Annotated in this window: 48 protein-coding genes and 9 pseudogenes (1 of these 57 running past the window's edge); 23 read left to right on the forward strand and 34 right to left on the reverse strand. The window is 36.4% G+C overall.

The genetic code is table 11. The annotated features are described in order from the left end of the window. From MKX45_RS11465 to MKX45_RS11480, 4 genes are all read left to right on the forward strand, one after another. Positions 1–1,353, forward strand: a 1,353-nt coding sequence (locus MKX45_RS11465) for a replication initiation protein (protein WP_259771319.1), incomplete at its 5' end; no start/stop codon positions are given. Positions 1,354–1,864: 511 nt separating this feature from the next. Beyond that, positions 1,865–2,098: a hypothetical protein gene (locus MKX45_RS11470; RefSeq protein WP_014573541.1), complete on the forward strand. Its 234-nt coding sequence runs from the start codon at positions 1,865–1,867 to the stop codon at positions 2,096–2,098. A gap of 9 nt (positions 2,099–2,107) precedes the next feature. Next, positions 2,108–2,866: a ParA family protein gene (locus tag MKX45_RS11475; RefSeq protein WP_163647292.1), complete on the forward strand. Its 759-nt coding sequence runs from the start codon at positions 2,108–2,110 to the stop codon at positions 2,864–2,866. Positions 2,867–2,899: 33 nt separating this feature from the next. Further along, positions 2,900–3,598 (forward strand): ParB/RepB/Spo0J family partition protein, encoded by a 699-nt coding sequence (locus MKX45_RS11480; protein ID WP_340817288.1) that lies wholly within the window; start codon positions 2,900–2,902, stop codon positions 3,596–3,598. Between the two features lie 30 nt (positions 3,599–3,628). Here the strand turns inward: MKX45_RS11480 and MKX45_RS11485 are convergent, their stop codons facing one another. From MKX45_RS11485 to MKX45_RS11505, 5 genes and pseudogenes are all read right to left on the reverse strand, one after another. Continuing rightward, positions 3,629–3,979, reverse strand: a complete 351-nt coding sequence (locus tag MKX45_RS11485; RefSeq protein ID WP_340817289.1) for a hypothetical protein — start codon at positions 3,977–3,979, stop codon at positions 3,629–3,631. Further along, a pseudogene (locus tag MKX45_RS11490) lies at positions 3,969–4,175 on the reverse strand (hypothetical protein); the annotation flags it as partial. The pseudogene MKX45_RS11490 and the gene MKX45_RS11485, both read right to left, overlap by 11 nt. After that, a pseudogene (locus tag MKX45_RS11495) lies at positions 4,166–4,404 on the reverse strand (integrase core domain-containing protein); the annotation flags it as partial. The pseudogenes MKX45_RS11490 and MKX45_RS11495, both read right to left, overlap by 10 nt. Positions 4,405–4,413: 9 nt before the next feature. After that, a complete protein-coding gene (locus tag MKX45_RS11500) occupies positions 4,414–5,295 on the reverse strand; it encodes an IS982 family transposase (protein ID WP_340817290.1) in 882 nt (293 codons plus the stop codon). Positions 5,296–5,430: 135 nt separating this feature from the next. Beyond that, complete coding sequence (locus MKX45_RS11505) at positions 5,431–5,973, reverse strand: hypothetical protein (protein WP_052133406.1); 543 nt, start codon at positions 5,971–5,973, stop codon at positions 5,431–5,433. A gap of 182 nt (positions 5,974–6,155) precedes the next feature. On the opposite strand from MKX45_RS11505, the gene MKX45_RS11510 reads away from it, so the two are divergent. Continuing rightward, positions 6,156–7,046 carry an IS982 family transposase gene (locus MKX45_RS11510; RefSeq protein ID WP_340817291.1) on the forward strand — a complete coding sequence of 297 codons (891 nt, stop codon included), beginning with the start codon at positions 6,156–6,158 and terminating at the stop codon, positions 7,044–7,046. 161 nt (positions 7,047–7,207) lie between these two features. On the opposite strand, the gene MKX45_RS11515 is transcribed toward MKX45_RS11510, so the two are convergent. Continuing rightward, entirely contained in the window at positions 7,208–7,888 is a 681-nt protein-coding gene (locus tag MKX45_RS11515) for an IS6 family transposase (RefSeq protein ID WP_340817292.1), read from the reverse strand. A gap of 64 nt (positions 7,889–7,952) precedes the next feature. On the opposite strand from MKX45_RS11515, the pseudogene MKX45_RS11520 reads away from it, so the two are divergent. Beyond that, a pseudogene (locus MKX45_RS11520) lies at positions 7,953–8,096 on the forward strand (transposase); the annotation flags it as partial. 117 nt (positions 8,097–8,213) lie between these two features. Here MKX45_RS11520 and MKX45_RS11525 read toward each other — a convergent pair. Next, positions 8,214–9,113 carry a peptidylprolyl isomerase PrsA gene (locus MKX45_RS11525; protein ID WP_340817293.1) on the reverse strand — a complete coding sequence of 300 codons (900 nt, stop codon included), beginning with the start codon at positions 9,111–9,113 and terminating at the stop codon, positions 8,214–8,216. A gap of 329 nt (positions 9,114–9,442) precedes the next feature. Here MKX45_RS11525 and prtP point away from each other — a divergent pair, with 329 nt between their 5' ends. Continuing rightward, on the forward strand, positions 9,443–15,325 hold the full coding sequence (gene prtP / locus MKX45_RS11530) for a PII-type proteinase (protein ID WP_340817294.1): 5,883 nt from the start codon (positions 9,443–9,445) through the stop codon (positions 15,323–15,325). Positions 15,326–15,572: 247 nt separating this feature from the next. Here prtP and MKX45_RS11535 read toward each other — a convergent pair whose 3' ends face one another. Continuing rightward, complete coding sequence (locus tag MKX45_RS11535; protein ID WP_340817295.1) at positions 15,573–16,253, reverse strand: IS6 family transposase; 681 nt, start codon at positions 16,251–16,253, stop codon at positions 15,573–15,575. A gap of 364 nt (positions 16,254–16,617) precedes the next feature. Between MKX45_RS11535 and MKX45_RS11540 the strand changes: the two genes are divergently transcribed. Beyond that, positions 16,618–17,172 (forward strand): recombinase family protein, encoded by a 555-nt coding sequence (locus MKX45_RS11540; RefSeq protein WP_282667459.1) that lies wholly within the window; start codon positions 16,618–16,620, stop codon positions 17,170–17,172. Positions 17,173–17,521: 349 nt separating this feature from the next. On the opposite strand, the gene MKX45_RS11545 is transcribed toward MKX45_RS11540, so the two are convergent. From MKX45_RS11545 to oppD, 8 genes are all read right to left on the reverse strand, one after another. After that, entirely contained in the window at positions 17,522–17,743 is a 222-nt protein-coding gene (locus tag MKX45_RS11545) for a hypothetical protein (protein WP_163646747.1), read from the reverse strand. Positions 17,744–17,777: 34 nt separating this feature from the next. After that, entirely contained in the window at positions 17,778–18,074 is a 297-nt protein-coding gene (locus tag MKX45_RS11550) for a BRCT domain-containing protein (RefSeq protein WP_340817296.1), read from the reverse strand. Between the two features lie 246 nt (positions 18,075–18,320). Then, the gene (pepO, locus tag MKX45_RS11555; RefSeq protein ID WP_340817297.1) at positions 18,321–20,204 is read right to left on the reverse strand and encodes an endopeptidase PepO; all 1,884 of its coding nucleotides are present in this window, start codon (positions 20,202–20,204) and stop codon (positions 18,321–18,323) included. Positions 20,205–20,328: 124 nt separating this feature from the next. After that, entirely contained in the window at positions 20,329–22,131 is a 1,803-nt protein-coding gene (locus tag MKX45_RS11560) for an oligopeptide ABC transporter substrate-binding protein (protein ID WP_340817298.1), read from the reverse strand. 109 nt (positions 22,132–22,240) lie between these two features. Then, a complete protein-coding gene (oppC, locus tag MKX45_RS11565; protein ID WP_163657068.1) occupies positions 22,241–23,125 on the reverse strand; it encodes a murein tripeptide/oligopeptide ABC transporter permease OppC in 885 nt (294 codons plus the stop codon). Positions 23,126–23,134: 9 nt separating this feature from the next. Further along, positions 23,135–24,094 (reverse strand): murein tripeptide/oligopeptide ABC transporter permease OppB, encoded by a 960-nt coding sequence (oppB, locus tag MKX45_RS11570; protein ID WP_259771312.1) that lies wholly within the window; start codon positions 24,092–24,094, stop codon positions 23,135–23,137. Then, a complete protein-coding gene (oppF, locus tag MKX45_RS11575; protein ID WP_163646937.1) occupies positions 24,075–25,034 on the reverse strand; it encodes a murein tripeptide/oligopeptide ABC transporter ATP-binding protein OppF in 960 nt (319 codons plus the stop codon). The genes oppB and oppF overlap by 20 nt, the downstream gene beginning before the upstream one ends. After that, positions 25,031–26,047 carry a murein tripeptide/oligopeptide ABC transporter ATP-binding protein OppD gene (gene oppD, locus MKX45_RS11580; protein WP_340817299.1) on the reverse strand — a complete coding sequence of 339 codons (1,017 nt, stop codon included), beginning with the start codon at positions 26,045–26,047 and terminating at the stop codon, positions 25,031–25,033. The genes oppF and oppD overlap by 4 nt, the downstream gene beginning before the upstream one ends. 277 nt (positions 26,048–26,324) lie before the next feature. Here oppD and MKX45_RS11585 point away from each other — a divergent pair. The 4 genes and pseudogenes from MKX45_RS11585 to MKX45_RS11600 form a co-directional block, all read left to right on the forward strand. Further along, positions 26,325–26,855, forward strand: a pseudogene (locus MKX45_RS11585) (IS982 family transposase); the annotation flags it as partial. 304 nt (positions 26,856–27,159) lie between these two features. Next, on the forward strand, positions 27,160–28,314 hold the full coding sequence (locus MKX45_RS11590; protein ID WP_340817300.1) for a RepB family plasmid replication initiator protein: 1,155 nt from the start codon (positions 27,160–27,162) through the stop codon (positions 28,312–28,314). A 145-nt stretch (positions 28,315–28,459) separates the two neighbouring features. After that, positions 28,460–29,269: a ParA family protein gene (locus tag MKX45_RS11595; RefSeq protein WP_340817301.1), complete on the forward strand. Its 810-nt coding sequence runs from the start codon at positions 28,460–28,462 to the stop codon at positions 29,267–29,269. A gap of 1 nt (position 29,270) precedes the next feature. Further along, a complete protein-coding gene (locus MKX45_RS11600) occupies positions 29,271–29,495 on the forward strand; it encodes a hypothetical protein (protein ID WP_014567964.1) in 225 nt (74 codons plus the stop codon). A gap of 352 nt (positions 29,496–29,847) precedes the next feature. On the opposite strand, the gene MKX45_RS11605 is transcribed toward MKX45_RS11600, so the two are convergent. Further along, positions 29,848–30,738, reverse strand: coding sequence for an IS982 family transposase (locus tag MKX45_RS11605; protein ID WP_340817302.1), 891 nt, complete (start codon positions 30,736–30,738; stop codon positions 29,848–29,850). A gap of 731 nt (positions 30,739–31,469) precedes the next feature. Here MKX45_RS11605 and MKX45_RS11610 point away from each other — a divergent pair. Beyond that, positions 31,470–31,634 carry a putative holin-like toxin gene (locus tag MKX45_RS11610; RefSeq protein ID WP_340817303.1) on the forward strand — a complete coding sequence of 55 codons (165 nt, stop codon included), beginning with the start codon at positions 31,470–31,472 and terminating at the stop codon, positions 31,632–31,634. Positions 31,635–32,450: 816 nt separating this feature from the next. On the opposite strand, the gene mscL is transcribed toward MKX45_RS11610, so the two are convergent. The 10 genes and pseudogenes from mscL to lacA form a co-directional block, all read right to left on the reverse strand. Continuing rightward, entirely contained in the window at positions 32,451–32,825 is a 375-nt protein-coding gene (gene mscL, locus MKX45_RS11615) for a large-conductance mechanosensitive channel protein MscL (RefSeq protein WP_340817304.1), read from the reverse strand. Between the two features lie 250 nt (positions 32,826–33,075). Then, a complete protein-coding gene (locus MKX45_RS11620; RefSeq protein WP_021214647.1) occupies positions 33,076–33,975 on the reverse strand; it encodes an aldose 1-epimerase family protein in 900 nt (299 codons plus the stop codon). 20 nt (positions 33,976–33,995) lie between these two features. Then, positions 33,996–34,267, reverse strand: a pseudogene (locus MKX45_RS11625) (DUF3884 family protein). After that, positions 34,267–35,673, reverse strand: coding sequence for a 6-phospho-beta-galactosidase (gene lacG / locus MKX45_RS11630; RefSeq protein WP_003131735.1), 1,407 nt, complete (start codon positions 35,671–35,673; stop codon positions 34,267–34,269). The pseudogene MKX45_RS11625 and the gene lacG overlap by 1 nt, the downstream one beginning before the upstream one ends. 104 nt (positions 35,674–35,777) lie before the next feature. Then, the gene (locus MKX45_RS11635; protein WP_021214650.1) at positions 35,778–37,484 is read right to left on the reverse strand and encodes a lactose-specific PTS transporter subunit EIIC; all 1,707 of its coding nucleotides are present in this window, start codon (positions 37,482–37,484) and stop codon (positions 35,778–35,780) included. Between the two features lie 3 nt (positions 37,485–37,487). Further along, complete coding sequence (locus MKX45_RS11640; protein WP_014011534.1) at positions 37,488–37,805, reverse strand: PTS lactose/cellobiose transporter subunit IIA; 318 nt, start codon at positions 37,803–37,805, stop codon at positions 37,488–37,490. A gap of 27 nt (positions 37,806–37,832) precedes the next feature. Next, positions 37,833–38,813 (reverse strand): tagatose-bisphosphate aldolase, encoded by a 981-nt coding sequence (gene lacD, locus MKX45_RS11645; RefSeq protein ID WP_003131732.1) that lies wholly within the window; start codon positions 38,811–38,813, stop codon positions 37,833–37,835. A gap of 2 nt (positions 38,814–38,815) precedes the next feature. Then, complete coding sequence (lacC, locus tag MKX45_RS11650) at positions 38,816–39,748, reverse strand: tagatose-6-phosphate kinase (RefSeq protein ID WP_259744672.1); 933 nt, start codon at positions 39,746–39,748, stop codon at positions 38,816–38,818. Positions 39,749–39,758: 10 nt separating this feature from the next. After that, positions 39,759–40,274, reverse strand: coding sequence for a galactose-6-phosphate isomerase subunit LacB (lacB, locus tag MKX45_RS11655; RefSeq protein ID WP_021214651.1), 516 nt, complete (start codon positions 40,272–40,274; stop codon positions 39,759–39,761). A 16-nt stretch (positions 40,275–40,290) separates the two neighbouring features. Beyond that, complete coding sequence (gene lacA / locus MKX45_RS11660; protein ID WP_004256011.1) at positions 40,291–40,716, reverse strand: galactose-6-phosphate isomerase subunit LacA; 426 nt, start codon at positions 40,714–40,716, stop codon at positions 40,291–40,293. Positions 40,717–41,204: 488 nt separating this feature from the next. Here lacA and MKX45_RS11665 point away from each other — a divergent pair, with 488 nt between their 5' ends. Together MKX45_RS11665 and MKX45_RS11670 are read left to right on the forward strand one after the other, a co-directional pair. Beyond that, positions 41,205–41,972 carry a DeoR/GlpR family DNA-binding transcription regulator gene (locus MKX45_RS11665; RefSeq protein ID WP_259771291.1) on the forward strand — a complete coding sequence of 256 codons (768 nt, stop codon included), beginning with the start codon at positions 41,205–41,207 and terminating at the stop codon, positions 41,970–41,972. A gap of 335 nt (positions 41,973–42,307) precedes the next feature. Beyond that, positions 42,308–43,419 (forward strand): IS3-like element IS981 family transposase gene (locus MKX45_RS11670; RefSeq protein ID WP_340817305.1). Its coding sequence is split into 2 segments (ribosomal slippage): positions 42,308–42,524 and positions 42,524–43,419, totalling 1,113 coding nucleotides; the frame shifts between segments, so codons are not numbered across the junction. A 307-nt stretch (positions 43,420–43,726) separates the two neighbouring features. On the opposite strand, the gene MKX45_RS11675 is transcribed toward MKX45_RS11670, so the two are convergent. Continuing rightward, positions 43,727–44,314, reverse strand: coding sequence for a pentapeptide repeat-containing protein (locus MKX45_RS11675; protein WP_340817306.1), 588 nt, complete (start codon positions 44,312–44,314; stop codon positions 43,727–43,729). A gap of 138 nt (positions 44,315–44,452) precedes the next feature. Here MKX45_RS11675 and MKX45_RS11680 point away from each other — a divergent pair, with 138 nt between their 5' ends. Together MKX45_RS11680 and MKX45_RS11685 are read left to right on the forward strand one after the other, a co-directional pair. Next, positions 44,453–45,133, forward strand: a complete 681-nt coding sequence (locus MKX45_RS11680; RefSeq protein ID WP_340817307.1) for an IS6 family transposase — start codon at positions 44,453–44,455, stop codon at positions 45,131–45,133. 94 nt (positions 45,134–45,227) lie between these two features. After that, positions 45,228–45,803, forward strand: coding sequence for a VanZ family protein (locus MKX45_RS11685; RefSeq protein WP_014017398.1), 576 nt, complete (start codon positions 45,228–45,230; stop codon positions 45,801–45,803). Positions 45,804–45,928: 125 nt separating this feature from the next. On the opposite strand, the gene MKX45_RS11690 is transcribed toward MKX45_RS11685, so the two are convergent. From MKX45_RS11690 to MKX45_RS11700, 3 genes are all read right to left on the reverse strand, one after another. Then, positions 45,929–46,366 (reverse strand): universal stress protein, encoded by a 438-nt coding sequence (locus MKX45_RS11690; RefSeq protein ID WP_003139952.1) that lies wholly within the window; start codon positions 46,364–46,366, stop codon positions 45,929–45,931. 8 nt (positions 46,367–46,374) lie between these two features. Continuing rightward, entirely contained in the window at positions 46,375–47,982 is a 1,608-nt protein-coding gene (locus MKX45_RS11695) for an Nramp family divalent metal transporter (RefSeq protein WP_340817309.1), read from the reverse strand. A 397-nt stretch (positions 47,983–48,379) separates the two neighbouring features. Continuing rightward, positions 48,380–48,757 carry a plasmid mobilization protein gene (locus tag MKX45_RS11700; RefSeq protein ID WP_075070756.1) on the reverse strand — a complete coding sequence of 126 codons (378 nt, stop codon included), beginning with the start codon at positions 48,755–48,757 and terminating at the stop codon, positions 48,380–48,382. A 495-nt stretch (positions 48,758–49,252) separates the two neighbouring features. Between MKX45_RS11700 and MKX45_RS11705 the strand changes: the two genes are divergently transcribed. From MKX45_RS11705 to MKX45_RS11720, 4 genes and pseudogenes are all read left to right on the forward strand, one after another. Further along, entirely contained in the window at positions 49,253–49,900 is a 648-nt protein-coding gene (locus tag MKX45_RS11705) for a competence protein CoiA family protein (protein ID WP_340817310.1), read from the forward strand. Positions 49,901–49,962: 62 nt separating this feature from the next. Continuing rightward, a complete protein-coding gene (gene pepF / locus MKX45_RS11710; RefSeq protein ID WP_340817312.1) occupies positions 49,963–51,768 on the forward strand; it encodes an oligoendopeptidase F in 1,806 nt (601 codons plus the stop codon). A 2-nt stretch (positions 51,769–51,770) separates the two neighbouring features. Then, positions 51,771–51,893 (forward strand): annotated as a pseudogene (locus MKX45_RS11715) (O-methyltransferase); the annotation flags it as partial. Then, positions 51,888–52,163: pseudogene (locus tag MKX45_RS11720) on the forward strand (DDE-type integrase/transposase/recombinase); the annotation flags it as partial. The pseudogenes MKX45_RS11715 and MKX45_RS11720, both read left to right, overlap by 6 nt. Before the next feature lie 32 nt (positions 52,164–52,195). Here the strand turns inward: MKX45_RS11720 and MKX45_RS11725 are convergent. Continuing rightward, positions 52,196–52,696 (reverse strand): annotated as a pseudogene (locus MKX45_RS11725) (IS6 family transposase); the annotation flags it as partial. A gap of 141 nt (positions 52,697–52,837) precedes the next feature. Between MKX45_RS11725 and dld the strand changes: the two are divergent. Then, on the forward strand, positions 52,838–54,517 hold the full coding sequence (gene dld, locus MKX45_RS11730) for a D-lactate dehydrogenase (RefSeq protein WP_340817313.1): 1,680 nt from the start codon (positions 52,838–52,840) through the stop codon (positions 54,515–54,517). A gap of 149 nt (positions 54,518–54,666) precedes the next feature. Here dld and MKX45_RS11735 read toward each other — a convergent pair. Beyond that, positions 54,667–55,070: pseudogene (locus MKX45_RS11735) on the reverse strand (transposase); the annotation flags it as partial. A gap of 313 nt (positions 55,071–55,383) precedes the next feature. Between MKX45_RS11735 and clpL the strand changes: the two are divergent. Then, positions 55,384–57,498 (forward strand): ATP-dependent protease ClpL, encoded by a 2,115-nt coding sequence (gene clpL / locus MKX45_RS11740; RefSeq protein ID WP_340817314.1) that lies wholly within the window; start codon positions 55,384–55,386, stop codon positions 57,496–57,498. An 82-nt stretch (positions 57,499–57,580) separates the two neighbouring features. Here the strand turns inward: clpL and MKX45_RS11745 are convergent, their stop codons facing one another. Continuing rightward, positions 57,581–57,671, reverse strand: partial view of an IS6 family transposase gene (locus MKX45_RS11745; protein WP_340817316.1) — the final stretch only. 590 nt of this gene lie beyond the right edge of the window; only the last 91 of its 681 coding nucleotides appear in the window; the start codon falls outside the window, past its right edge; it ends in the stop codon at positions 57,581–57,583.

Genomic DNA, 57,671 nt, shown 5'->3' on the forward strand with positions numbered 1-57,671 from the left:
ATGCAAAGTTACGATTTACTTGATGAACTTGATAGTGAGGATAAATTTAGAAAAGATATTAAATACAGCCGTCAATTGCCTGAGATGTTCTCTACTGAAGACATAAATGCTGCAAGTGAAAATATTACTTATGCTATACTTGGAGAGCTGAGAGACCGTTATAACGGGAGTGAACCAGTAACATTTTCTTATCAGGAATTAGCGGAATTAGGTGGATTGTGGGTAACACGTAAAAATGGTGTGAAATCGCTCTACAATGGTAAACGGCTACAAAAAATAATGTATGATTTAAACGAGGCATTGAAAAATTTCTCATACTATCAAGTAAGAGAAACAAATGATGATGGCACTCCCAAATCATGGAAAACAATAAATATTTTCAGTGTAATTGATTTTGATGGTACTAAAAAAGAAGTAAAACTCACAATTTCTAATGCTCAAATTAGTTCAGAACAAGTTGATGCAAAAGGGCATGTGATTGATAAACCGCTATATGTTTATGACTTAATCAATTCCAAAGACTGGAGAACGGTTAAACATTTACAATATAATAGAGGAATCAACAATAGTCTGCCATCTAAGTACTCCAAACGTGTTTACCGCTTTATAAGCGAGTTTAGGAGTTTTCCAAAAGGTACAAAAATGAGAATTGATGATTTTGATAAAAAAATACTTAAAATATTGAAGACTCAAGAAGACTCCTTTAACACCAAAGAGGTATTTGACCTCAGAAAAAATCGTAAAAAATATTTAGAAACTGCGGTTAAAGAAATATCAGAATTAACTACTCCTGAAGGAACTCAAATTGTTAAAAATTTAGATTATATTTATCACACTTCTGGACGAAGAATACAGTCTATTGAATTTACATATACGCCATTTAATGCTGATTTATCAGGCAGCAATCATATATCTATGAATTCTCGTACTTCTTCTCCTGGTACAGATAGTCCATTTATAAACGAAGCAAGAATGGTATTAGAATACTTTAATTACTTATCAAAAGTAAATTTTAATTTTGATGAAAACGGAATAATTAAACATTTACCAAATTATTATGATATTCAATTTGAACTAGATGATATACAACTTCTTCAACCGATTCATAAATTACTTGAAAGTGGTGTAGCGATAGATGAATTGTTACAAGTGGCTGAGATGAAAGCAATCGATTGGAAGCTAGACAGCAATCAAATGATTAATAATTTTAGACCGAGTGTTGTTTTTGGAAATAAATTTTCAGAATACAGAGCATTTCTAACAACGTATAAGGCTCAAAATATACATAAATTAGTTTTTGATAGTTCGTCTGATTTCTATGTACCAATGAATGGTCCTTGGGATAGTAAATAAACTAAATATTTACCTTCAATATTAAGTATAAAAAAAAGGGGCTAAATTTAGCTCCTTTTTTTGGAACGAATATATGAATGAACTTTTCCTCTAAAAAAACTTTTTACTCTCAACCTTTTGGACAGAGAAAGAGCAAAAAGCTACCACAAACCAGAGAGGTTTGATATAAGTAAGTATATCAAAATTAATTGTTCTTATCAATATTCGACAAAATTTCCCTCCAGAAAAATAAAGGAATTAAACTTGATTCTTAATTGATAAAGGGGGCTAAAATTAGCCCCCTTTATTTTTATATAAAAAATTTAAGAAAAACCGTAAAAACCTTTGACGTAAACATAAATTTACGATATAATAGATGTATAGTAAAAATAAAACAACTTCTTGCTTCAAACCTTTGGACAGAGAAAAAGTAAGAATGTTTACCACAAAATGTGAGAGGGCTGAGAATGAAATAATGAATTATAAAAATATAGTTTTCGCAAGTATCGTATATTTGTGAAGAAAGGTTGATATGGAAAAAGTAACAGATGAAATTAAAAACGTGGTACAGAGATTACTCGATGATGACGAAAATTTTTCTGGTTGGTATATTGAGAAAGAACTCGAAAAAATTGGAATAAAAGTTTCTAGGATGACGATTTCAAACCTAAGAAATAAAAAAACGACATTGGGTAACACTAAATTTGAAACGTTAGAGGGACTTTATCATTTCGCAAAGACTCATGAGAATATAAATAAAGAATAGAGAGAAAATATGAAAACAATAAGTCTATTAAACTTAAAAGGCGGAGTTGCTAAAACAACAACAGGTGGAAATATAGCAAAAGGTTTAGCAAATAGAGGGTTCAAAACTCTGTTGATTGATACAGATATGCAAGCTAATGCAACAAGTATTTTTCTTGAAGATGAACGCTCGAAAGAGGATTATAAAGGTTTTGCAGAACTGATAGTTGATGAAAAACTAGATGATGTTGACCAGTATGTTTATAACGTAAGTGATAATTTGGACATGATTGGTTCAAGTTTAGCAGTTGCTGAAAGTGAATTGAAAGTAAGAAATTCATTCAATCGTAATTCATCAAACATTGTAAAAAAAGTTTTAAAGAAACTAGATTCTAAATATGATTATTGTATTATTGATTGTGCTCCAACAATTAATCTAATTACTCTCAATATTATTATTGCGAGTGATGAAATTATCATCCCAATAAAAATTGATAAATTTGCACTTGAAGGTTATAGAACGACTTTGAAGAACATCAATCAAATTATTGATGATTATGAGTTAGATACAGAGGTGACCGTACTTTACACAATGGTCAACAGAAATAATATTGATAAACAATTTATTCAAGAAATATCTGGGAATAGATTTGAAACAACAATACGACATCAAGCTAAGCCAGTTACAGAAAGTGCTTTAAAGAATGAGGTGTTAATTGATAGTTCTAAAAGTTCTAAAGTAAAAGATGATTATTTAAATCTTATTGATGAAATAGTAAAAAGGGGTTAAAAAATGAGTAATAGTTTCGGATTTACAGACCTTATGAACAAGGATGAACACAAGCGAAAAAAAACAAATACAAAAAATATTCCTATTGAGGAGATAAAGGAAAATGAGAATAACAACTATGATTTAGTTGACATTGATAAGTTAGCTGATAGCATAGACGAGTTAGGCTTATTACAACCCGTTCTTGTTAAACAACGTGATAAATATAGCTATGAATTGATTGCAGGGCATAGACGATTTAATGCTATTAAAAAACTAATTAGTGAAAATAGACTCCCTGAAGATTACGAAGTTCTCGCTAAGAAAGTTGATGAAGACGAGGATGAGCTTGTAACAAGACTAAAGTTGCATGAAACTAACCTACAAACTCGCTCGCTCTTAAAAATGCCAGAAGAAGAAAAAATAGCCATCATTGATGACTATATGGATATTTTAGATAAAGCCAAAAAACAAGGGTTACAAATCAACGGAAAACCTGTTAAAGGAAAGACTAGGGACTTAATTGCCGAAAGATTTGGTATCAGTCATTATACCGCTCAAAAACTGATTAGAAAAGCTAAAGAACAAGGTGGAGAAGAAGAGGGGGCAAAAATTAGCCCCCAAAAGAAATCCGCTAAAAAGCCAATCACGCAGTTAAAGAAAATTGAAACTCAATTAGAAAAATTAGAGTTTGAGGGAACGGAAGAAGAACAAGAAATCAAGAAAAAATTGATTGAGTTGTTGATGAAATAAAAAGGGGGCTAAATTTAGCCCCCTTTTTATTTAGGAAATATTTATAATTTGTTCAATGGATATGAGATAGATTTTATCCGTTGATTTAACTCTTACTTGATTATTGATAAATTCTGATACAAAACCATAGACTTCATTTAATTTATCTTTTGATTGATATTTAACTTTGATTTGTAGCTGATTTGAAAAAGACTGATTGAGAAGATAAAGGACTACATGATGTGGTAAAGCTTGAATTTTCTTATCATCTTTTTTTTCTTTTTCAAAAGTACTTTGAGCCTTCGTGAGTTCTCCAGTCGCAAATGCGCCCCATTTCATCATCCCTCTATCGTGATAAGCACGGATGACTTCATAGGGGCTGTATAAACGGTCAACTGACATCTTTTTCCTCCTTGTCTTGACTTGCTGCATGACCTCCAATGAGTTTGTTCCGATAAATGACAAGTGAACCCTCGGATAAACTACTTGCCTTTTGTATTGAAAGAAAATCGAATGTTCCCCTAATCTCATCAATAGCTTTTTGGAGTGATTCTTGCTTTTTATTAGTTTGATTTTCTTGAACACTTTCTAATTTGGAGTTAAACCATTGTTGGCGGGATGAGGATTATAATTGTTATAAAATTGTTCGATGTATTCAAAGCAAGAGAGTTGAACTTCTTGAATGGAGTGATAAGTCTGCGATTAATTTCTCGATGTTTAAGATACTTGAAAAAGACCTCAGTGACGGCATTATCATAAGGATATACAGGCTTGGAGTAAGAAGCAAGCAATTGATGCTCATCTAATAACTTTCTAAAACCCGAATTGCTAGTTGATTATTTAGCCATGACTTGATACCCGATAGAATATCTTAAAGTCTCTGGTTCCAGTGATTTATCTGATTTTAACAGTAAAGAATACGCTAAAAGTATCATCTCTAATTTCAATTGAAAACCTTGAGGCGAACGACTTTTACAACGCTCAGCTCCTAGATTTGTCAAAAAAGAAAAAACTCGCTCAATCACTTTTCTACGTTTTGAAAAATTAGGGAAAAGGATTTTCTTTTGCTTCATGTCAGGTGTAATAAGTTCAATTTCCTTGAGTTCCAGCCTATCATGCAGTGACTGACCTAAATATCCCATATCTCCAAGGACTGTTGGTGTCCCAAATTGACTCAACACTTCCTCGGTCATTGAACTATCAGCCATTGAAGCAGGAGTAATTGTGTAGTCTATGACATAGCCTGATTCACTGACTAAAGCATGACATTTACATCCATAGAAGTACTGTCCCTTTGTAGCATTGTAGCCAACATTTGCATAATCTCCAAGAACTTTGCTTCTGAAATTACGAATCGACTGACACAAAGGAATGGGGAAGCTGTCAATAATGGATACACTCATTCCTTCAACCTCTTTAAAGACGAGTGCTTGGCGAATGACTTGGATACTCGGTAAGAGGGCATTACAACGGCGGACAAAGCGAGAATATTCTAGGAAATTAGGAAATAAACTTTGAGCCAATTGGTGCTTAGCTTTAAGCGTTTCACTAAAATGCAGTACGCCCCATAGGTAACAAGCGATAACTAAGCAACCTGATGTTGCGAGATGGACGTTCTTTCGGTTTTGAACCTCAAGGGGAACACTCGTTTGATAAAGCGTCTCAATGGTTGTCAGTAAATAAACAAAAACTTTTGGAAGTGTGCTATTATAAGTCATATAAGTCGTGCGCTTTCTAATGCTTAGTGGTTTAAGATTAGGATAGCACGACTTATTTATTTTCCAATGAAATTAACTAGCAATTCGGGTTTATATTGCAAAGTGACATAGTATTTAGACAACACAATTTCGTAATTATTGTTTTACGCGTTCCGTGATGTCATCGACAAACTTTAATTTGCCATAGTAGATATTATCAAGTTCATCGATTGCATATACTTTCAGTTTTCGAGCGCTTTTTTTTGAAATTGTCTGACCAAGATCCTTTTCAACCCATGGCATATTTAAAGGTAGTGCAGTTTTACCGACAATCTCTTTATTTGTCTTAAAAGTATACAAAGCATATTTTTTCTCTTTCACATCCTGCCAGATGTCCTCGTATGTGAAGTATTTATTGGTTATTCCGGCCTCCAAAATTTTGGTGTCCATCTCACCTATGTTCCTGACATTAATTTTAAAATAGGATGACTCTTTATCAACTGATACGTTATCCTGAGAAGTGCTATTTTGATTCTCCGAAAATTCAACTTGTTTCCTAAAATGATACAAATATCCTTTAATCCTTATTTGTAGTTTTTTGTCATGCTTCCTGTAAAAGAAACCTGCTGAAATAGCCAGAATGGAGCCAATTCCAGTAACCCATTCAGCCCAACTCCCTAATTCTAATCCTAAAAACATAATTTTCCTCCTACTTGTCTTTTAAAAAATGATTTGCCTATAATTTTGCCTGCCAATCATTAAAATTGCTAAATATAAAATAGTCTCTTACGACCCGAATTGCTAGTTGATTTCATTGAAAAATATATAAGTCGTGCTATCCTAATCTTAAACCACTAAACATTAGAAAGCGCACGACCTATATGACTTATAATAGCACACTTACAAAAGTTTTTGTTTATTTACTGACAAGCATTGAAGCGATTTATCAAACGAGTGTTCCCCTTGAGGTTCAAAACCGAAAGAACGTCCATCTTGCAACATCTGACTGTTTAGTGATTACTTGTTACCTATGGGGCGTACTGCATTTTAGTCAAACACTTAAAGCTAAGCACCAATTGGCTCAAAGTTTATTTCCTAATTTCCTAGAATATTCTCGCTTTGTCCGCCGTTGTAATGCCCTCTTACTGAGTATCCAAGTCATTCGCCAAGCTCTCGTCTTTAAAGAAGTTGAAGGGATTGATGTGTCTATTATTGACAGCTTTCCCATTCCTTTGTGTCAGCCGATTCGTAATTTTAGAAGCAAAGTTTTGGGCGACTATGCAAATATTGGCTACAATGCTACCAAAGGTCAGTACTTTTATGGCTGTAAATGTCATGCTTTAGTCAGTGAATCAGGCTATGTCATCGACTACGTGATTAGTCCTGCTTCAATAGCTGACAGTACAATGGCCGAGGAAGTATCGTCTCAATTTGGCACACCCATAGTCCTTGGAGATATGGGCTATTTAGGTCAAGTGCTTCATGATAGGCTTGAACTCAAGGAAATTGAACTTATTACACCCGTCAGAATGAACATGAAGAAAAAGTACATTACTTTTCCTAATTTTTCAAAACGTCGAAAAGTCATTGAACGCGTATTCTCTTTTCTGACAAACCTCGGAGCTGAACGCTGTAAAAGTCGTTCTTCTGATGGTTTTCAAGTCAAATTAGAGATGACGCTTTTAAGTTATTCTCTAATATTGAAATCAGCTAAATCACTGGAACCAGAGACTTTAAGATATTCTATCGGGTATCAAGTCATGGCTAAATAATCAACTAGCAATTCGGGTTTTCTAAAGGAAGCTGATTTAAAGGGGCTTCCATGATCCGAATGAAAAATAATTGGTTCCTTAGGTTTCCTCTTATTTATAGCTATTTCGGTTCTGTTGCGAAGTTTGAAAATCAAACGCGTTCTCTCTGAACTCCAAATATCTTAGGCTGGTATTCCCATTAATACCTTGATTTCAGTAGACACCGAAAAGCCGAAGAGCGTTCCATTTCTTCGGTTCTTTTTATATATTCCTCGAAGGGTCTCCATGCCCTTAATCGTGGAAGAGGCTGTACGGAGACTTTGATAAAATTTATTCCGTCGTTTAATAGGTCGATGGTCTTGTTCTATTAAATTGTTAAGATACTTCACAGTTCGGTGCTCTGTCTTAGTATATAAACCCACACTCTGTAACTTTCTAAAGGCGGAGCCAAGAGAAGGTGCTTTATCGGTCACAATTGCTTTCGGCTCACCAAACTGTTTATGGAGTCGTTTTAAGAAAGCATAGGCTGCTTGCGTATCCCGTTTCTTTCGTAACCAGATATCTAAGGTTAAGCCGTCCGCATCAATTGCACGATAAAGATCATGCCAACGTCCCTTAATTTTGATATAGGTTTCGTCCATTTTCCATGAATAGAAGGATTGTCTATTTTTCTTCTTCCAAAGATCATAGAGGACTTTGCTGTACTCTTGCACCCAACGATAAATCGTAGTATGACAAACATTTATTCCACGATCATATAACAATTCCTGAACTTCACGATAGCTTAGATTGTAACGCAGGTAGTAACCAACAGCGACAATATTGAAGTCTTTTTTGAATTGTTTGCCTTTAAAATGATTCATTACTCTGTCCTCTCTGTCTTTTTTCTCAATTTTACACTAAAATAGATTTTTTGAAAAACTTTGCAACAGAACCCTTGAGGGTATTAACGGCATCATCAAGAAGATTAAGAACACTGCGTACGGCTATACGAATTGGAACAATTTCATCAATCGTATATTCCTGGAACGGGTTTGGTTCAGAGCTAAGAGCAGCAAGGCAGCAGCATAATAAAAGCACCTAGACCAATTAAGGCCTAGATGCTTCACAAAAGATCTATCAACTCTACTTGACGAAGAGACAATTTCTAAAAGAACTGGCTGTTATTTCATCTTACTCGGTTAAGCCTTAATTCGTTGTCGCAAGCTTCTTATAACTATCTAGCGCATCCGCAAGATCCTTGTCTTTAATCGTCACATGCTGGTTCTTCAATACCTGACTGATAACGCGTTGCATGATGCTTGAATCGCGAGACCAATTAGCGTAAACGCTGGCAGTTAGCGCTTTTTTACTGCAAGTAAAGGTGCCTTTGGCGGGATGGTTAATCATTTTAATAACTTCATACCCGTCTGTCACTTTGACTGGGGTCTGCGTGTAGTCACCATTCTTTAATTTGTAGGCAGCATCCTTAAATGTGGCATCGAGCGTTTTATTGTTTAATTCAAAACTAATCTTCCCGCCGTTATCTTTAGTCGCAGTATCAATGGAATCAGTTTTCGCAAGCGTGGCAAAATTCTTGCCAGCTGCTAAATCACTGATAACTTGCTTAGCAGTGTCCTCGTCGCTAGTGAGAATATGTTGGACAGTCACTTTGGGCTGATAGGTCTTCCAAGCGGCCTTGAGCTGGCTTTCAGAAACCTTTTTTAACTTTTTCAGTGCAACTTCACTTAAAAAGTTGGTTCGTAGGCTTTCCTTGAAGCTACTGCGACTGAAACCGTTTTGACTTAAGAAAGCATCGAAATTTTCGCCGTATTGTTGTTTGTAGCTATCATAGGCGTCATTAACTGTTTTAGTGCTAACCGATTTTCCATAGGCATGATTCAATGCACGGTAAATAAGCATGTTAGCAAGCATGGTCTTTGTCGTTGGTGACTGTTTGAGTTCCTTGTAGAAGCTACTTTCAGTCACCTTGCCACCTGAATAGGTCGCAACTGTTTGGTCGGTCTGATTTGACTGACAACCGCTTAGCAGCAGTAAAGCAGTTGCGGTACCTGCCAATAATACTTTAAGGCGCGTTTTTTTCTTCATCGATTCGGTCTCCTCTGAAATGCTTACAGTAAACGTTGTGTATTTATTCTAGCTTTGGCAATTGAGAATTTCAACTCAAATACTCATTTTCTAATAATGCTAAAAATTTCAAAACATCTATAGTCTGTAAACGGCTAAATAATAACGCTAAAAGTTAATTTACAGATAAAAAAATTAATAGAAGATTAAAATTTTAGTTGAATTTGTTCTTTAATAGTATATAATATAATATAATTGTATATGCTATTATATTATATACTATAATCTTAACTACATCAAGCGTAGGTTTTGATTTGGTTATGAAACTTTTGGAAAGTGGAGGGTATTGGATGCAAAGGAAAAAGAAAGGGCTATCGATCTTGTTAGCCGGTACAGTCGCTTTAGGGGCGCTGGCTGTCTTGCCAGTCGGCGAAATCCAAGCAAAGGCGGCTATCTCGCAGCAAACTAAGGGATCATCACTTGCAAATACGGTGACGGCTGCTAAGCAAGCGGCCACTGACACAACTGCAGCGACAACGAATCAAGCGATTGCTACACAGTTGGCGGCTAAAGGTATTGATTACAATAAGCTGAATAAAGTTCAGCAGCAAGATATTTATGTTGACGTCATTGTTCAAATGAGCGCAGCGCCTGCCTCTGAAAACGGCACTTTAAGAACTGATTACTCCAGCACGGCGGAGATTCAGCAGGAGACCAATAAAGTGATCGCGGCTCAGGCAAGCGTTAAGGCAGCTGTTGAACAAGTCACCCAACAAACTGCCAGTGAAAGTTATGGCTATGTCGTTAACGGCTTTTCAACTAAAGTTAGGGTTGTTGATATCCCTAAACTGAAACAAATTGCCGGAGTTAAAACAGTCACATTGGCGAAAGTTTATTATCCGACTGATGCTAAGGCAAACTCGATGGCGAATGTGCAAGCCGTATGGTCCAATTACAAATATAAAGGTGAAGGCACAGTTGTCTCGGTTATTGACACTGGCATTGATCCAACACACAAAGACATGCGGCTAAGCAATGATAAAGACGTTAAACTAACCAAATCTGATGTTGAAAAATTCACTGATACCGCCAAGCATGGCCGCTATTTTAATTCAAAAGTGCCATATGGGTTTAATTATGCTGATAATAACGACACCATTACAGATGATGCGGTTGACGAACAACACGGCATGCATGTTGCTGGGATCATCGGTGCTAACGGGACAGGTGACGATCCAGCCAAGTCTGTTGTCGGAGTTGCGCCAGAAGCACAGCTACTGGCAATGAAAGTTTTCACCAACTCTAACACTTCTGCAACAACCGGTTCAGCTACCTTGGTTTCTGCCATTGAAGACTCGGCAAAAATCGGTGCCGATGTCCTCAACATGTCCTTAGGATCTGGTTCAGGCAACCAAACCTTGGAGGATCCAGAAATTGCTGCGGTGCAAAATGCTAACGAATCAGGAACAGCCGCCGTCATTTCTGCTGGGAACTCAGGAACATCCAGTTCAGCAACTGAAGGCGTCAACAAAGATTATTACGGTTTGCAAGACAATGAAATGGTGGGATCGCCAGGGACATCACGAGGAGCAACCACAGTTGCTTCCGCTGAAAACACGGATGTCATCACTCAGGCAGTGACCATTACAGATGGTACAGGTTTACAGCTTGGACCGGAAACCATTCAGCTTTCAAGCAACGATTTCACTGGTAGCTTTGACCAAAAGAAGTTTTATGTTGTTAAAGATGCTAGTGGCAACCTCAGCAAAGGGACAGTAGCCGACTATACTGCTGACGCTAAAGGCAAAATTGCCATCGTTAAACGTGGCGAACTTACCTTTGCTGACAAACAAAAATACGCCCAAGCCGCTGGTGCTGCTGGCTTGATCATTGTCAACAACGATGGCACAGCAACACCGGTGACTTCTATCGCGTTAACCACCACCTTCCCAACATTTGGGCTCTCCAGTGTAACCGGTCAAAAGCTGGTTGACTGGGTCACAGCACACCCAGATGATAGTCTCGGTGTCAAGATTGCCCCGACGCTGGTACCAAATCAGAAATATACTGAAGACAAGATGTCTGACTTCACATCCTATGGGCCAGTTTCCAATCTTTCCTTCAAACCAGATATTACCGCACCAGGCGGCAACATCTGGTCAACGCAAAACAACAATGGCTACACAAATATGTCTGGTACGTCAATGGCCTCGCCATTTATTGCCGGTTCACAAGCATTGTTGAAACAAGCATTGAATAACAAAAACAACCCGTTTTATGCTTACTACAAACAACTTAAAGGGACAGCGCTCACCGATTTTCTTAAGACAGTTGAGATGAATACTGCCCAGCCAATCAACGATATTAACTACAATAATGTTATCGTATCGCCGCGGCGGCAAGGGGCCGGTCTTGTTGATGTGAAGGCAGCCATTGATGCATTAGAAAAGAATCCGTCAACGGTTGTCGCCGAAAACGGCTACCCGGCAGTTGAATTGAAAGACTTCACGAGTACGGACAAGACCTTTAAACTGACCTTCACGAATCGCACGACTCATGAACTAACCTATCAAATGGACAGTAATACGGATACTAATGCCGTTTATACATCAGCGACTGACCCTAATTCTGGGGTTTTGTATGACAAGAAGATTGATGGAGCAGTCATTAAAGCTGGCAGTAACATAACTGTGCCTGCTGGGAAAACGGCGCAGATTGAATTCACACTATCTTTGCCGAAGTCTTTTGACCAACAGCAATTTGTTGAAGGTTTTCTGAACTTTAAGGGTAGTGATGGATCGCGCTTAAACTTGCCATACATGGGCTTTTTTGGTGACTGGAATGACGGTAAGATTGTCGATAGTCTCAATGGGATCACTTATAGTCCTGCTGGTGGTAATTATGGCACGGTGCCACTATTGACGAACAAAAATACAGGCAATAAATATCATGGCGGTATGGTCACAGACGCTGATGGCAACCAGACAGTTGACGATCAGGCGATTGCTTTTTCGAGTGACAAGAATGCCTTATATAATGAAATCAGCATGAAGTATTATCTATTGCGCAATATCAGCAACGTCCAAGTTGATATTCTTGATGGTCAGGGCAATAAAGTTACGACTCTCAGCAGTTCCAACAATCTGACGAAGACCTATTATAATGCTAATTCGCAGCAGTACATCTACTACAATGCTCCAGCGTGGGATGGCACCTATTATGATCAACGTGATGGCAACATCAAGACGGCTGATGATGGCAGTTATACTTATCGTATTTCCGGTGTACCGGAAGGCGGCGACAAACGTCAAGTGTTTGATGTGCCTTTCAAGCTCGACTCTAAGGCGCCGACAGTTCGTCATGTCGCTTTGTCAGCCAAAACGGAAAATGGGAAAACCCAGTATTATTTGACAGCTGAAGCCAAGGATGATTTGAGTGGTCTTGATGCCACCAAGAGCGTTAAAACTGCAATTAATGAAGTGACGAATCTTGATGCTACCTTTACCGATGCTGGGACAACGGCTGATGGATACACCAAAATTGAAACGCCATTATCTGATGAACAGGCCCAAGCACTTGGCAATGGCGACAATTCGGCTGAGCTGTACTTGACTGATAATGCATCCAATGCCACTGATCAAGCTGCCAGCGTTCAGAAGCCGGGGTCTACATCGTTTGATTTAATTGTGAACGGTGGCGGTATCGCAGACAAGATCTCAAGTACCACAACTGGCTACGAAGCCAATACTCAAGGTAGCGGTACGTATACGTTTAGTGGAACGTATCCAGCAGCGGTTGACGGTACTTACACTGATGCACAAGGAAAGAAACATGATTTGAACACAGCCTACGATGCTGCGACTAACAGTTTCACTGCCTCAATGGCGGTCACAAATGCTGATTACGCCGCGCAAGTGGATCTATATGCCGATAAGGCGCATACCCAGTTGCTTAAACATTTTGACACCAAAGTTCGGCTGACGGCGCCAACCTTTACTGATTTGAAATTCAACAATGGCTCGGATCAGACCTCTGAAGCGACCATCAAGGTTACAGGGACGATTAGTGCTGACACTAAGACAGTTAATGTTGGCGACACCGTAGCAGCACTTGATGCACAACATCACTTTAGTGTTGATGTACCGATTAATTATGGTGACAATACCATCCAGGTGACCGCCACCGACGAAGACGGCAACACCACGACGGAGCAAAAGACGATTACCTCGTCTTATGATCCTGATATGTTGAAGAATTCTGTGACGTTTGATCAAGGTGTGACATTTGGTGCCAATGAATTCAATGCCACCTCGGCTAAGTTCTATGACCCTAAGACCGGGATTGCGACGATTACCGGTAAGGTCAAGCACCCAACGACAACGTTGCAGGTTGATGGTAAGCAAATTCCAATCAAGGATGATCTGACTTTCAGTTTCACTTTAGATTTAGGTACTCTTGGACAAAAACCGTTTGGGGTTGTTGTGGGTGACACCACTCAAAACAAGACCTTCCAAGAAGCGTTGACCTTCATTTTGGATGCAGTGGCTCCAACATTGTCATTGGACAGCTCGACAGATGCACCGGTTTATACCAACGATCCAAACTTCCAGATTACCGGAACGGCCACTGACAATGCGCAATATCTGAGTCTGTCAATTAACGGCAGTTCTGTCGCCAGCCAATACGCAGACATCAACATCAATAGCGGCAAACCAGGTCATATGGCTATTGATCAGCCCGTTAAATTGCTCGAAGGCAAAAACGTGCTGACTGTTGCTGTTACAGATAGCGAAGACAACACCACGACCAAGAACATCACAGTTTACTACGAACCAAAGAAAACACTGGCAGCACCAACTGTGACGCCAAGTACCACTGAACCAGCCAAAACGGTGACTCTGACGGCAAACGCTGCCGCAACGGGTGAAACGGTTCAGTATAGTACTGATGGTGGCAAGACATATCAGGATGTTCCGGCAGCCGGTGTAACGGTCACGGCAAATGGCACCTTCAAGTTTAAGTCGACTGATTTATACGGTAATGAATCACCAGCCGTAGACTATGTTGTCACCAATATCAAGGCCGATGATCCTGCACAATTGCAGGCAGCTAAGCAGGCACTGACTAATCTGATTGCTTCCGCCAAAACGCTAAGTGCCAGCGGTAAGTATGATGATGCTACAACGACTGCTTTAGCAGCGGCAACGCAGAAGGCACAAACGGCGCTTGATCAGACGAACGCCTCAGTTGATTCACTTACTGGTGCCAATCGAGACCTGCAAACTGCGATCAATCAATTAGCTGCCAAGTTACCTGCAGATAAGAAGACTTCGCTGCTTAACCAGTTGCAATCTGTGAACGATGCGCTGGGAACGGACTTGGGCAATCAAACTGATCCAAGCACTGGCAAAACATTTACGGCAGCGTTAGACGACCTAGTGGCACAAGCTCAAGCAGGGACGCAAACGGACGACCAGCTTCAAGCGACTCTTGCCAAGGTACTTGATGCAGTATTAGCAAAACTTGCGGAGGGTATTAAAGCGGCAACACCGGCTGAGGTTGGCAATGCTAAAGATGCTGCAACTGGCAAAACTTGGTATGCCGACATTGCTGACACTTTGACGTCTGGTCAAGCCAGTGCTGATGCATCTGACAAGCTTGCACATTTACAAGCTTTGCAAAGTCTGAAAACGAAGGTGGCAGCTGCCGTTGAAGCGGCCAAGACAGTTGGTAAAGGCGACGATACAACCGGTACTAGCGACAAAGGCGGCGGTCAAGGTACCCCGGCGCCCGCTCCAGGCGACACAGGTAAGGACAAAGGCGATGAGAGCAGCCAGCCTAGTTCTGGTGGTAATATCCCAACAAATCCAGCCACACCGACGTCAACGACCACGGATGATACGACTGTTCGTAATAGTCAACATACAACCGGTACTAGCGACAAAGGCGGCGGTCAAGGTACCCCGGCGCCCGCTCCAGGCGACACAGGTAAGGACAAAGGCGATGAGGGCAGCCAGCCTAGTTCTGGCGGTAATATCCCAACAAATCCAGCCACTCCGACGTCAACGAGCACGGATGATACGACTGATCGTAATGGTCAACATACATCCGGTAAGGGAGCATTACCCAAGACAGGAGAGACAACTGAGCGGCCAGCGTTTGGCTTCTTGGGTGTCATTGTGGTCATTCTGATGGGGGTATTAGGATTGAAACGGAAACAACGTGAAGAATAGCCTGTCCATGCGTTGCGTTTAGGGCAGCAGCGTATCGACAAAAAGAAAAGGGCGCTACGATCTTTGGAGTTGAGGTTCAAAGTCAAATGGTACTGATGACCGGTAAAATTTAATATTTTGAACCTTGCTTAGGCAGCTGACTTCACATTGTTGAGATCAGCTGCCTTTTGCTTATATTTCATTGAGTAGAAACGGTTCTGTTGCGAAGTTTGAAAATCAAACGCGCCCTCTCTGAACTCCAAATATCTTAGGCTGGTATTCCCATTAATACCTTGATTTCAGTAGACACCGAAAAGCCGAAGAGCGTTCCATTTCTTCGGTTCTTTTTATATATTCCTCGAAGGGTCTCCATGCCCTTAATCGTGGAAGAGGCTGTACGGAGACTTTGATAAAATTTATTCCGTCGTTTAATAGGTCGATGGTCTTGTTCTATTAAATTGTTAAGATACTTCACAGTTCGGTGCTCTGTCTTAGTATATAAACCCACACTCTGTAACTTTCTAAAGGCGGAGCCAAGAGAAGGTGCTTTATCGGTCACAATTGCTTTCGGCTCACCAAACTGTTTATGGAGTCGTTTTAAGAAAGCATAGGCTGCTTGCGTATCCCGTTTCTTTCGTAACCAGATATCTAAGGTTAAGCCGTCCGCATCAATTGCACGATAAAGATCATGCCAACGTCCCTTAATTTTGATATAGGTTTCGTCCATTTTCCATGAATAGAAGGATTGTCTATTTTTCTTCTTCAAAAAATCATAGAGGACTTTGCTGTACTCTTGCACCCAACGATAAATCGTCGTATGACAAACATTTATTCCACGATCATATAACAATTTCTGAACTTCACGATAGCTTAGATTGTAACGCAGGTAGTAACCAACAGCGACAATAATGACGTCTTTTTTGAATTGTTTGCCTCTAAAATGATTCATTACTCTGTCCTCTCTGTCTTTTTTCTCAATTTTACACTAAAATAGATTTTTTGGAAAACTTTGCAACAGAACCATATTTTTGCCATTTTTTATAAATTCATTTTAGCTTAAATTTGAAAAAAAGATAGTTAGAACTGGACTAAATTCAAATAAATGGATACAAAATGGAATACATCTTCTTAGGTCAATGTTCTTTTATATTTGAGTGTCCATAAAATGGTCATTTTCTGGACACTCTTTTTTTGTTATAAAAACTCTCAAAATCATTTACATTTCTTGTTCATTAACCCGTAATTTATTCTATGTTCATTTATACATATATTTTTAAGTTATGATACAATAAATTAGAACAAAGGAGAATAAAATGAATATCGGATATGCACGAGTTTCAACTGGACTTCAAAATTTGGATTTACAAAAAGATAGTCTTAAAAAATATGATTGTGAGAAAATATTCACTGATCATATGTCAGGAAGTAAAAAAGATAGACCTGGATTAAAATCCGCCATCGAATTTTCTCGTTCTGGAGATACAATTGTTGTTTGGCGGTTAGATCGATTAGGAAGAAATATGGAGGACTTAATTAGCATAGTTAATTCACTTAATGATAAAGGAGTAAGCTTCCATAGCTTGCAAGAAAATATCACAATGGATAAATCAAGTTCGACTGGACAATTGATGTTTCATTTGTTTGCGGCTTTTGCGGAATTTGAGCGAAATCTTATTTTGGAGCGTTCTGCCGCTGGTAGAGAAGCTGCACGTGCAAGAGGACGACTTGGAGGAAGACCTGAGAAATTTTCGGAGCAAGACGTAAAGCTTCTTAAAACCTTGGTAGAAAGTGGCACGCCGATTAAGTCGATTGCGGATTCTTGGGGAGTGTCAAGAACAACGATTTATAGATATATTAATAAGTTTTAGAATAAACTAAAAAACCAGCTCACAACTATTAAGGTGCAAGCTGGTTTAATTTTTTTACTTTGGTATAATTAGTAACTCATACTAATTTTACAATCTTCGATAAGATATTGACTGATATTTCTAACAAAAGATTTCAAGCGTTCCTTTTTGTTATGTAAATCTAACGCTGTTTGATTTTCCCAATTTTCTGCAATTACATATTGAGTACTGTCTTGGACAACGAACTGAACCAACTTTGCAATAGGTTGCTTTCAGTGAATCTTGGGCGAAACGAATATGAATTCTCTCCAAGGTCAATAAGTTAAGCAAGATACAAAAAGCTTATCATTATGATAAACTTTTTATGTTTTCAGTTTAAGTATTGCATATTTTCAACTCGTTTTTCCGACCATTTGTGGCATACTTTTAACAATTCTACTTTTTGTTCTTCATTCAATTGCTCGAAGTAAGCTCGTGGGTCATTGGGGACATGATTGGGGGTAACTCCCATCAGATATCCTGGTGGAAGTTGGAAGTATTGGGACAAAACTAAAGAAATTTTATTAGCAATAGCTTTTCCTAAAGTTTTCATAATTCCTCCTCTATCAATAATATAACAAGCATAATTATAACCCTTTTGAGAGAAGTTGAAAAGTTTGAGCTAAAAATTCGATAAATTCTTTTTCAGTCATTATCATTATTCGTTGTCCTTTTCGTTTAGATTGCTTAGCCTCTGATATTTTATGCGAATGATGATAGCCTTTTATTAAATCAATCGGAAAATTGCCTGTGACTAGTCTAGTCGTTTTTTTAGTCACATCGTTCTGATTATGCCCTTTTAAACCTATAATGATTGATTGTGCTTGTTTTCTTGTCATCGTTGTAAGGGTGCCAGTAAATACAAAATATTCATTCTCTAGCATTAAACCACCTCTGCTGTTTTTCTGAATGGACTCGATGCTCAACTTATTTGACCTTCTAGGAATCCAATTATATCAGAAAATAAATATAAACCTTTGAAGTATACTCTGGTATCCTAACCGTGCTAGCAATAACTCTTTTTATAATATATCAAAAAGTGGAAAAATCACTCATAACTATGTGATTATAGGTGCTTTTTCTAAATTATTTGACTCAATTTCAATATATCATTAATATAAATTCAATGATTACCAAATTTTAACACGATTTTCTGGTGCACGATACATCTTATCTGTTTCTTTAACATCAAAAGTATCGTAAAATTCTTCGAGATTTGTTGGAGGAATATTTGCACGAAGTTTAGCGGGTGCATGAAAATCCATTGACAAAAGCATTTGTTGGAATTCTTTACTTGCTTTCATGCGCCAAATCTTAGCCCACTGACTAAAGAAAGCTTTCAAATCAACGTCTTTCTCATCTTTAGCTGCTGTCAGTGCCGCTGTAATTCCTCCTTGGTCAGCAATATTTTCTGACACAATGAGTTTTCCGTTTGCTGGACCAGCTTCGGTTTCTACGCCGTCAAAGAGTGCAATCATTTCTTTTTGCTTTTCTTCAAAAGCTTCATAATCTTTATCTAACCACCACTTGTTCAAATTTCCTTCTTTATCGAATTGGGCACCGTTGTTATCAAAAGCGTGAGAAATTTCATGAGCAATGACAGCGCCAATTCCACCGTAATTTTGTGATGAAGATTGTTCAAGAGAGTAAAAAGGAGCTTGCAAAATTGCTGCTGGAAAAACAATTGTATTACTATCAGGACTATAATAAGCATTGACCATATGAGCAGGCATATGCCAGCTTGTTTTATCAACATCTTCTGAGAATTTTTCAAAAGTTCGAGCAGTCAAAATTTCATCGAATTTAAGGGCATCTTCATAGAGAGAGCCAGAAGTTGTTTTTAAACGACTATAAATTTCAGGCAATTTATCTGGGAAACCAATGAAAGGAGTAATAGCATCCAATTTTTCAATGGCTTTTTCAGCTGTTTCTTGACTGAGCCACTCATTTTTAGACAAACGCGCTTGGTAAACTTTAATCATCGCAGTGACCATCCGTTTGACATCGGCCTTAGCAGCTTCACCAAAATATTTTTTACCATAGAATAAACCAATCACTTGGCTAAAATAAGACTCAGTCAAATCAAGTTGATGTTTTTCTTGACTTCTTGCTTCTTGAACATTTGAAAGGAAACGTCCATAAGCTCCACCAAGAATTCTAAGGTCTTCATTGAAGAAAGAAGTAGCGCCACGTGCAATTTTAGTCAGCATCCAAGCTTTAATGAGTGACCAATTTTCTTCATTGATAAGTGAATCAAATGATTCATAAAAACGATCTTCGTAAACAATGACTTTATCAGGTTCAGTTTTTACTAAATCTTTAATTAAAGATTTTAAATCCAGGTTTTTAACTTTACTGACAAAGCTGTCAGTAGAAATTGGATGATAAAGTTCAGCATATTTTGCCCACTCTTCAGAAGTATTTGCTGATGGAACTAAAAGAGCATCGAATTTAAGGGCAGACTTTGCAATCTCTTCTGCATTTTCAACATCAAATGTCTTTAAAATTTCGCTTGTATTTTTAGCCCAAAAATCAAGTAATTCTTTTTTTCTAGGGTGTTCATCATTATAATAAGTGGTATCAGGTAAAATCAAACCCGGGCCAGAAAATCCAAGAGAATAGTGAATAGCATCTTTCATATCAGGTTCAACACTAAAAGAAAACGGAAGAGGTGCCTGAGAATGGAAAACGAGTTGAGTCAAATTATTTTTAAAATCTTCAAAAGTATTTAAAGTTTCAACTTTAGCAAGTTCATTTTTTACGGCAGAAAAGTCCGCTTTTTCTCTGGTTTGCCAATCTCCTGCTTTATTATAAAATTTGATTGCTTCAAGCAACTCTGGATTATCAGTAGGTAGGTTTTGTGATAAATCAGCTAAATCTTTAGCCAAATTTTTCTCATTTTTTAGTACTAATTCATCAAAAGCTGAAATTCTTGGTTTGTCAGCAGGAATTTCTGCATTTTCTAACCATTCAGCATTAACAGTAGCGAATAAATCATCTTGAATCCTTGTCATATCAAACTCCTTTTTTAATAAAAGAAGCTCAAATCATAAATTTGAACTTCTGTGACTTTAGAATTGCGAAAACTAAAGTGAGGGTATTTTTACAAAAAAACTTGTAAACAAAAGTTAAGTAAAACTATTTGGTGGCCAACTTAGCAGAAGAAACACCAATTTCTGACCAAGTATTCATTGCACCATAATCAAGCGTCATTCCAACTACACGTTTGTTAACCGGCGTATAACTTAACGAGAAGTTTGTTGGAACAACATAAGCTTTTTTATTCATATCTTCTTGATATTTAATAAAAGCAGCTTTACGGTAAGTTGGATTTTCAGACTTGGCAGAATCAATATCATTTAAATCCTTAGTAATTTCTGAATCATTAAAGTGACCAAAGTTATAAGGTGCTGCTGCTGAGAACAAATCTTGTTGAGAAGGTTCAGATGACAATGACCAAGCACCGTCAGTGATATCCCAGTCATTTGCTCCTGGAGGAGTCGTCATATGGTCGGCCCAAGAATTAAATTCCATCAATTTACCGTTATAAAGACTCACTTTTACCCCAATTTTCTTCCATTGTTGGATATAGTTTTGGGCAATGGTTTCAGCGTTTGCATCACCTACACGAGCCGCATAAACAAGCGATAATTCTTTTCCATCTTTTTCACGGTAGCCTGTAGATTTATTCAATTTCCATCCGTCCTCATCCAAAAGTTTATTCGCTTTATCAAGATCTTGTTTTTCATATCCTTTAACTGATGGACTCGTAAATTGTTTAAAGATAGGTGGAATCAAACTATTTGCAGGAGTTGAAAGTCCGTTTGAGAACTTATTAGCCACTTCTGCGACATTTCGAGCATAACCAATGGCTTGACGAACATTTTGGTCTTGCAATGGCGTTTTACGATCTTGGACATTAATTGAATTTTTAGTATCATAGTGCCCTAAGTTATAGTACATTAAGGAAATATAAAGCGCTTGTTGTCCTAAAACCTTGTATCCCTTTAAGTTTTTCACTTGCTTATACTGGCTACTAACCATGCCGTTAATAATATCATATTTACTTGATGAAAGTGCTGCGACTGATTTTGCTGTTGATACAACTTCATAAGTAATTGAATTTAGTTTTGGTTTTTTACCCCAATAGTAAGGATTTGGGACATATTTAATAGATTCACCCGAAACAACATTTTCCGGTTTAAAAGGCCCTGTAACTAATGGTTTCGTTGTCGTTTTTGGACTAGAAGCCAAATCTTTAGGAGCGACATCTTTCAAATATTGGTAAGGAGCTACCGTTTCAAGGAAGTAACCATTTCCTGTTTGAGTCATCCCCGGTTTCATTTCTTTAAATTGAACCTTGATGACTTTTCCGTTTTCACCGTCTGGGAAAGTAATCCCTGAGATTGTTTTAGCTTTACCCGCATGATAATCACTCAAGCCAACAATATTTGCCAGAGAATCAGTCCAACGGTCGGAACCATAAGCAGGATTAGCAATCGTTTCATAGGTAAATTCATAATCTTTAGCCGTTACTTCTGAACCATCAGACCATTTCAAATCTTTACGAAGGGTAATCGTTGCCGTTTTAGACTCTTTATCTAGAGCAACATCGGCAGCTCCTCCCTTAATAAATTTGAATCCACTGTCTGTGAAGAACAAACCATCTTGACCTCCACCAGGACCAGACATTGTAGCAAAAGTTGCATCATTAGAAAGTCCCGATAACCATTGTGCTTTCATTGGAGAATCACTTTGATATGCGACTTTTAAATTTCCACCTTTGATTGCCTTGTCTGGATTTTGATAAGCAACGTCAAAGTTCCCCGCTTTTAATTTTTTTGTACTTGTACTTGAGCTTTGGTTAGAGCCACAAGCACTTAGGAGTGTAGCTGCTAAAACTACACTACTTGCCAATAAAGTTACTTTTAATTTGTTCATCTTAGTTTCTCCAATAATTTCTTTTTATTTCTTGCTTGCTTCAATATAATATTTAATTTATCATATCCATTTTTAATAGATAAACATTTTTATCACTCTTGAATGTTGTTTATCTTGTAGCTTGTCTTTGGTCAGCTACTCGTCTTAGCGCATTTCCGATAAAGATAATGGCAAGCACCACAATTAGGATGACCACTGTTGCTGGAACCCAAGTCCAAGGTTTATCAGTCATTGTCTCTGGATTAGTCGCTTCATTTATCATTGTTCCCAAAGATGGTGTCCCCGCTGGAAGTCCAAAACCTAAGAAAGAAAGTCCTGTTTCTAAACCAATATTTCCAGCAAAAACAAGCGTTGCTTCAGCAATGACTAAGGTGGACAAGTTGGGCCATATTTCCCGAAACATAATTTTAAAATCAGAGGTTCCCGAAGTTTTTGATGCTCGAACATAATCTCGATTGACTTCCGTCATTGTTCTTGCTCGAATCAGACGCGTTGTCCCTATCCAACTAAAGATACTGATAATCCCAATCAAAGACCAAGAATTAAACCGTGGGATGATAGTTACAAAAACAATAATGATCATCATTGAGGGTAAAATCATGACAAAATCAGTGAAACGCATGAAGATTAAATCAAACCTTCCGCCAAAGTAGCCCGTAATTACCCCTAAGATATTTCCTACAACTAAAGTAATGAGTGTAACTGCAAAAGCGATATTGAAAGAGTTTCGTGCAGAAATCATTAACATCATGATAATATCTCGTCCACCATTATCAGTTCCCAGTAAATGTCCATTTGTCAGTGGTGCAAGATACTGATCCATAATATTAACATCAACATAAGTTGCTTTTTTTAAAAACATCGAGTAAATATAAACGATTAGAAAGACAGCAACTAGAAAAATTGTTGAAATCATCGCTAATTTATCTTTTTTTAGTTCTTCTTTAATTGAGTGAACTAATGATAAAGAATTTTTGTGTTTTTTTTCTGTCATTTTCACTCCTTATTGAATCCGAATTCGTGGGTCAACCATTGCCATGATAATATCCGACAGGAGGGCTCCAAGAAGTCCCAAAAAACCATTTAATAAAATCAAAGCCGTAATCATTGAATAATCTCGCCCAGTGATTGAAGTAATAAAAAGTTGTCCTAAGCCAGGATAGCCGAAAATTGTTTCAGCAAAGATTGCTCCTCCCAAGAGTCCAGTAATTACAAATCCAAAATTTGAAGCGATTGGTAATGAGGCATTTCTCAAAATATGACGTCTAAAAATCACTCTTTCCTTGACCCCTTTGGCTCGAGCCGTACGTACATAATCTTGCGTTTGTTCATCTAAAATCCCTGAACGGAAGTAAGTAAAGATTCCTACCGTTCCAAAGACCGCCAAACTAAAAGCTGGAAGAATCATGTGATAAATCTTACTAAAGAAAATAGGAACTGCTCCCATCGCATTTGGACTTACCGTCCCACCTGTTGGAAACCAATTAAGACTATAACCAAAGATAAAGATAATCAAGAGATAGAATACGTAAGGTGGAATACCAAAAGTAATTGAATTATAGGTCAACCACAATTGGTCTTGCCATTTTCCTTCATTTCGAGCTGCAACTATCGACATCGGAATAGCAAATAAGTAAGTTAAAATAACTGACAAAAGTGACATCCAAAAAGTATTAATCGCTCTATGTCCAATGACAGTCATCACAGGCTCTTTGAGATTATAGGACATTCCTAAATTCCCATGTATGGCATTCCCTAACCACCTGAGATACTGCTCCCACCAAGGGTCATATAAACCTGCTGCCCGTCTTAATGCTTCAACTTCATGTGGGTCGGTATGAGGACCAATCAACCCTGAAAAAGGATCACCAGGCATCAATTTAGCAAAGAAGAAAACAAGAATACTCAAGATAAATAATTGAGGGATCATCAATAAAATACGTCTAATAATTACTTTCCACATTTTCCCCTCCTTTTGGCAAAGCAGCCCAATGACTTTCACTTAATTTTTTTAAGGGCAAAGCGTGTCCATCTTTGTCATAAAAGTTTGCTTTTTTATCCTCAAAGTCTTGTTCAACTTTTAGACGGTTTTTCCGATTTTCCGCTCTTCTTGTAACATCAATCGAAGGGATAGCAGATAGGAGTCGTTTAGTATAAATGTGCTGTGGCTCCTCAAAAATATCTCTTCGTGTTCCTTTTTCGACAATTCGACCGTTGTGCATGACTGCAATATTATCAGTCATATGGCGGACAACCCCTAAATCATGAGAAATAAAAAGAAATGCAATTCCCAAGTCCTTTTGAATGAGCTTCATGAAATTCAAAACCTGAGCTTGAACAGATAAGTCTAATGCTGAAACTGGTTCATCTGCCACAATTAACTTAGGATTAGTAGCAACTGCCCGTGCGATTCCAATTCTTTGTTGTTGACCTCCAGAAAATTGGAAAGGATACTGTTCTAAAGCTTGTTTAGGTAGTCCAACAATATCCAATAATTCATGAATCCTTTTATTTTCTGTATTAGGATCTAATTTTTCAAAATTTCGAATAGGCTCCGCAATGATATCGTAAATTGTTTTTCTTGGATTCAAACTCGAAAATGCATCTTGAAAAATCATTTGAACATCTTTATTGTATTTGAGCTGGTTTCTTATCTTTTTTTTGCTGACATCTTGTCCTTTGTAAATCAATTGTCCTGATGTCATTTGTTCTAAACCAACAATTGTTTTGCCAATCGTTGATTTTCCAGAGCCAGATTCACCAACTAAACCGACAGTTTCTCCTTCATGAATCGTTAAATCTACTCCATCAACAGCTAAAACATTATCTGTCACTCGATTAAAGAAACCAGATCGAATAGGATAATAAACTTTTAAGTCCTTTAAATTAAGAATTTCGCTCACTTTTTACCCCCTTTCAATTTTTGATCTGGAAATTCAAATTTTTTCCAAGCCTGACCTCGAACAAAATGATTTGGAGAAATTTCAGTCATTTTTTCCGAAATTACTTTTTGAGCTTCTTCTTTCATCCAAGGCACTCGAGCGAGAAATAAATCTTTGTCATACTCAATTTCTGACAGAGAAGGCACAGACCCTGGAATCACATATAAATCATCTGAAACTGTTTCGGCAGATGGATTTGAACGCAAAAGTGACCGGGTGTATGGATGTTTGGGATTTTGAAAAAGCTCTTCAACAGAAGCTTTTTCGACGAGTTGTCCTGCATACATCACAGCCACTGTATCAGCAATTTCAGCAACAACTCCTAAATCATGAGTAATTAGAATAACCCCAGCATTCTTCTTCTTTTGTATTTCTAAAATCAAGTCTAAAATCTGAGCTTGAATGGTAACGTCTAAAGCAGTCGTTGGCTCATCAGCAATAATCAAATCTGGGTCATTGGCAATGGCTATTGCAATCATTACTCTTTGTCTCATCCCGCCTGAAAGTTGGTGGGGAAATTGATTAACGACTCTTTTAGGATTTGGAATTCCTACTTGTTCTAAAAGTTGAAAGCTTCTACTTTCATACTGATTTTCTGGATAAACATCATGCACGGCCAACATTTCCTTGATTTGCTGCCCAATTTTCATCAATGGATTAAGCGCAGTGAGTGGATTTTGAAAAATCATTCCAACTTTACTTCCTCGAATACTTGCCATGGAGTCACCCGTTTTACCAATCACTTCTTCCTCATCCAATAAAATGGAGCCTGTAATTTGAGTTTGATTTAGGTTGTGTAATCCCATAACAGCAGTTGCGAAAGTTGACTTCCCAGAACCTGATTCCCCAACAATGGCTAAAACTTCACCACGTCTAAGACTTAAATCAATATCATAAATTGCTTTTTGAAATTTACCAGCAATCCGAAAGGCAACACTCACTTGTTTTGCTTCCAAAATATTTTCACTTTCCATATTTACCTCAATGAAATCTTTCTAAATAGACTTAATAAAAGTATACTGCTTTTTCTGTATATTTGCAAAAAATTATCATTTTGGATATCTTCATGAATTTTCTGAACATTACGGGAAATGAAGGTAAAACAACAGTTTTGGAGGAAATAATAAAAGCAGTAATCATATTAAAAAATGTTTTTATTATACCCGAATTGCTAGTTAATTTCATTGGAAAATAAATAAGTCGTGCTATCCTAATCTTAAACCACTAAGCATTAGAAAGCGCACGACTTATATGACTTATAATAGCACACTTCCAAAAGTTTTTGTTTATTTACTGACAACCATTGAGACGCTCTATCAAACGAGTGTTCCCCTTGAGGTTCAAAACCGAAAGAACGTCCATCTCGCAACATCAGATTGCTTAGTTATCGCTTGTTACCTATGGGGCGTACTGCATTTTAGTGAAACACTTAAAGCTAAGCACCAATTGGCTCAAAGTTTATTTCCTAATTTCCTAGAATATTCTCGCTTTGTCCGCCGTTGTAATGCCCTCTTACCGAGTATCCAAGTCATTCGCCAAGCACTCGTCTTTAAAGAGGTTGAAGGAATGAGTGTATCCATTATTGACAGCTTCCCCATTCCTTTGTGTCAGTCGATTCGTAATTTCAGAAGCAAAGTTCTTGGAGATTATGCAAATGTTGGCTACAATGCTACAAAGGGACAGTACTTCTATGGATGTCAATGTCATGCTTTAGTCAGTGAATCAGACTATGTCATAGACTACACAATTACTCCTGCTTCAATGGCTGACAGTACAATGGCCATCGGGTATCAAGTCATGGCTAAATAATCAACTAGCAATTCGGGTATTTTAAAAAAAGAAAATTGGGACTCCTTAGAGTCCCTTTTAATTATTTTATATTATATATTTTGTCTTTTGTTCTTTTGCGAAAAAAAAAATCTAGTGTTTGTAAGGGGTAACAGGATTATAGTCCTACAAAAAACTGTGCATAGTCCTACAAAAAACTGTGCATAGTCCTACAAAAAACTGTGCATAGTCCTACAAATTATTTGTATTTGTAGGTGTTTTGTGTTATTATTTATTTAAATCATAAAAGGAGTGGATTATGCAAGAGATAGACACAGGAGAAAGAAATAAACAAATACAGGAAATATGTTCAAGGAAGGTGGCAGAGCATAACGATTTAATTAGCTCAGTTGCAAAAATGGATAAGACACCATTAAAAATGTTTGAGCTAGCTGTTTCATGTATAGATACTGATGCTCCTCCTAAAGATAATATAGTATTCTTGTCAAAAAAGGAATTATTTACTTTTTTTGATGTTTCTGATAATGATAAACATCGTCGTTTTAAGGAAGCTGTTGAAAAAATGCAAGAACAAGCTTTTTTCAGAATAAAGGAGAAAAAGAATAGAGGGTTCAAGTTTAAACGGATAGTACCTATACCTTATGTTGAGTGGAATGATTATAATGATAAAGTTTTGATACGTTTTGATCAAGCTATTATGCCTTATCTCATAGATTTAAAAAATAATTTTACGCAATATGCCATATCAGATATTATGGAACTGAATAGCAAGTACAGTATTATTTTATATAAATGGTTCTCTATGTCTTATAATCAATTTGAGCATTACCAATATAAACCTAATAGAACGAAGAAACAATTGGAAGATTACAAGAGTCCTAGGATAATAATTAGTGACTTAAGAGAATTAACAGATACTGTTGATGACTATAGTAGATTTGATAATTTTGAAAAAAGAGTCATAAAAGATGCAATTAAAGAAATAAATTCTTTTACTCATTTTAATGTTGAGTATAAAAAAATAAAAAAAGGACGTTCAATCGATTCAATACAGTTTCATATAGTTAAGAAAGCAAATTGGAAAGATGAGAACTATAAACGTAATGATGTACAAGCACAATTAACTGAAGAACAAAATCAAGCTCAAAATCAGGTTAATTATGCAGTAGCAGTTGCAAATCCTTTTACCATGAAACTTATAAATTCCTCTTTGTTGTATGCAACTGATATAGCAAACCAGGACACGATTTTAGAGCTTGCTGAGAGTGTTTATCCTGTGTATGATAAACTTGTAAAAGAACTCGGAGAAGATGCCTTAGAAACGCATATGGACTATGTACGAAGAAAGATGGTAGATTATTCAAATGATAAAAAGAATATCGTAAAGTATTTAAGTATATCAGCAAAACAATATCTTATTTCAAGGTTGAGTAAACAGCAAATGAAAGAGTAAGGAAGAAGTTAACACAAAAGAAAGAAAAAGGTCGTGCAAAGGTATGACCTTTTTCTTGACTTTATCTTACGAAAGTGTTAAGATAAAGGTATGACTTAAGTAATACCTATGGGATACTAAAGTAGTTGAAAGAGGAGAATAAGGTATGCAAGTAATTAGTTTTATGGCAATTAAAGGTGGTGTAGGAAAGACTACAATGGCTTTCCAATTTGCAAAATATTTGCAAGAAAATAATAAAAGTACATTATTAATTGATTTGGATTCACAAAAAAGTTTAACTGGTACATTTGAGACAAAAGATTTTAATTTTAAATATAAACACAATATTTCAGAAATTCTCAGCAATCCCCAAATTGGAATCATTGCTACTACGGTTGAAAAAAATATTGATGTAATTCCTTCAACTAGTAATTTAGAAGAAATCGCAGATAACTTGGCAACTAAACTTAATAAAGAATTATTGTTATTTATGTGGTTTGTAAAAAATTCAAAAGAACTAAATCAAAAATATGATTATATTATTTTAGACTTACCGCCTGCATGGAATTTATTAACCAAAAATGGTGTGGCAGTTGCGGATAAGGTAATATCACCAATGGAACCAAGTCGTTTTGGATACGAAAGTCATACCAAGGTATTACAAAGCGTTTCAACTTTAAAAAATGAAGTTGTTGATCCTGTCAGTGGTAAATCATATGTTAGCGCAAAAATCTATTTTTTAGGAAATAGAGTTAAACACAATACTAATTCATCTAAAGAATTTTTAGAAGCGTTAAAAAATATAAATGATGTAATTGGAATTGTACCTGAAAAAGAAGCTATTAATACAAGTATGCTTCTTAAAAAGGGAATATTTGATTATTTAGAAGAGACAGGGCAAACTCATACACAAAATAAATTCATTGCATCATTAAAAAAAGTATTCAACCAAATAGAAACAAAGGGGATAGAGTAAAATGGCAAACAAGTTTGAAGATATGACCTTTGATAATAATGATTATCAAGTAGTAAAAAATATTTCGGAAGATAATAACACAAATTTGGGTTGGGAGAAAAAAATCAAAACTAGTTTTTCAATAAAAAAAAGTAATTCAGAAAAACTAGATGAATTAGTAAAAAAATTTAATGCTAAATCAAGGTCAGTAATTATTGATATGCTAATTGAAAAAAGTGAACTATAAAAGTATTACTAAAGCAATACTTTTATCTTGCTAAGGTGCTCCTTTGGTATTTAATTGGTAAGAACATGATAGTACCTCATAGGTTATCCTTTGAATTATGAAAGAGGTTTAAATAGATGATAGTTTAAAAGAGTTAGAAGAATAGTTTATTAATTTAAGTAGGTAGTAAACGAAGAGTAATAGCATTTATAATCAAGGATGATGTTAAGAAAAAGGTATTACTTTACGAATACTTTTCTCTTGATAAAGTAATACTGCTTTAGGGAACACAGGCAAAAAAGACTAGCAATTTTGCAACTAGTCTTGTCATAGATCAGATTTTACTTTTTATTTTACCCGAATTGCTAGTTGATTATTTAGCCATGACTTGATACCCGATAGAATATCTTAAAGTCTCTGGTTCCAGTGATTTATCTGATTTTAACAGTAAAGAATACGCTAAAAGTATCATCTCTAATTTCAATTGAAAACCTTGAGGCGAACGACTTTTACAACGCTCAGCTCCTAGATTTGTCAAAAAAGAGAAAACTCGCTCAATCACTTTTCTACGTTTTGAAAAATTAGGGAAAAGGATTTTCTTTTGCTTCATGTTCTTCCTGACAGATGTAATTAGATCAATTCCTTTTAATTCCAGCCTATTATGCAGTGACTGACCTAAATATCCCATATCTCCAAGGACTGTTGGTGTCCCAAATTGACTCAACACTTCCTCGGTCATTGAACTATCAGCCATTGAAGCAGGAGTAATTGTGTAGTCTATGACATAGCCTGATTCACTGACTAAAGCATGACATTTACATCCATAGAAGTACTGTCCCTTTGTAGCATTGTAGCCAACATTTGCATAATCTCCAAGAACTTTGCTTCTGAAATTACGAATCGACTGACACAAAGGAATGGGGAAGCTGTCAATAATGGATACACTCATTCCTTCAACCTCTTTAAAGACGAGTGCTTGGCGAATGACTTGGATACTCGGTAAGAGGGCATTACAACGGCGGACAAAGCGAGAATATTCTAGGAAATTAGGAAATAAACTTTGAGCCAATTGGTGCTTAGCTTTAAGCGTTTCACTAAAATGCAGTACGCCCCATAGGTAACAAGCGATAACTAAGCAACCTGATGTTGCGAGATGGACGTTCTTTCGGTTTTGAACCTCAAGGGGAACACTCGTTTGATAAAGCGTCTCAATGGTTGTCAGTAAATAAACAAAAACTTTTGGAAGTGTGCTATTATAAGTCATATAAGTCGTGCGCTTTCTAATGCTTAGTGGTTTAAGATTAGGATAGCACGACTTATTTATTTTCCAATGAAATTAACTAGCAATTCGGGTATGAATATATAATAAAGTATTTTTTTAAACATGTACAGGACAGATAGACGACAAAAGAACGACAATCTACCGACACAAAGGTAAAACAACAGTTTTGGAGTAAATAATAAAAGCAGTAATCATACTAAAAACTGCTGACGTTAAGTCAATTTTCAGACGGAAAAACATATACCGACCCTGATGGCTTTGAATTTGAACTTCCCCTGTGGGCAACAAATAAAAGTGCCGCTAAAAAATATTTCAAACAAGAAGGCTGGCACTATTATAAAAAGTCAGCCTTTTGTAAGGACTCCTTTGAAAAAATAAATAGTGGATACTTCGTCATTGACCGCTTCAATCAGTTTTATTGTCATGACCTGATTTGCGATACTCCAGACCCTCGTTTCTTGATGACCTTAGACCAGGCACGACCATTTACTTCAGCAACTTATAATGATGAACTCGTTCGCTTTAAAAAGGCCTTCCCTATTATGTGTCAAATCCTGAGAGGAGAATGGAGATTTGATGTTGTGGGACATTATAAATCCCACCCTGAAATGACTATAACCTTTGCCGGCCCAAGGTTTTAATGACTAATTCAAAAGCCCTGTAAGTCTATGACTTACGGGGCTTTTTTTGTTATAATAATGTTTGTAGAGTTTATGAACGGTAGCCTGATTGCAGGTGGTGTTTATGATTATTTCGTGGGCAAACCCTCACAAAACATGAAAGGCGAAAATTTTTTGACTGTATTTCAGGCATTGAGTCTCATGATTGCTTTTGCGACCTTGATGATTCTTGTGATAAATACAAGTAATAAAAAATGACCGTTCAGCTTAGCACGCAGTAGGCCATTTTGTTGTATGTAGTGCTACCGTTCTTAAAACGGCTACATTAGAGCTTGTTAGTGCAATCTCTTTTTTCTTTACCTTTATTTTATCACAACTTCTTTTTTTTGTCACTTCCTCTATTTTAAAAAACTGCCTTCGGAGTTCCAAAAGGAAGGCAGCTCGATAGAAAGGAATATATTTTAGGGATATCTAAAATATAAAACGATTATAACACATTACTTGAAATGGACGCACAAAAATAATCAATAAAAAAAGGATACTCTGACGAATCGTGTTAAAAATCAGAATATCCTTTTTGCACTATGTTAAGGCTAATTAAAAACACTCTCATACTCTCATAAAGTTGCCATAATAGGTGCTTTTTTTGTTTTTGTAAACCTTTGAAAAACTAAAACCGCTTAACCATGCGTTTTATATTGATTATAAGTTTCGAAAAAACAACAATTTTTCCGAAACTTATTATTTCTAGAGTGAAAATCATTAAATTCCCTTTTAAAAATTTTTTCTTTTTTATAATGAGAAATCTCTTTCAGTCAGAAGTAAATTTTACTATGGAGATTTTAAAATTAATGACTGAGATTTTTGATGGAAATATTTATTTAAAACTGAACTCAAAAATTATTTTCGAAAGATATTGTTCATTTTGTGTTTAAATATTTGATTGTAGTCCAATAAAATATAAATGAATCTTTATCAATATTTATAAAACGGAGAAAATTAAAACAAAAAAACTGATCACAGCACATAATGATCAGTTTTTAGCGCCTGCGCTTAGATTAAGAAGAGCAGTTTTTACTTAGATTTTATTTTTAATAAGTCACGTATCTCAATCAGAGTGTCCAATTCTTTATTTTGATTTTCTTGCTTTTCTTTCTCTTTATGTGGAATTAATCTGTTAACAAACTTTATTATTATGAAAACAACAAATGCAGTAATAACAAAGTTAATGGTATCATTTAAAAAGGCTCCATAAGTGAATTTTGTTTTACCAATATAAAAGTAGAAGTTAGCCAAGGCTGTACTTTGAACAAACATTCCTATTAAGGCGTTAATGAGATTATTAACCAAAGAAGTTACTAATCCAGTAAATGCGGACCCAATAATTACCCCAACTGCTAAGTCGAATACATTTCCTCGTAGAATAAAATTTTTAAATTCTCTTAACATTATGATTTCCTCCGTACCCAAACTATTTTCTGATTTGTTTTTGTAGCTGTCTGATGTCCTTTTTGGTTTCATCTTGTACGCTATTGATCATCTTTTTTACATCATTAGCTTTTCGTCACACACTACAGTTGACATAGACCCATAAAAAACTTAAAAACCTTGCGATGTAAGATTGGCACGAAGAAGACCAATCTATAACCACAAGGCAAACGTATTCAAATTTTATTTAAGGCTAAAATTATAACAGATTTTAATTAAGGATCGTAATGTCATAGGACTTTTTAGAAGTATCTAGAGGTAAAACTTTCGTTACCTGTCGTTTATCTTCTAAAATATTACCTTCTTCAAGTGAAGTGGAAAGCCCACTCCAAGGTTCTAAGGCAATGAATGGACTTTTATTGGTTGTAGACCACAGAATCAAGTTTGGAAAATCATCAAAATCAACTCGAAGACCTTTACCAGACTTTCTCGAGCGAAGTGTCACGCTGCGAGATTTCAGTCGGTCAAGTGTAATGGCGTCATGAGAAAAAAGTGAGTAATCCAAATCAAGAGACTTTTGGTTTTCCAAAAATGGCGTCCGATCTTGTAAATCTAATAACCCTGTCTCAGGGAAACTCTTTGGTATCGAACAAGACTCAACCTCACTAAATTCAAGAGAATAGTCCTCATACTTTTCGCCTTCTACTAAAGGACAATTGAATGCTGGATGGGCTCCAATGAAGTAAGGCATCGTTTTTTCAGTTTCCAAGTTCGTTACCTGAAACTCGGTTCTAATGGATTTCCCATTTAAGGTATAAACAACTCTTAGTTCAAACTGATAAAGGTAATTATCAAGCATCTCAGCATTTGGTTTAATACTGAAAGTCACGCTATTTTCATTAACTTCTTCAAGTGTAAATTCTTCTTTTCGAACGAAACCATGTCTACGAATTAGACCTGTAAAAAAAGGTCTTTCTTGAGGTCTATAAATAGCCCAATCATTACGTAAACTACCACAGATAGGAAATAGAATTGGTGCCTGTCCATTCCAATACTCTGGATCAGCTTGCCAGAGATATTCTAACCCATCTTTGTCTTTAATCGAAGTCAGTTGACCACCAAGTGTTTTAAACTGAACCGTAAGATACTCGTTTTTTAATTCGATAGTCACAGTCAATTCCTTTCTTTTTGTTATTGGAAAGGCAAATAATCTACCTCGAAGTGAACAGTCTCACATATTGCTACATCGAGTAATTGTAAAACTTCCCATTCAAATTCGGATAATGCTAAATCAGAATGGCAAATCCATTCTTTTCCAGGTGAAACATACCAGTGACTACATTTTGTAGTGAGATAGCTTCAAGCTCAGGAATTATAGGACAATCTTCGAAATTAATAATATATACCTTTTCAAAGCCTGATCTAAAAATCAGATAACAAATTATTACATTCTCAGGTGATATTACTCTATCACTTGAGTTTCTGCTAATTTCTTATACCAATGTGCTGATTTCTTAGGATAGCGTTCTTGCGTATCAAAGTCTACATAGAACAATCCATACCGTTTTTCATAACCATTTGACCATGAGAAAACGTCCATAAGTGACCAAATGAAGTAACCTTTAACATTTGCACCATCCGCAATCGCGTCTGATAAAACTTCCAAGTGTTGCTTCACGTAATCAATACGACCATCATCATAAACAGTATTATCTACAAACTCATCTTTGTATCCGAGACCGTTTTCAGTGATGTAAATCTTCTTGTAATTCGGATAATCATTTTTCACTCGCATGATTTGGTCATACAAGCCTTCAGGATAAATAATCCAATCCCAGTCTGTGCGCGGAACATAGTCAGGAGCTACTCGACGACCAACACCCTTAATTTGGTACTTAGAGCTTCCTTTTTCACCCTTACCATTGTGAATGATTTCAGTCTCACCATCAAAAGCTTGCATCCAATCACTCATGTAATAGTTGATACCAAGGAAATCATTCAAATCTTTAGCTGCGTCAAGAGCTTGGAAGTCTTCATCACGAAGATCAAGTTCTCCACCATTCTCAGCTAGGATATGGTTGACACCTTCCATCGTTTTATCTGAATAGTGCCCAAGATAGGTTGCATCCAAGATAAATTTGTTATGGATGATGTCTTCAAGTTCAGCAGCACGAACATCTGCTGGATTTTCCGGATCATAAGGGTATTTAGTTGGTAAAGCATGAACAACACCAATTTCACCTTTATAACCTTTATCCTTATACAATTTTACAGCACGTGCATGAGAGACCATCATGTTGTGGTGTGATTGGAAGACTTTGGCAAGATCATATTTAATGCCTGGAGGGAATTTACCAACCAAGTATTGACCATCACCAATTGGGCCAATTTCATTGAAAGTTGTCCAGTAGTTTACTTCTGGAAACTCTTCAAAACAGAAAGCGGCATAATCTATAAAGTGTTCTATATTTTCGCGGTTTAAGAAATCTCCATTTGAATGAAGAGCTTCTGGTGTGTCAAAATGATGCAAAGTCACAAATGGTTCAACATGACGCTTGTGGCATTCAGCAAATAGTTTATGGTAGAATTCAACACCTTTTTCATTTACTTCACCGTAACCCGTTGGGAAAATACGAGACCAGGCAATAGAAATACGAATACCATTAACACCATATTCTTCAGCTAATTCTAAATCAACTGGGTATTTATGGTAAAAATCACTTGCAGGTTCTGCTGTATACCAATAATTGTCTGCAAGATACTTATCCCATGCTACTGGGCCCTTACCATCTGTGTGAGTTGCACCTTCTGCTTGATAAGCAGCTGTAGCACCACCAAAAATAAAATCTTTAGGAAGTGTTTTAGTCATAAGTGTAAGTCCTTTCAAAAAAAGCATTTGAGACGAGATTCTGTGTTCTGAAAACCAAGGAAATGGAATGAGTGATCTCGTCTCAAATAACTTTTACAAATTTATTAATCAAACTGTTGTTGAACAAATGCAAGAGCACCTTTTCCGTCACGTGTCAATTTGATATATTGAGCTCCTTCAGTTTTTACAAGTTTAATGCCCAATTTATCTGTTTCAGCCTTCATATCATCGAAGTTTGAAGCGACCTGTGGAGCCAAGATTACCAAGTCAAACTCTGGCAACATTTCACGGTGAGCACCGTAACCACCCGCTGCCGCCTTGACTGGAACATTGTATTCTGCTGCTGCTTTGTTCAAGGCATTGGCAAGCAAGCCACTTGTACCTCCACCTGCACAAAGAACAAGGACATTAGTTTCTTTTGTGATATTATTGTTTGCTGCTACATCTTCTTTAGCAACGCCTGCTTTTCCAAGAACGGCATCTGCTTTAGCAGTATTGAAGTTTGCAGCTACTTTTTCTTTAAGAGCATCGTTTGTTTTACCAGAACGTTCTTCTTCAAGAATTTGTTCATCGTATACCTTAACAAATGGGTAATAAATGATAGTATCAACAACTACCAAGAGTCCGGCTAAGATAAATGATAGAACTTGGAAGTTAGTACCGAGTACAATTCCCAACGGACCAGGAGTAACCCATGGAAGGTTGGCAGAGAATGAGTTCATGTTCAATGTGTCAACAAAGAATTTAAAGATCCAAACGTTGACAATCGGAGTGAAAATGAACGGTACAAAGAAAATCGGATTCAATACGATTGGTGCACCAAATAAGATTGGCTCATTAACCCCAAAGAATGTTGGAACAACTGAAGCACGTCCGATGGCACGGTTACGATCTGATTTACAAATCCACATGAACAAGAATGGAACAATCAATGTCGCTCCTGTTCCACCCATGGTAGCAATAAACATTTGAGTACCAGAAGTGATAACTTTATCTGCATGTTGTCCAGCTTGGATAAGATGCAAGTTGACATCGATATTGGCATAAGTGATAGCAGCGATTGCTGGTTCGACAATTGAAGGACCGTGAATACCAACAAACCAGAAGAAGGCATAAGCACCAAAGATAAGTGTAATTCCAAGGTAACCATCTGCAGCTGAGAAAAGAGGAGCAATAAGGGTACCGATTGATTCTGCAACAGTTACACCAAGAGTTCCCTTAACAAGGAGTTCAAGTCCATATAGGAGAACAACTGAGACGGTGAACGGAATCAAGTCCTTAAATACTTGAGAGATATTTGGTGGAACATCTTCAGGCATACGAATGGTAACATTATTTTTTACACAGACTTTATAAACATTAACTGTCACAAAGGCTGCGATAAATGCTGTCAAAAGGCCTTTTGTTCCCATGAAGGCTGTCAAGAAGCCTCCTTCTTTTGCAGGCTCAGCTGCCATCAAAAGGAACCCTACCATAGACGCTAGCATCGTAGATAAGAAGTTAATCTGATTGGTCGCAGGTAGATCACGGTTCTTTGAGTCCGTCAAAGCTTTAGCGGTAGTACCACCAACAAAGAATGCTAGGATACCCATCGAATAGCTATAAGGAGTCATCAAGAAGGTCTCAATGTCTTTTGACCAGTGGAATCCCCAAGCATTTGGGACATAGGCAATAAGGATAAAGATAGATGAGAAAAGGATGACTGGCATACCAGCAATAAATCCATCACGAATAGCACGAAGATAGATGTTTCGAGAGATTTTCTCAAAGAATGGTTTCCCTTTCTCAATAAGTTCAATGAGTTTATGCATTAATTACTTTGCTCCTCTTTTATAAAGTTCGATGAGGTGATGAATCACATCTTTTAATAAGATCGTAGTCATCAAGTGATCCTGACCATGCATCATAGTAACACTGTATGGAAGTTCCTCTCCAGAAGCTTCTCGAGCCAACATACCTGTCTGAGAACTGTGAGCCTCTGCAATACAGCTTCCTGCTTCTACTACAAGACTATCTGCCTTAGCGAAATCACCATTTTCAGCCGCTTTAAGCGCTTCTAAAAGCTTAGAGCGAGCATCTCCAGCATAAGCAACAATTTCAAACCCTAAGAGAGTCATCTCTTCTCTGTTCACACCAATATCCTCCGTTTTATGTTTTTACTATACTTTATCAGTCCATGGACTAGCTGTTTTAACAAGAACTTTGTTAAGTTCATCAATATTTTCGAATCCAGTAGTACGCAACCATTCACGTGCTGCTTTTTCACCTTCTTTGATGTAAGGTTCTACAGATCCTGCCCAAGTAGCACGTCCACAAAGCACCCCATTAAACTTGGCACCTGAGTCGTGAGCAAATTGCAATGTTTCTTGGAACAATTTAGCAGATACACCTGCACTTAGGTAGATGTATGGAAGGTTAGTCGCTTCTTCTTGTGCTTTAAAGAAGTCAGCAGCTTCAGCTTTACTGTAAACCACTTCACCATCAGCAAAACCTTCGACATATTTAACGTTAACTGGTACTTCTACTTTAAGAACATCAATGTTAAAGCGTGGATCAGAGAAAACTTTCATCGCTTCAATGACTTTGCGAGGTTTCACTTTTGCATATTCAACGGAACCTGCATCTGAGATTTCTTCATCATAAGCAAGGATTTCCAAGAAGAAAGGAATATCTTCAGCGACACATTCAGAACCAACACGTTCAATATAAGCTTGTTTTTGTTGGTTAAGTTCATCTGAGCTGTCTACATCATAGTAAAGCAAGAACTTAACGGCATCAGCGCCTTGCTCTTTGATACGCTTTGCAGACCAAACATCCAAGCAGTCAGGCAAACGTTTTGTACTTGATGTATCATAACCTGTTTTTTCATAGGCAAGAAGAAGACCTGCTTCTTTATCCAATGCTTTTGTTGCTGGAAGTCCATATTCAGGGTCAAGCAACATTGAAGAAGCGTATTTTGTAAGTTCATCAGCAACCAAAACCTTTAGTTCTTCCATTTGAGCTACAGTTGGTTCTGTATCTTGATACTGTGCCATCAAACGTTTCAAAGCACCACGTTGGTCAAATGCCAAAGCTGAGATAAAACCGTTTTTATCTGAAAGTTTTTCCAAAGATTTGCGTTTCTGTTCTGTAAGTACCATTTTTATACCTCTTTTACTCCAATTTGTGAGTTTAGTGTTTCGTAATTAGTCATATTCACATGCCCTGTCATTGTTTCTTGAGCATTTAACATACCCAATGTCATCGCATGTTTTAATAAGTCAGCGTCACTTTTTTTACTATTTAAAGCTGATGCAATACCAGCTACCGTTGAGTCCCCTGATCCGACTGGATTAACAACTGGGATATCAGGAATATCTACTTTATAGAAAACATCACCATGTTTTGCAAAGGCACCGTTTCGACCTAATGAGACCACTATCCATTCGATACCACTAAAAAGTGACTCTTTAAGAACGTCTTTGAGTTCTTCAATATTTTTTGTTACTTCTTTTCCAAGCAACTGTGAAAGTTCCTCATTATTAGGTTTGATGGCAGTAGGTTTAGCCGACGATTTTAGAACTGTTTCAAGTGGTGCACCTGAACAATCCAAAACGACTGCTACTCCTTCATCCGAAGCAAGTTGGATAAGTTTTTCATAATAATCGTTGGGAAGTCCTGAAGGCAAACTTCCTGAAATTGTGACAACTTCTGATTGCTTAATAAGATTGCTATAGTGGTCAAGAAAGCCTTCTGCTTCTTCATGAGAAATTGTTGGTCCTTGTTCCAAAATTTCTGTTTGGTTACCCTCGTGTAAGATAGCAATACAGTTTCTAGTGTTTCCTGAGATTTTATAAAAAGCTGGACTAACAGGAGATTGTTCTAATTCGCTTTCAATAAATTCACCAATTTTACCACCTAAGAAACCTGTAGCAGTAACTTTATCACCAGATTCATACAAGACTCTAGTAACATTTAAGCCTTTTCCACCAGCTGTCTTACTAACATCTTTCACCCTATTCACTGTATCAATTTTCAATGTTTCTAGAGGATAAGAGATGTCTACTGAAGGATTTAGTGTGACTGTCAGAATCATTGGTTATACCTTAATCGTGGTATTCACCACGGTCCCATTTTTCAAGGAATTCTGTAAAGAAATCCCCATCTGCTTGATGTGCATTATGTGTTTCAACGTGTTCGATTTTTGCAATCAATTTTTTATTTTCTTCTGTTGGTTTGTACTCAGCTTCAATGAAAGCTTCAATGATGTCATTCATAAGAAGACCACCAGTAATCATTCCACCAAAACCGATAACATTCGCATTAAGTTCTTCCTTAGCATATAGAGCTGACGTCATATCACGAACCAACGCTGAGCGAACACCTGGAACTTTATTGACTGCATTGTTAATGCCGACACCTGTACCACAGATACATACTCCCAAGTCTGCTTGACCACTTACTACTGCTTCACCGACTTTTTTACCATAGATAGGGTAGTGAGTACGTACGTGGTCATATGTCCCGAAATCAAGGACCTCATGTCCTTTTGATTTCAAGAATTCTGATACTGCCATTTTTACATCTGTGACAATGTGGTCACATCCAATTGCGATTTTCATTTTTTAACTCCTTTTCTTAACACATCTTGTTAAGCATATCTACTCGGATTTGATGACGTCCGCCATCATATTTACCATTGACGAAAGCTTTAGCGATGTTTTTAGCAAGCTCATCACCGACGATTTCAGCGCCAACCGTAATCATTCGTGCATTGTTATGTCCACGTGTCATATAAGCTGAGCGTTCATCTGAAACTTCTGCTGCAACCATACCTTTAATTTTAGTTGCTACCATGAATGGACCAGCTCCATAAGCATCAATTACAATACCTAAGTTTTGCTCATCTTTATTTACTTCAGAGGCAACTGCCAAGGTAACATCAACAAAATCTTGTCCGTCCTTAGTCACATCAATTACCTCAAAACCTTCTTCTACAAGAAAATTTTTCACAACATCTTTTAATCTCGTACCTTTGAGATCTGCACCAACAACAATAGCCATTTGGACTACCTCCTAAATTTTAAAAAGAAATGCTACGTAGAAGTAGAAAATATTTTGCAAAATGTTCAAGATAACGTTTTCATCATTTCTTTGTTTATATGATATCAAACATTCAAACAAAAAGCAACTATTTTTGTTAATTTTTTGTTTTTTTTTATTTGTTTTTTTAAAAAATAGATAACACCGTTAAATTATTGTTCATTTTTGTTCATTTAATCCATCACAAAATGGACGTGAAATATCTATTCAGGTATTACAAAAGTCTTTTACTTTCTATAACTTACTGATTAAGAGGTCCTACTTTGTTTTCGTCTTATACAAAATCTGACCTAAGCTAATATACGTCAATCCTCTGTTCTTATTTCACCATCTAACGTTTGTTTTTGTTTGAAATTGTTTGTTTTACCTTGAAAATATTCTCTTTTATGATACAATTAAAAGAGAATTATCTTTGGAAAAAAATTACTTTATGAAAGAAAAGTCTTCATATGAACAAAAAACGACGATTAGAAAAAATTTTAGATATGTTAAAGATTGATGGGACCATAACCATAAAAGAAATAATAGATGAACTAGATATTTCCGATATGACAGCCCGTAGAGACCTTGATGCTCTAGAAGCTGATGGACTTTTAACACGTACTCATGGTGGTGCACAATTGCTTTCCTTTAAAAAGCCACTTGAAAAGACACATATCGAGAAGAAAAGTCTAAATACAAAAGAAAAAATTGACATTGCTAAAAAAGCCTGCTCTTTAATCAAAGATGGCGATACTATTTTTATTGGACCCGGAACTACACTTGTACAACTGGCATTAGAATTGAAAGGTCGTAAAGGTTATAAAATTCGTGTCATTACAAATAGTCTCCCTGTGTTCTTGATTCTAAATGATAGCGAAACCATTGATTTATTGCTTCTTGGCGGTGAATATAGAGAAATAACTGGAGCTTTTGTAGGTTCAATGGCTTCGACAAATTTAGAAGCAATGAGATTTGCCAAAGCTTTTGTTAGTGCAAATGCTGTTACCCATAATTCTATTGCTACATATAGTGACAAGGAAGGTGTGATTCAACAACTTGCCCTAAACAATGCTGTAGAAAAATTCTTATTAGTAGACAGTACTAAATTCGATCGATACGATTTCTTTAACTTCTACAATCTAGATCAACTCGATACCATCATTACAGATAACCAGATTAGCCCTCAACACTTAGAGGAATTTAGCCAGTACACTACTATTTTAAAAGCGGACTAGAATTATGACTTATAAAAATATTGGACTACTCTTAAATAATTAGACATAAAAAAAGCACCGTATGAATCAAACAATTCTACGGTGTTTTTTTGTTATTTCTAATGTATGGTTTGTCGAAAATATGTACACATTATTTAACTTTCCAAAAAATTGGAGTTTTTCCGAAAAAAGATAAATTTTCACTCTTCTTGTTTTTCTAATAAAGCCTTAAATATCTGTTCTGATTTTTTTCTAAAATAATTAATATCCTCTCCAGTATTTGTAATCACTGTTGAATTGATGTTATCCTTAAATCTTAGAGTCACTATTGTATAATTTAGACAAAGGACAAAAACATGAAAAAACGCTACTCAAAAGAATTTAAAGAAACCCTTATCGCCTTCTATCATTCTGGTCAATCCGTCACCCAGCTGTCTAAAGAATACGACGTGGCCCCTGCAACAATTTATAAATGGATAGACCTCTACTCTAAATCTAATGAAAGCTCCGTCTCTAAAGCTGATTTTCTAGAATTAAAAAGACAACTGGCTAAAGTTAAGGAAGAACGAGACATCTTAAAAAAAGTATTGACCATATTCGCCGAGAAAAAGAAGTGAGTGCTGCGGATATGGCTCTAACCATACAAACTTTAGCACTCAATGTCAGACTAAGCTGCCAACTCCTTGATGTTCCTGAATCAAGTTATTATGAACGGATTAACCGACATCCATCTAAAACTCAATTAAGGAGACAATACCTGTCACTCAAAATTTCTCAACTCTTCAATGCTAACCGAGGAATCTATGGTGCTCCTAAAATTCATCATCTTCTACTTAAACAAGGGGAAAAAGTCGGGTTAAAACTGGTACAGAAGCTAATGAAGCAACTTCAACTCAAGTCTGTAGTCATTAAGAAATTTAAGCCTGGATACTCACTAAGTGATCACATCAATCGAAAAAATCTCATACAGACTGAACCTACAAAGAAAAATAAGGTTTGGTCAACCGACATTACTTATATTCCTACTCAACAAGGATGGGCTTATCTCTCAACCATTATGGATCGTTATACTAAAAAAGTCATTGCTTGGGATTTGGGCAAGCGAATGACTGTAGAATTAGTGCAAAGAACTTTAAATAAGGCCATTAAATCACAAGACTATCCAGAAGCTCTTATTCTTCATTCTGACCAAGGAAGCCAGTATACGAGTCTAGAGTATGAAGAGTTGCTTAAGTATTATGGGGTGACTCACTCTTTCAGTCGAAGGGGATACCCTTATCATAATGCCAGTCTTGAATCTTGGCATGGACATTTAAAAAGAGAGTGGGTGTATCAATTTAAATATAAGAACTTTGAAGAAGCCTATCAGAGTATTTTCTGGTACATCGAAGCCTTTTATAATTCAAAACGAATCCATCAAAGTTTAGGGTATCTTACACCTAATCAATTTGAAAAGGTAAGTGCTTAAAATAAATAGATTAAAATTCTACGTTTGTTACTCTAAAAACTTGACTTAACGTCAGTACTTCTTCTTTTAGTTTCTCGTTGGCTAGACAAGAATGATAATTGCAAATAGTGCCATCTAGCCTGAGTTGGAGTTGCGACCAACAAAAAAACACACTCGACTGCCATCGGGTGTGTTTTGATTTAATGCGATAAGTAGCACTCTTCACTTTGCTACTTAAATTATAACATATTAGGATACCTTGTCAATGGTTTATAGCTTTAGTTTAGCCTATGAACCATTATTACAAGAGAATTTTTCAAACTCTTTATTATTTCGAAAATAAATCCTGAAGGTGTCCATCTAATATTTCTTTTCTTACAGAATCTTCCCACTCAATACCATGTATCCTAGCATATGGAAAGTCAGCATTTTTAAATTCACTACCTTCAAGGTCAATTCCTGTAATATCTGCACCTATAAAATATGTTCCACTAATCTTTGCACCTGCTAACTTTGCACCTGTAAGGTCTGCATTATCAAAATCAGTTGTCGTTAAATCTGTTCCTCTTAAATCGGCGCCTCGTAAGTTTGCTCTTTTGAAATTTGCGCCTTTTAAATTTGCACCCTCAAAATGTGCTCTAAAAAAATCTGAATCATGTAAGTTTGCATTTTGTAGATTAGCACTATTAAAAGAAGCTTCTCTAAATGAAGAATCGATAAATTTGCTCTCCTCCAAATTAGCGTTTACAAAAATAGATTTGTAAAAATTACTCTTGCTTGAAGTCATATTGTTAAGATTTAACGAAGTGAATTCACTCTCCAAGAAAGTTACTTCTAAAAGTTCTGAACCAATAAAGGAATTAGCATATTTCAGCCCTAGTCCGGGATACTCATTTATATTTGTTCCAAATCCCAAATCTTTAAACTTATACCTAGACCAGTCGAACATTATTTTGGTTTCATATTGAACGTAAATAAGTTGGTTCTGTTGCAAAGTTTTTCAAAAAATCTATTTTAGTGTAAAATTGAGAAAAAAGACAGAGAGGACAGAGTAATGAATCATTTTAAAGGCAAACAATTCAAAAAAGACTTCAATATTGTCGCTGTTGGTTACTACCTGCGTTACAATCTAAGCTATCGTGAAGTTCAGGAATTGTTATATGATCGTGGAATAAATGTTTGTCATACTACGATTTATCGTTGGGTGCAAGAGTACAGCAAAGTCCTCTATGATCTTTGGAAGAAGAAAAATAGACAATCCTTCTATTCATGGAAAATGGACGAAACCTATATCAAAATTAAGGGACGTTGGCATGATCTTTATCGTGCAATTGATGCGGACGGCTTAACCTTAGATATCTGGTTACGAAAGAAACGGGATACGCAAGCAGCCTATGCTTTCTTAAAACGACTCCATAAACAGTTTGGTGAGCCGAAAGCAATTGTGACCGATAAAGCACCTTCTCTTGGCTCCGCCTTTAGAAAGTTACAGAGTGTGGGTTTATATACTAAGACAGAGCACCGAACTGTGAAGTATCTTAACAATTTAATAGAACAAGACCATCGATCTATTAAACGACGGAATAAATTTTATCAAAGTCTCCGTACAGCCTCTTCCACGATTAAGGGCATGGAGACCCTTCGAGGAGTATATAAAAAGAACCGAAGAAATGGAACGCTCTTCGGCTTTTCGGTGTCTACTGAAATCAAGGTATTAATGGGAATACCAGCCTAAGATATTTGGAGTTCAGAGCGAGCGCGTTTGATTTTCAAACTTCGCAACAGAACCAAATAGGGTTAATCTCATCAAGAAAAGGAGTTAGAAACAGTTGCGAAAATATATGATCTACCTCAGCAGTTTATTGGTCACATTTATCCTGAGTTATGCGACGATTACTTGGCTGATTATGCCCGTTCTCACTCGCTATCAAAGCCTGGCTAGGTTGATTAACCACTTTGACTATACCGCATTAACTTTAATACTCTTATTAACGCTGATTATCTGGTTGTTTGGCATCCAGTATCACCTCAAACATTTTTCAGTTATTTATCTCTATCTTGCTTTCAGTGTGTATTTATTACTGTTATTCATGGTGCTTTTTACTAAAACAACGGATTTTCAGGCGATATCACTGAATCCTTTTGACTTTATAAAAGCGGATACCAGAACGATTCAAGAGGCAGTGCTAAATATTATCTACTTCATTCCTTTAGGTGGCCTTTACTGTATCAATACTGATTTCAAACAGTTTGTCATTGTCAGTTTGGTCACACTTTTAGGAATTGAAACCATTCAATTTATCTTTTATTTGGGCACATTTGCCATTAGTGATATTATCTTGAATTTTTTGGGTTGTTTGATTGGGTATTATTGTTGTTGGGAGATTAAAAGGCGGTTGAGTTGAGCTAAGCCAAGAGTAGCATAAAAATAGACAGGAGGTGTATCTCGAATGGTATCGAGATATATCTCCTGTCGGTTCTGTTAAAATTTGTCCAAGATATTGACCCAAATACATATTATCTGCAATATTTACTTAATAACTGTAATTGAGATTGGAGAATTTTTAACCATATAAGTAGCATGCGAACCAAAATATCCTTTAATTCCATGCATTGATCGCGATCCAATGATTAAGATATCTGCAGATGTTGCTGGCAAAATCGTCTTAGTAATTTCCTCGGCCGGATCACCTTCTCCACTGTACAGCTGAATGTTTTTTACACCGCTATTTTCTGCATATTGTTTGTACTTTTTCAAATTAAGTAACAATTGACTTTGTTTCTGGCTCAAGTACTCAGGGTCTAACGCTTCATAAACATTCAACTCTTCAATTTCTAAAATTGAGGCAATCAGTAATGCGGCTCCAGTTTTACTCGCTTGCTTTACAGCATATTGAAAGGCTTTTTGAGCTCCTTCTGATTCATCTACCCCAACTAAAATATTTTTAAATTCATCAAATCCTTCCATAGTGCATCTTACCTTTCATTAATTAATTGATTATATTTTTTATTTCCTTTATACAGTTCAATAATTGTCCATGCTAACAGTAGTAATACTGTGACGATAATGACATAAGCAATAGAATCAGCTAGTACAAGTTGGCTTGATGTCACCTTTTCACCAAAAAAACCTTCAATTTGGCCGGGCAATCCAATCAAATTTAAATATGTCAATCCAATTACTGAACCCCATCCTAGTATCCGAATAACTATCGAATTTTTAAACCGGCTTCCCATTTCCACCTCACTATTGGTCATCATTAATAATGGTACCATCGAAAATGGTAACGCAAAAGCTAAGAAGACTTGTGAATTATTCATTAGTGTATTTAACGCTGTGTGCTCCCGAATCGTTCCTTGCCTGCTTGTAATAATTACACAGATTAACACTGGGATAACTGAAATCAAACGCGTAATTAAACGTCTTAGCCAAATTGGCATTCTCATATGAATGAATCCCTCCATAATTACTTGTCCAGTTAAAGTTCCGGTAATCGTTGAATTTTGTCCAGAAGCTAGTAACGCGACTGCGAATAATGTAGAAAGAAGACCTGATTTTGCAACGGTGATTAAAATTCCGTTACTCAATGTATCCGAATTTGATAAAGCCTCATACAACCCAAAGAATGATGGATCTTTCACTGCCCCTGTTTTAAAAACAGCAACTCCCATTATGAGCAATAAGGAGTTAACAAAAAAAGCGAGAGTCAATTGAATGTTAGAATCCCATGTTGAAAATCGTACAGCATTGGCGATTTCATCTTCATCCGTACGATTTATCTTTCGACTCTGAGACACAGCCGAATGTAGATATAAATTATGAGGCATAACGGTTGCACCAATAATTCCTAATGCACCAGTTAAAGGCGTTTGACCACCAATTGAATGTGTAGAGGAGAACGTTTCACCAGTCGGAACCAATCCTTTAAGTACATCCCCCCAATTAGGATCAGACAACGCTACTTGATAAACAAACACAAAAAGAATTACAAAAATCAAACAGACAACTATTGCTTCAATTTTTCTAAAACCAACTTTCGTTAACAACAATAATAATAAAACATCAAATACCGTAATAAAGACTGCGACGACAAGCGGAATATTAAAAAGTAAATAAAGAGCAATTGATGCGCCAATTACTTCCGCAATATCTGTTGCCATAATCGCTAATTCCGTTAAAATCCATAAAATGATTCCTAGTTTTTTACTCGTTCTCGCTCGAATTGCTTGAGCTAAATCCATTTGACTAACAATTCCCAATTTAGCAGCCATATATTGTAATAGCATTGCAATTAAACTAGACATTAAAATGACCGACATTAATAAATACTGGAAGTTTTGCCCACCCGTAATCGAAGTAGACCAGTTGCCTGGATCCATATATCCCACAGCAACTAATGCTCCCGGTCCAGAATAGGCGAACAGGGTTTTCCAAAAGCCTTTGCCTTTGGGTACCTCGACAGTTCCGTTAATTTCCTCTAAAGAGGGACCATTCGCATGCTGAATTAATCGAGGTTTGTGCTCTTTACCAGACTGACTTGTTGTATCTTTCAAAATATTTCCACCTTCCTTTAAGAATATCATAAGTATACACCTCTTTTTTATAAAATTAAAGCAAAATATTAGGCAAGCCTAAAAAAATAAACATTCGCCTTCATTTCATTTGTATCGGAATGAATCAATTGTACACGTTAAAAATATATCTATATGATAATTACCATTGTTAATATTCAAGATTTTTTGTTGAAATAGTCGATAAAAAAATAAGGTTGACCAAAATATTTTTAGAGGCGCGAATTGTAAAATTAAGTTAGAAAAATAAAAAGGCATTTATGGTACACTCAAATTGTATTTCCGACGAAAGAAAACAAAGGAGTGTAACCATAAATGACCTACAAACATCTTACAATAGACGAACTGGTTCTGTTGCAAAGTTTTCCAAGTTGTGACTCACTTTTAATTTGGATTGTTTTTGTGACGGTCATTCTTCCAACCTCCTAATTAAAGTTTGTACTTCTTTTAAAACTTTTCGACTTAATACACGATAGTTTTTTTGAATATCACTCATTTCATCTTGTAAAACTTCTACATCCACTTCATCAATCAAATTGACTTTTTTGGCAACCTGGTTAATGTTATTCCCGATTCGATTAAATTCAAATCGGAGTTGAGAAAGTTGCTTTGAAAATTCATCAGGTTCATGAAAGTTTACTTCATAAATTGCCCCTTTAATTGAAATCATGCGTAAATAGTCGCTTAAATTTTTATGGCAACTTGCGGCTTTCTCACGGATTATAAATTCTTCGTCAGGGTTAACATAAAAATTTAAATGAACTTTTCGCTTCCTGTTCTTTGGCATAAAGTTTCCTCTTTTATAAATTAGTTAGTGGTGGCATTTTTGCGCCTGGTCGCTACGCGGCAGCACAATGAGGGTCACAAACGCTACGCTTATTGAGTCCCCTTACGGGGAAGCCCCTCATTGTGGCAAGCATAGCAGGTGTATGTACACCAACGAAAAAACACAAAATTTAAGCTTCATGCAAGCTTAAATTTTAGTTTTAATTTTGAGGTCGCACCCCAAGCCCCGCTTATTTTTGTTTCAAAAATTTTATTTTGTTGGTTCATGGATAACTTTCTTTTTTTCAGAAGGAATATTATTTATTTTGTTCTTCTTCAGCATCGTCGAGTTTTTTGTGGAGTAATTCTTGACTCATTTTGTGTCTAAATATTTGACATTAGTCCAGAAAAGAAGAGTGTCCATAAAATGGACATTTTCTGAACATCTGATAAAAAAGGAAAAACGATTAGAACGCTTTTCTTTTTTATGTCTATTTATTTGATAATAGTCAATTCTATGAAATGTTTAAAAGAACGGACAGAAAATTATCAAGTACACGGTTTTACGGTGCTTTGGCTTATGGGGGAAAATTTATGGTTAAAAGACCAAATAACAAACCTTCAAAAAAATTTAGTCTATTTTTCAGAAAATAGAGGTTTCTATTATTGGGAATTAGATTTTAAAACTCAGAAGCTGAGATTGAAGTCACTGATTCATGAAGATTTGCGTGGGAAAATTATTTATTTACAAGAAGAAATCCCTTTTGGGGAAGGACGACTTATTGAGCAATTACGACTGCCTTTTTTATCACAAAAGTTACTGACAATACCACTTATTGTTGATCTTAAACTAGCAGAATTTATTCGTCAGCAACTTTATTATTGTTCACCAAAATGGTTGAAACTTCAGGAAAAATATTACCAAAGAGGTGAAAATTTGTTGAATTTGACTTTTGAACGTTCTTTTATTGCGCCTTTGGGATTGAACTTACTTGAAGTTTTTGATGATGAAATCCCTTTACATAAATTTACTCAAATTAAGCAGAATATTAATCTATATTATGAAAACTTTTTAATAAATTTTCAGCAAAATAGCTTTAAGGCAGTCTATCCTCCCCGTTTCTATGCTATAATGAAAAAGCAGAAGAAGGATATGAATGAATGAAATTCTGCTAATAAGTTTTTAATGTGAATAAAAATTATTTTGAATAAAAAGGAGTGATCTTCATGGCTAAGAATAGAAATGAAATTCCTGAAAAATTAACTTGGGATTTGACAACAATTTATAAAACAGATAAAGAATGGGAAGCAGAGCTAACTAGAATAAAAAGCGAACTTTCACTCGTTGAAGAGACAGACCCTGGTCATTTACTTGATTCAGCTGAAAGTCTTCTGACAATTACCGAAAAAATGCTATCCATTTCTCAACAAGTTGAAAAACTATATGTTTATGCTTCAATGAAAAATGATCAAGATACCAGAGAGGCTAAATATCAGGAGTATCAATCAAAAGCAACAGCCCTCTATGTGAAATTCGGAGAGGTCTATGCCTTCTATGAACCTGAATTTTTGAAAATTTCAAAAGAAGTTTATAACAAATGGTTGGGGGAGCTTCAAAAATTAAAAAACTATGACCATATGTTTGAGCGCCTTTTTGCAAAAAAAGCGCATATTCTTAGTCAAAAAGAGGAAAAGTTATTGGCTGCGGCTGGTGAAATTTTTGAAAGCCCTTCAGAAACTTTTGAAATTTTTGATAATGCAGATATTAAGTTACCTATGGTCAAAAATGAATCTGATGAGATGGTCCAACTCACACATGGAAATTACTCTTCCTTAATGGAAAGTAAGAATAGGGAAGTACGAAAAGCAGCCTACAAAGCACTTTATAGTAATTATGAACAATATCAGCATACTTATGCAAAGACCTTACAGACTAATGTAAAAGTCCATAATCTTAATGCCCAAATCCGCTCTTATGATTCAGCCCGTCAAGCTGCTCTGGCTAATAATTTTGTTCCAGAAAAAGTTTACGATGTTTTGATGGAGGCCATTCATCAACATTTGCCACTTTTACATCGTTATATTGAACTACGCAAGAAAATTTTAGGAATTACTGATTTAAAGATGTATGATATCTATACTCCATTATCTAATTTAGATTATAAATTTAACTATGAAGATGGAGTGAAAAAAGCAGAAGAAGTTTTAGCGATATTTGGTAAAGAATATAAAGGAAAAGTTAAAGCAGCTTTTGAACAAAGATGGATTGATGTCGAAGAAAATATCGGAAAACGTTCGGGTGCTTATTCAGGTGGATCTTATGATACCAATGCTTTTATGCTTCTCAATTGGCAAGAAACGTTAAATGATCTTTTTACTTTAGTTCATGAAATGGGGCACTCAATGCATAGTGCTTTCACGCGTGAAAACCAACCATATGTTTATGGGGATTATCCAATCTTTTTAGCTGAAATTGCCTCAACTACAAATGAAAATATTTTAACTGAAACTTTATTAAAGGAAAGTAAAGATGATAAGGAGCGCTTCGCCCTTTTGAACCACTGGCTTGATAGTTTCCGTGGAACTATTTTCCGTCAGAGTCAATTTGCCGAATTTGAACAAAAAATTCATGAAGCAGATGCTGCCGGTGAAGTTTTAACAAGTGAATACTTAAACTCACTTTATGGAGAAATAAATGAAAAATACTATAATTTAGCAGTCAAAGAAAATCCAGAAATTCAGTATGAATGGGCTAGAATTCCGCATTTTTATTATAATTTCTATGTTTTTCAATACGCAACAGGTTTTGCTGCGGCCACTTTCTTAGCTGAAAAAGTTGTTCATGGTTCAACTGAGGATCGTCAAAAATATCTTGAATATTTGAAGGCAGGTTCTTCAGCTTATCCTTTAGAAGTAATTGCTAAAGCTGGAGTTGATATGGAATCTACCGATTATTTAGATGCCGCCTTTGAGCTTTTTGAAAATCGATTGAATGAATTAGAAAAATTAGTTGAAAAAGGAGTCCATCTTTAATAATGGTTGAAACATATAAACGTACAAGCAACCCCATGATGAATCGACCAGTTGTCAAAGCAGAGTTAGTAGAATGGATGCGTTCAAGTCAAACACAAATAACCGGAGAACTTGCAGAAGTAATGAAGCAACTTCAACTCAAGTCTGTAGTCATTAAGAAATTTAATCCTGGATACTCACTAAGTGATCACATCAATCGAATAAATCTCATACAGACTGAACCTACAAAGAAAAATAAGGTTTGGTCAACCGACATTACTTATATTCTTACTCAACAAGGATGGGCTTATCTCTCAACCATTATGGATCGTTATACTAAAAAAGTCATTGCTTGGGATTTGGGCAAGCGAATGACTGTAGAATTAGTGCAAAGGGTTCTGTTGCGAAGTTTGAAAATCAAACGTGCCCTCTCTGAACTCCAAATATCTTAGGCTGTTATTCCCATTAATATTTTGATTTCAGTAGATACTGAAAAGCCGAAGAGCGTTCCATTTCTTCGGCTCTTTTTGCATATTCCTCTGGTTGTCTTCATGCCTTTAATCGTGGTTGAGGCAGTGCGTAGACTTCGATATAATTTATTTCGACGTTTAATAGGTCTATGGTATTGCTCAATTAAGTTATTGAGATATTTTACTGTCTGATGTTCAGTTTTGGTGTACAGACTATTATTTTATAGTTTCCTAAATGCAGCGCCAATAGATGGTGCCTTTCTCTGTCACAATGACTCTAGGCTCTTCGAATTGTTTATTTAGTCTCTTTAAGAAAGCATAGGCTGCTTGCGTATCTCGTTTCTTTCATAGCCAGATATCTAAGGTTAAATCATCCGCATCAATCGCCCAATAGAGATAGTGCTAACGTCCTCTGATTTTGATATAGGTTTCGTCCATTTTCCACGAATAAAGGACTGTCTATTTTTCTTCTTCTTTAAAGGAAGCTGGTCTTTTTCGTCCGAACAGCGTCGGATTAATTTTACAATCTACCTATTAACCAAAATATCAAAAAAAGCGTATCATTGAAAGCGTAATGATTAAAACGTTTTTTACAAACGTTATAGAGGGGAGAAGTTAATATGGACTTAGTCGAAGAACTAGTCAATGTTGTTGGTAAAAAAAATGTTATTACTAACAAAGCAAAATCTTTACGTTTTAGGAAAGGGTACCGCTCAGGTAAGGGCGATGCAGTTGCAGTCGTATTTCCAACCACTTTAATGGCAATGTGGCGTGTGCTTAATGTTTTGCATGATAACAATATTATCATTATTATGCAAGCAGCCAACACTAGTTTGACTGAGGGATCCGTACCAGCCCCAGGTTATGACCGTTCTGCAGTTGTTGTGAACGGCATGAAAATTAAAGATTTACAGTTAATCAATAATGGGGAACAAGTACTAGCATTCCCCGGTACGACACTGTTTCACTTAGAAAATGAATTGCGACCACTTAAACGTGAACCACATTCAGTCATTGGCTCATCTAATTTGGGTGCATCGGTCATTGGTGGTATTAACAACAATTCTGGTGGTGCTTTGATCAGAAGAGGTCCAGCTTATACAGAGCTATCATTGTATGTTTGGATTGATGAACATGACGAAATGCACTTAGTTAACCATTTAGGCATTGATTTGGGCAAAACGCCCGAAGAGATTATTACTAATTTGCAGAACCGCAATTTTGATTTGAATCAAGTACCAGCTACTGAACATCATGGTTCAATGTTCCATCATGAACAGGTTTTGCGTGACGTTGAATCTGATAAGCCTATTCGATACAATGCAAATCCTAAAGAATTGTATGAAGTATCTGGATCGTCCGGTCACGTTGCGGCATTGGCTGTCCGCTTAGATACATTCCCAATGGATAAAAAAACACAAATGTTTTACATTGGAACGAATAATCCCGATGAGTTGGAAGATATTCGTCGCCATATTATGACGACATTCAAAGAATTGCCTGTTTCTGGTGAATATATGCATAAAAATGCTTATAAATTGGCCAAGAAATATGGTAAAGACTCACTAATTGTGATTGAAAAAATTGGTACGGGTCATTTGCCCCAAATGTTTGCGCTAAAAGCATGGGGCGAACGCTTTTTGAAGCACATTCCGTTTTTCAAACCTTATTTCCCAGATCGTTTGCTTCAAACATTAAGTAATTTATTTCCTAATCAAATGCCAAAGCGGTTAGATGATTATTACGAAAAGTACGACCATTACCTACAATTGAAAATGGCTGGTAATGGTATTGAAGAAGCGCGAGAGTATCTCAAATCTTATTTTGACAAAGCCAGTGGCGACTACTTTGAAGCCGATGCCAATGAGACCAGTAAAGCGGAAACTCACCGCTATGTAACAGCTGGGGTTGCGATTCGATATCAAGAATTAAAACAGGATAGTATTGACATTTTGCCACTAGATATCGCGTTGGCAAGTAATGATTATAAGTGGTTCGAGCATTTGCCTAAAGAGATTGAAGACAAAATAGAACACAAAATTTATTATGGTCACTTACTTGATCACGTTATGCACCAGGATTATATTCTAAAACCTGGCGTCGATGCGCATGAACTTAAAAAAGAAATGCTTAAAATTTTGGATGAGCGTCACGCTGTTTATCCAGCCGAACACAATGTTGGGCATCTATATTTGGCAGCACCGGCCTTAATCAAGCACTATAAGAAAAATGATCCAACTAATAGTTTCAACCCTGGCGTTGGTAAACAAACAATGTCTAAATATTGGGGCGAATACTAAAATAAAAAGTTTGTTAAAAAATAACCGTTATCGTCATTTGTCGATTCTGTAGTGACCCCCAAAATATAGACTTTTCAAATCTATATTTCGGAGGTCTTTTCTTATGGTCAAATATTTAGACACAAAATGAGCTATATTTTCTTAAAATAATTTTCTACTTCACGCTTCGAAGGCCTCTTGTTTATGAAGTTATAGTAGGTGGAACGATTGACATGTAAAACACGACAGAGCATAACTGTCGTGTGTTCAAATCGGAGTCTATAGATGGCTTTCAATCTTACTTGGAGTTTTGCATGAATATGGCACTCGCTTTTTTTAAGATCAGATTTTCTTCCTCTAATTGGGCATTCCTTTTTTGTAATTCTTGAATCTGTTTAGCAGTCAACACCGTATTATCTTCAAGACGCACTTGAGAGTACTGCTTAATCCATTTTGCAAGTGCAGAAGAAGATACCCCATAATCTTTACAGAGTTCAGTTTGTGTTTTACCAGTTTGATAGAGATTAACGATCGATTGTTTGAAATCCTCGTCGTAAAGTTTAAAACCTGACATAAAAGTCCTTTCATTTTTGTGTCTTAATAGACAGATTATAACACACAATTTTCTGTCCATTTTTATAGTATAGCTCCATCAATTCAAGTTCTTTATCAAGGGCTATTAAATAGGGAACCTTGTAGGGAAATCAATTCATTTTATGAAATTGATTTCTCTTTTGTTTAAACAAAATTATCCTAATTATTTCTAATTGATTCTATAAGCACTTTACCTAGCGACACATAAAAATTGTGATACAATTCAGTTATAGTTTTAAAGGTTATTATGGTCACTAAGTTACACATATAAATTTTTATGGAGGTGTGGTAATATGGCAAATTTCAATGGAAATGATCCTTTTTTCAACAATGATATGGACGATGTTTTCAATCAATTATTTCGGCGCATGGATAATCAAAATTCGGAGCGTGCACGGTATTTAGTTAATGGACAATCGTTGACACCGGATGAGTTTGCTCAATACCGAGCAACTGGTAAGCTACCCCAAAATAATAAAACAATAGAAGTATCTAAAGATGGTAAACAGGCTGTTAAAAAAGGAGGGATTTTAGAAAAGTTAGGGACCAATTTGACGGAACAGGCTCGTGATGGATTACTAGATCCAGTGATTGGACGTGAGAAAGAGATTCAAGAAACTGCAGAAATTTTGAGTCGTAGAACGAAAAATAATGCAATCTTAGTTGGTGATGCCGGTGTAGGTAAAACTGCAGTCGTCGAAGGTCTGGCACAAGCAATTGTGGCTGGTAAAGTTCCAGAAACGATTCAAGATAAAGAAATCTATTCGATTGATTTATCGTCTTTGGAAGCGGGAACTCAATATCGCGGTTCTTTTGAAGAAAATATTAAACAGCTGGTAGAGGAAGTTAAAGCAGCTGGTAATATTATTCTATTCTTCGATGAAATTCATCAGATTCTCGGCACGGGTGCCACTGGTGGTGAAGATGGTGGCAAAGGATTGGCTGATATCATTAAACCTGCTTTGTCACGTGGCGAGCTGAGTGTAATCGGGGCTACGACTCAAGATGAATATCGCAATACTATTTTGAAAAATGCGGCTTTGGCACGGCGATTCAATGATGTTGTGATTAATGAACCGACGGCCGCTGACACTTTACGTATATTACAAGGTGTTAAAGAGCTGTACGAAAAACATCATCATGTTGTATTACCAGATGATGTTTTGAAGGCGGCTGTGGATTATTCAATCCAATATATACCACAGCGCACTTTGCCAGATAAAGCTATCGATTTGATCGACATGACTGCGGCTCATTTAGCGGCTAAAAATTCGCAAACTGATGTTGAGACATTGGATCAACGCCTTAAAAAATTAGAGGCAGCTAAGGAGGCCGCCATTAAATCGGAGGACTTTACAAAAGCCGCTGATATCAAGAAGTCGATCGAGGAAACCAAGCAAAAAATTAAAAAAACGGATCAAAAAGAAAAAGTCACTGCCACGATTGATGATGTGGCACAATCGGTTGAACGTTTAACTGGTATCCCAGTTTCTGATATGGGCGCTAATGATATTGAGCACTTGAAAAATCTTGATAAGCGTCTGAAAAGTAAGGTAATCGGTCAAGATGAAGCGGTTGAAATGGTAGCAAAAGCAATTCGGCGTAACCGTGCGGGCTTTTCAGAGGGCGATCAGCCGATTGGAAGTTTTCTGTTTGTGGGCCCAACTGGCGTAGGAAAGACTGAATTAGCTAAGCAATTAGCCTTAGATATGTTTGGAAATGAAAATGCGATTATTCGGCTAGATATGAGTGAATATGCTGATCGTACAGCTGTGTCGAAATTAATTGGTACCTCGGCTGGATACGTAGGTTATGAAGATAATGCTAATACTCTAACTGAACGGGTTCGGCGTAATCCATATTCCATTGTATTATTAGATGAAATTGAAAAGGCTGATCCACAAGTATTAACGTTACTGTTACAAGTGATGGATGATGGGCGCTTAACGGATGGACAAGGCAATGTCATTAATTTCAAAAATACGATTATTATTGCTACTTCTAATGCTGGCTTTGGTAATGAAGCATTAAGTGGTGACAAGCAACGAGATCAGTCATTAATGGATAAGTTAGCACCATTTTTCCGCCCAGAATTTCTGAACCGTTTTAATGGAATCGTGGAATTTTCACATCTGACTAAGCAAGACTTAAGTCAAATTGTCGATTTGATGTTGGCGGATGTACAAAAAACTTTAGCCAAAAAATCCATCAAACTTGAGGTAACTAAAGCGGCCAAAGATTGGCTGATGGAACAAGGCTATGATGAAGCAATGGGTGCGCGGCCATTACGGCGAGTAATTGAACAACAAATTCGTGATAAGGTAACGGATTTCTACCTTGACCACTTAGATGTCAAAAACTTGAAGGCTGATTTAGTGCATGATGAGATTGTGATATCGGCAGCTTAGCTTAAATCAGTGTTCATAAATAACTTTAGGTTCTGTTGCAAAGTTTTAAATAAAGAATAAAATCCCTTACGGTATCTATGATTTAGGCTGTTATTCCCATTAATACCTTGATTTCAATAGACACCGAAAAGCCGAAGAGAGTGCCTTCTTTTCGGGTTTTCTTATATAATCCT

The organism is Lactococcus sp. FSL W8-0209 (assembly GCF_038006585.1).
Lineage (GTDB): Bacteria > Bacillota > Bacilli > Lactobacillales > Streptococcaceae > Lactococcus > Lactococcus lactis.

What these genes read in the sequence shown, in the direction of transcription:
- MKX45_RS11500 (WP_340817290.1), bottom strand. Translation starts at nt 5,295, where the DNA reads ATGACTTATAATAGCACACTTCCAAAAGTTTTTGTTTATTTACTGACA.
- lacA (WP_004256011.1), bottom strand. Translation starts at nt 40,716, where the DNA reads ATGGCTATTGTTGTTGGTGCAGATCTCAAAGGTACGAGATTAAAAGAT.
- MKX45_RS11635 (WP_021214650.1), bottom strand. Translation starts at nt 37,484, where the DNA reads ATGCATAAACTCATTGAACTTATTGAGAAAGGGAAACCATTCTTTGAG.
- lacG (WP_003131735.1), bottom strand. Translation starts at nt 35,673, where the DNA reads ATGACTAAAACACTTCCTAAAGATTTTATTTTTGGTGGTGCTACAGCT.
- MKX45_RS11605 (WP_340817302.1), bottom strand. Translation starts at nt 30,738, where the DNA reads ATGACTTATAATAGCACACTTCCAAAAGTTTTTGTTTATTTACTGACA.
- MKX45_RS11535 (WP_340817295.1), bottom strand. Translation starts at nt 16,253, where the DNA reads ATGAATCATTTTAGAGGCAAACAATTCAAAAAAGACGTCATTATTGTC.
- MKX45_RS11510 (WP_340817291.1), top strand. Translation starts at nt 6,156, where the DNA reads ATGACTTATAATAGCACACTTACAAAAGTTTTTGTTTATTTACTGACA.
- MKX45_RS11610 (WP_340817303.1), top strand. Translation starts at nt 31,470, where the DNA reads ATGAACGGTAGCCTGATTGCAGGTGGTGTTTATGATTATTTCGTGGGC.
- lacB (WP_021214651.1), bottom strand. Translation starts at nt 40,274, where the DNA reads ATGAAAATCGCAATTGGATGTGACCACATTGTCACAGATGTAAAAATG.
- prtP (WP_340817294.1), top strand. Translation starts at nt 9,443, where the DNA reads ATGCAAAGGAAAAAGAAAGGGCTATCGATCTTGTTAGCCGGTACAGTC.
- mscL (WP_340817304.1), bottom strand. Translation starts at nt 32,825, where the DNA reads ATGTTAAGAGAATTTAAAAATTTTATTCTACGAGGAAATGTATTCGAC.
- clpL (WP_340817314.1), top strand. Translation starts at nt 55,384, where the DNA reads ATGGCAAATTTCAATGGAAATGATCCTTTTTTCAACAATGATATGGAC.
- MKX45_RS11600 (WP_014567964.1), top strand. Translation starts at nt 29,271, where the DNA reads ATGGCAAACAAGTTTGAAGATATGACCTTTGATAATAATGATTATCAA.
- oppC (WP_163657068.1), bottom strand. Translation starts at nt 23,125, where the DNA reads ATGACAGAAAAAAAACACAAAAATTCTTTATCATTAGTTCACTCAATT.
- MKX45_RS11540 (WP_282667459.1), top strand. Translation starts at nt 16,618, where the DNA reads ATGAATATCGGATATGCACGAGTTTCAACTGGACTTCAAAATTTGGAT.
- MKX45_RS11550 (WP_340817296.1), bottom strand. Translation starts at nt 18,074, where the DNA reads ATGCTAGAGAATGAATATTTTGTATTTACTGGCACCCTTACAACGATG.
- MKX45_RS11470 (WP_014573541.1), top strand. Translation starts at nt 1,865, where the DNA reads ATGGAAAAAGTAACAGATGAAATTAAAAACGTGGTACAGAGATTACTC.
- MKX45_RS11690 (WP_003139952.1), bottom strand. Translation starts at nt 46,366, where the DNA reads ATGGAAGGATTTGATGAATTTAAAAATATTTTAGTTGGGGTAGATGAA.
- MKX45_RS11560 (WP_340817298.1), bottom strand. Translation starts at nt 22,131, where the DNA reads ATGAACAAATTAAAAGTAACTTTATTGGCAAGTAGTGTAGTTTTAGCA.
- MKX45_RS11525 (WP_340817293.1), bottom strand. Translation starts at nt 9,113, where the DNA reads ATGAAGAAAAAAACGCGCCTTAAAGTATTATTGGCAGGTACCGCAACT.
- MKX45_RS11485 (WP_340817289.1), bottom strand. Translation starts at nt 3,979, where the DNA reads ATGTCAGTTGACCGTTTATACAGCCCCTATGAAGTCATCCGTGCTTAT.
- pepF (WP_340817312.1), top strand. Translation starts at nt 49,963, where the DNA reads ATGGCTAAGAATAGAAATGAAATTCCTGAAAAATTAACTTGGGATTTG.
- MKX45_RS11505 (WP_052133406.1), bottom strand. Translation starts at nt 5,973, where the DNA reads ATGTTTTTAGGATTAGAATTAGGGAGTTGGGCTGAATGGGTTACTGGA.
- lacC (WP_259744672.1), bottom strand. Translation starts at nt 39,748, where the DNA reads ATGATTCTGACAGTCACACTAAATCCTTCAGTAGACATCTCTTATCCT.
- oppD (WP_340817299.1), bottom strand. Translation starts at nt 26,047, where the DNA reads ATGGAAAGTGAAAATATTTTGGAAGCAAAACAAGTGAGTGTTGCCTTT.
- MKX45_RS11590 (WP_340817300.1), top strand. Translation starts at nt 27,160, where the DNA reads ATGCAAGAGATAGACACAGGAGAAAGAAATAAACAAATACAGGAAATA.
- MKX45_RS11705 (WP_340817310.1), top strand. Translation starts at nt 49,253, where the DNA reads ATGAAATGTTTAAAAGAACGGACAGAAAATTATCAAGTACACGGTTTT.
- MKX45_RS11700 (WP_075070756.1), bottom strand. Translation starts at nt 48,757, where the DNA reads ATGCCAAAGAACAGGAAGCGAAAAGTTCATTTAAATTTTTATGTTAAC.
- MKX45_RS11545 (WP_163646747.1), bottom strand. Translation starts at nt 17,743, where the DNA reads ATGAAAACTTTAGGAAAAGCTATTGCTAATAAAATTTCTTTAGTTTTG.
- MKX45_RS11515 (WP_340817292.1), bottom strand. Translation starts at nt 7,888, where the DNA reads ATGAATCATTTTAAAGGCAAACAATTCAAAAAAGACTTCAATATTGTC.
- dld (WP_340817313.1), top strand. Translation starts at nt 52,838, where the DNA reads ATGGACTTAGTCGAAGAACTAGTCAATGTTGTTGGTAAAAAAAATGTT.
- MKX45_RS11665 (WP_259771291.1), top strand. Translation starts at nt 41,205, where the DNA reads ATGAACAAAAAACGACGATTAGAAAAAATTTTAGATATGTTAAAGATT.
- pepO (WP_340817297.1), bottom strand. Translation starts at nt 20,204, where the DNA reads ATGACAAGGATTCAAGATGATTTATTCGCTACTGTTAATGCTGAATGG.
- lacD (WP_003131732.1), bottom strand. Translation starts at nt 38,813, where the DNA reads ATGGTACTTACAGAACAGAAACGCAAATCTTTGGAAAAACTTTCAGAT.
- MKX45_RS11475 (WP_163647292.1), top strand. Translation starts at nt 2,108, where the DNA reads ATGAAAACAATAAGTCTATTAAACTTAAAAGGCGGAGTTGCTAAAACA.
- MKX45_RS11595 (WP_340817301.1), top strand. Translation starts at nt 28,460, where the DNA reads ATGCAAGTAATTAGTTTTATGGCAATTAAAGGTGGTGTAGGAAAGACT.
- MKX45_RS11480 (WP_340817288.1), top strand. Translation starts at nt 2,900, where the DNA reads ATGAACAAGGATGAACACAAGCGAAAAAAAACAAATACAAAAAATATT.
- MKX45_RS11695 (WP_340817309.1), bottom strand. Translation starts at nt 47,982, where the DNA reads ATGATATTCTTAAAGGAAGGTGGAAATATTTTGAAAGATACAACAAGT.
- oppB (WP_259771312.1), bottom strand. Translation starts at nt 24,094, where the DNA reads ATGTGGAAAGTAATTATTAGACGTATTTTATTGATGATCCCTCAATTA.
- MKX45_RS11680 (WP_340817307.1), top strand. Translation starts at nt 44,453, where the DNA reads ATGAATCATTTTAAAGGCAAACAATTCAAAAAAGACTTCAATATTGTC.